The following is a 57,671-nucleotide window of genomic DNA, read 5'->3' as shown; positions in this document are numbered from 1 at the left end:
CGCATCGTCGACCGCTTCAGATTTGCGGTTTTCCATAACTTCTAGTTTGAAAACAACGTTACCTTTCGGTGTCATCATTTCTAAGCTGTCGCCTACTAGGAACTTGTTCTTCACTTCTACTTCCGCTAGGTCACCACGGCGCTTACCTGTGAACTCACCAACAAACTGTTGAGTGTCAGAGATAGAGTAACCGTACTCGTAGTTTTGGTATGTATCGTGTGTATGGCGACGTAAGAAGCCTTCAGTGTAACCACGGTGAGCTAGGCTCTCTAGTGTACCCATTAGGCTTTCATCGAATGGTTTGCCTGCCACTGCATCGTCAATAGCTTTACGGTAAACCTGAGCAGTACGTGCACAGTAGTAGAAAGACTTAGTACGACCTTCAATCTTCAGAGAGTGAACACCCATCTTCGTTAGGCGCTCAACGTGTTGGATTGCACGAAGGTCTTTTGAGTTCATGATGTAAGTACCATGCTCATCTTCAAACGCTGCCATTTTCTCTTCTGGCTTGTGTGATTCAGAAAGCAGAACCACTTCGTCTGTTGGTTTACCAAGGCCTAGTGTGTTGTCTGGACGCTCATCTTGAACTTCAATGTCTTGCGTTTCTACTTCTTGAATAGCAACACCAGTAGGGTTTGCTTCAACGATCTGACCGTTTTCGTCTTCTTTCGCTGCTTCTGTTTTGTATTCCCAGCGGCAAGCGTTGGTGCAAGTACCTTGGTTTGGATCGCGCTTGTTCATGTAACCAGAAAGCAGACAACGGCCTGAGTAAGCCATGCAAAGAGCTCCGTGAACAAAGATCTCTAGCTCTGTTTCTGGGCAGTGTTCGCGAATCTCTTCGATCTCTTCAAGCGATAGCTCACGAGATAAGATCACACGCTCAACGCCTTGAGTTGACCAGAACTTAACGGTCGCCCAGTTTACTGCGTTTGCTTGAACAGAAAGATGGATTGGCATTTCAGGGAATGCTTCACGAACCATCATGATAAGACCAGGATCTGACATGATAAGCGCGTCAGGGCCCATGTCTACAACTGGTTTGAGGTCGCGAATGAATGTTTTTAATTTAGAGTTGTGCGGCTGAATGTTACATACAACATATAACTTTTTGCCTTGAGCATGAGCTTCATCGATACCGATTTGTAGGTTTTCGTGATTGAACTCGTTGTTACGAACACGAAGGCTGTAACGTGGCTGGCCTGCGTATACTGCATCTGCGCCGTAGGCGAATGCGTAACGCATGTTTTTGAGGCTTCCTGCCGGTGATAATAGTTCAGGTACAAATGGTTTTTGTGTAGTCATTGCTTCGTTCTCTAATCTGATCTCAAGTCAGGTTGATACCACCAAGTGATATCAAAGGGGCGCAAATTTTACGCTAAAATGAGTTTGGTTGATAGCCCTAAAGATAGCAATGACATTAACAAGAGGGTCTAGAGGCAGATATAAGTGAGAACTTAGTGAGAAATAAGCTCAGATACCGTTAGCACCTGAGCCTATAGTTTGACTGATTAAGCGTTAGGTTGAGTTAACCCGCCTAATGATTCAAATAGGTTTGGAAGGAAAACACTGAACTCACCACAAAGTAGAGAGAAGTCCGCATCAAAACGCGCAGCTTGATCTTCACGAGGAATATCGTCGTTTTCGTCTTTGAGCTCATCACTGAATTTTAGGCGTTTGATGCTGCCATCTTCTGCAAGAATGAATTCAATACGGTCTTGCCAGTTGATAAGAAGTTTCGTCACCATCTTATTGGCTTCGATGTGGTTTTTAATCTCATCAGCTTCTAGTTCTTGTTTCTTAACTCGAACAATACCGCCGTCTTCTTGAATAGATTTTAGTTCTGCTTCATCAAGCATAGTGATGCCTTGTGGCGTATCACCTGATTTCACCCATTCTGTAAGAGTCGTTTCGATCGCTTGCTCTGGGATAGCTGGCACTACTGGCAGGCTACCCATTGTCTTACGTAGCAATGCTAATACATCTTCTGCTTTTTTGTAGCTGCTCGCATCAACCACAATGAAACCTTCTTTTGGCATGATCAGCGCGTAAGTGAAGTTGCTGCGGCTGAATGCTCGAGGAAGTAGATCAATGATGATGTCTTCTTTTAGGCTGTCTTTCTCTTTCTTTTTCAGAGGGGTACCAGACTCTGCCTCAAGCGTTTCTACTTTTGCGTTCAATGATTCTTTGATCACAGAAGCGGGTAGCATTTTCTCTTCTTTCTTTGCACAGATAAGAATGCGGTTTTCTGATACGTGCGTCATCATATCGCCATGTCTACCCATTGCGTGTACCCAACCAAACTTCTGTTTGTCTTGGCTACCACAAGGAGTAAAGCGGAATTCTTCAAGTTGTTTCTCTAGCTGATCTGCGTTGAAATCAATATCACGGTTGAAGCGATAGACTAGGCAATTTTTAAACCACATAAATTTTTCTCATACCTTTTTAGAAGTGCTTCATGATATGAGATCTAATTCGATTTGTCCCTAGCTCTGTATCAAAAGTTATAAAGTGAAATGTTTGAGACAGTTATATGAAAATTTGTTTTCAAAGGTCACAAAAGTGTCATAATTAACTCAGATAATGCAATGCGTTGATTAAATACAAAGGCTATTCAATTATGTCGAGAAGGATTCTGGTCGTTGAAGATGAAGCACCTATTCGTGAGATGCTGTGCTTCGTGCTTGAACAAAAAGGCTACCAAGCAGTAGAGGCTGAAGATTACGATACAGCGGTAAACAAGCTATGTGAACCTTTCCCAGATCTAGTATTACTAGATTGGATGCTACCTGGTGGTAGCGGGATAAACTTTATCAAGCACATGAAGCGTGAAGAGTTAACTCGCAACATCCCAGTGGTGATGCTAACGGCTCGTGGCGAAGAAGAAGATAAGGTTCGCGGTTTAGAAGTTGGCGCTGACGACTACATTACCAAACCGTTTTCGCCAAAAGAGCTTGTTGCTCGCCTTAAAGCGGTGATTCGTCGTGTAACACCAACGGCATTGGAAGATGTGATTGATGTACAGGGCCTTAAATTAGACCCAGTATCACACCGCGTGACCGCAAGTGAAGGTCCAGTTGATATGGGACCAACAGAATTCAAAATGCTGCATTTCTTTATGACGCACCAAGAGCGTGTATACAGCCGAGAGCAGCTGCTTAACAACGTTTGGGGTACCAATGTTTACGTTGAAGACCGAACGGTTGATGTACATATTCGACGCCTGCGTAAAGCGCTTGAGTCTGCAGGTCACGATAAGCTAATCCAAACGGTTCGTGGCGCTGGCTACCGTTTTTCTACAAAGGCTTAATGTGGCTTCGCTGCCCAGTTTACGGAGTCCTGAATGGTTGAAAAGTTAACCTGGAAAAAGCTGGCTTGGGAGCTGGCTTTTTTTTACGCACCATGGGTTTTAGTCGGATGGATATTCGGTTACCTACCTTGGTTGCTGCTGGCTGCTACGGTATTGCAGCTCGGCTGGCATCTACACAACCAAATGCGTTTGTCCGCATGGCTGTGGGATGAGAAGCGTCTAACTCCACCTTCAGGCTCTGGGAACTGGGAATCTCTGTTTAACGGTATTTATCGTATGCAGCAGAGACAGCGTCGCAAACGCAAAGAACTGACTAACCTTATCCGCCGTTTCCGTAACGGTGCAGAATCGCTTCCCGATGCCGTTGTGGTATTTCGCGGTGAAGGCAATATCGTTTGGTGTAACAAGCTAGCTCAGTATTTGCTGGGCTTTCGTTGGCCAGATGATTCAGGTCAACCGATCTCGAATTTGATTCGTACTCCAGATTTTATTAAGTACCTTAATAAGCAAGATTTCTCTGAGCCATTAGAGATGCCTTCTCCATTGAATGTGGAGCGTATGCTCGAGCTGCGTATTGTGCCGTATACCGAGGGTGAACACCTGATGGTGGTACGTGATGTGACCCAGCTTAAGCAGTTAGAAGGCATGCGCCGTAACTTCTTCGCTAACGTTTCTCATGAATTGCGTACGCCGATGACCGTCCTTCAAGGTTACCTTGAAATGACCGAAGATCCAGACATGATCGTTGGCCCAATGTGGACCAAGGCGCATGGCGTAATGACTGAGCAGCTCAATCGAATGAACAGTTTGGTTAATCAACTACTCACGCTTTCGAAAATTGAAGCGGCGCCAATGCATGAGTTGGATGAAGTGGTCAACGTTCCGGCGATGCTTGAGGTTCTTGAGAAAGAAGCGGCGAGCCTTAGCGGTGAGCGCGAACATAAGCTTGAGTTTGATATCGATAAGAGCCTACGAGTTCTTGCCGATGAAGACCAATTGAGAAGTGCGATATCGAATTTGGTTTATAACGCGGTTAAATACACACCCGCAGGTGCAACGGTCAAAGTGCGTTGGTATCAAACCAGCCAAGGCGCGTGCTTAGATGTGTCAGATACTGGTGATGGTATTGAGCCTCAACACTTACATCGACTCACAGAGCGCTTCTATCGTGTAGATAAAGCCCGCTCTCGTGATACCGGTGGTAGTGGTCTTGGATTAGCGATTGTAAAGCATGCGCTTAGCCACCACGATTCACATCTCGAAATTCAAAGTGAAGTGGGCGTCGGCAGTCGTTTCCATTTTACTTTACCAAATCGACTGACCGTATCATGAGTTGTTCGATACGCAGGATGCATTTTCCAGTCAGCTCATTATTAGCGTTTGCTTTAGTTAACCCTGTGCATGCCGAACAGGGTGTCGATTCTCTTCCTGATTATTCTAAGGTTCCGGGAATTTCTGGGAGCTTATTATCGGTCGGTTCGGATACCTTAGCGGGTATGACGACGTTATGGGTGGAAGAGTTCAAGTCCTACTACCCAAATGTTAACGCTCAAGTCCAAGCATCGGGTTCTTCTACTGCTCCTCCAGCCTTAACCGAAGGGACTGCACATCTAGGGCCAATGAGTCGTCCGATGCGCCTGCGAGAAATTGAAGCATTTGAAAGGGAGCATGGATATAAGCCAACAGCACTGCGAGTTGCTATCGATGCGATTGGGCTTTTTGTGCATCGTGATAACCCTATTGAGGGGCTTAACTTTCGTCAGATTGATGGCATTTTTTCTGAGACATTACGCTGCGGAGCAACAAGGCCCCTCAATAACTGGCAAGATCTCGGAATCGATCAGCCATGGGCGAAACATCGATTCCAATTGTTCGGTCGCAATTCTGTATCGGGGACTTATGGATACTTCAAACAGAATGCACTGTGCGGCGGTGACTTTAAAAATCGTGTGAATGAGCAACCTGGTTCGGCTTCAGTCGTTCAGTCGGTCGCTTCATCCATCAGTGGGATTGGCTACTCAGGTATTGGCTATCGTGTCGCTGGCGTTAAGTTAATTCCTATTGCTGAGCATGGTTCTGATTATGTAGAGCCGACTCGAGCGAATATCTTGAGCGGTGATTACCCTCTATCACGCTTTCTTTACGTATACGTGAACAAACACCCAGATAAACCGCTTTCTCCCGTTGAAAGAGAGTTCCTCACTTTTGTGTTCTCAAAGCAAGGACAAGAACTTGTAGAGAAAGATGGCTATTTAGCAATACCGTCTGAGTTCGCAGAGCAAGAGTTGGCAAAAGTCGGGCTCTAATTCAGGCTGCGGTAAACTTAGATAAGAAACGTATGAACAGCTTGCGCGTCGCAGGCTGTTTTAATTTTGACTGTTCGTTATTTTAGCTTTAACGACCATCCTGCATTTTGCCAACGTTGTTGCTCTTCTCTGAGCTCATAATCAAGCAGTTGGTTTTGGGCCAACCAATCGCTGTTAGTTCCTTTCAATTCCCAGTTATCCTGTTGTTCAATCGTTAGAGTCACGTCTGGGGCCAGTGCTTGATTTCGCTGACGGTTGAGTAAGATAGCGAGTCTCAATATACGAATCAGCAGGGTGACTTGTTGCTGAGTAAACAGAGAAAGTTCCGGCAAATCTTGTAGTTTGAGCGCTTTTCTTTGATAGCGAACCAATGCTGATATAAGGCGTTGTTGCTCAGTATTAAAGCCTGGCATTGTCGTATGCTTAAGCAGATAAGCCGAATGGCGGTGATAGCCTTGGAATGCAATGCTTTGTCCTACCTCATGAAGTACTGCAGCCCAACCAAGCAGATCATACAGCTCATTAGTGACCGCAGTTGTCACTTGAGGCTGTACTTGTTTCAGCAATGAAAGAGCGAGCACTTTCACTTTCTCGCCATGAGTTACGTCTACATGGTATCGAGAGACGAGCGTTTCGGCAGTTCTTGTTCGAATATCAATATCTTTAAACCTATCCTCCATGTCATAAAGAACGCCTTCTCTCAGGGCACCATCAGAAAAATGTAACTCCTTGATGTCTAGCGTATCCATTGCTGCTGAAAGAATGGTGACGCCTGCAGCAAACACAGGCTTTCTCTCATCACTTAAGCCTGAAAGATTTACGGTGTTGGATGATGAAAACTCACATAAGTGATTCTTTAAATAGGACAGGCGTTGGGGCGTAATGAGACCATCGGTGAACCCTAAGCCAATGAGTACTTCTTTTATTGATTTCGTGGTACCAGATGAGCCAAAAGCGATTTCCCAAGGGGCTTTTGTGTATTCTTCAATCAATGGCATCAATAGACGAGTAGCTGCGGTATAAGCATCTGAGAAGTGTCGTGAAGTTAGCCCTTCGTCAGCAAAGAAACGTTGAGTGAAGTTGACGCATCCCATCGGTAAACTGCGCATAATTAGAGGAGTAAAGCCTTGTCCGGCGACGAGTTCCGTACTCCCTCCACCGATATCAATAACCAACTTAGATTCAGAAGCGGTTTGAGTGTGTTCTGCTCCGTTATAGATTATTCGAGCTTCTTCTTGACCGGAAATGATCTCTATTGGAAAAGGAAACAGTGGCTTGGCTTGCTCTAAGAAGTCTTTAGCGTTTTTGGCTTTTCTTAGGGTATGAGTCGCAACAACTCTGACATCATCAAGCTCAAAATCCGCCAGTCGTTCTGCGAACACCTTGAGGCATTCTAGGCCTCGCTCGATAGCGCTTTCAGATAGGACGTTACGTTCATCCAATCCATCACCTAATCTCACTTTCTGTTTGTGTCTGCTGACTAATTGCAGGTGTTGATCGAATACTCGGGCAACCACCATGTGGAAGCTGTTCGAACCCAAGTCGATAGCGGCAATACATCGAGAATGTTTGTTATCAATTAGCGGCATGATTTCTTCTCTTGTTTGTACTTCTTGCGAGCAAGTTTCTCCATACGTTTAATATAGTGGTAAGTGGAGAGTTGTGACGTCGGGTAATCAAGTGGGTTTGCTGGTGGTTGTATGTAAGGGTTGCTCATCGATTGGTTTAGTACTCGAGCTTTGTTGCTGTCATCGAAATGAAACTCGGTGATATCGATAATGGTTTGCTTGATCTTTGGATCTAAAATTGGAGCTGTAACTTCGATGCGGTGATCAAAGTTTCGTGTCATCCAGTCAGCGGAAGATATATAGACTTTCGGCTTTCCAGCGTTACCAAATATCATCACTCTCGGATGTTCGAGAAAACGGTCGACCACACTGACAATCTCAATATGGTCACTGATGGTGGGTATGCCAGGGACAAGAGAGCACATGCCGCGAATGACCATTCTCACTTTTACAGTGGCTTGGCTAGCCTGATAGAGCTTTTCAATGATCTCTCGATCGACCAAGTTGTTGAGTTTTAGAGTGATGTTCGCAGGCTTACCTTCTATCGCATTTTGTATTTCATTATCTATCAACTGATACAGACGTTTTCTTGTATTCTTCGGTGAGACAATCAGTTGTTTGAACTGTGACTTTTGATAAGGGTTTTCAATATACTTAAAGACTTGCCTCACCTCTTGAGTCAAATCTTCATACGCAGTGAGCAGAGAAAAATCGGTGTATACGCGCGCTGTCACTTCATGAAAGTTGCCAGTGCCAATATGGGCATAATGCTCGGTATGCTTGCCTTCTTTTCGTTTGATGAGCAGCAGCTTGGAATGGATCTTTAAACTAGGGATGCCATGGATGACTTTTACACCCGCTTCTTGAAGTTTCTTGGTCCATTGAATATTGGCTTGCTCATCAAAGCGGGCTTGTAGCTCTACAACCACAGTGACCTTTTTGCCATTGTGCGCCGCATCGATGATCGAGCTGAGGAGTTTTGATCCCTCCGCAACACGGTAAACGTTTATTTTTATGGAGGTTACCTTCGGGTCAAAGGAAGCCTGCCTAACAAGTTCAGTGATGTGGCTAAAGGTGTGATAAGGGTAATGGAGTAAGATGTCACGAGCTTTGATCGCTTCGAAATAGTTTGGGTAGTGGCTGAAATGCGCGCACTTAATCGCGGGTAGTGGACGATTAACTAAATCACGTCGATTAAGGCTTGGGAATTCAGAGAAATGTTTGAAATTATGATAGCGACCACCTGCGATGATACTGTCATAGTCAGACATTTTAAGTCTGACTTGTAAGAAGTTGAGCATTTCAGCTGGCATCTCTGACTCATAGATCAGACGTATCGGCAGTGCGGTTAAGCGCTGTTCTAAACCTAAAGACATCGATTCTAATAGGTTATTTTCATTGTCTTCTTGAAGGTCATAATCGGCATCACGTGTCATTTTTATCGCAAAACAACGCAATGAGTCATACTCAAAGAATCCTTTAAGTAAGTCATCCAAACAAAATCGAACTATATTATCTAACAAGATCAAAGTTGTACGCTGCGAACCCGAAGGTTCCGGTAACTTAACAAATCGAGGGAGTGCCTCTGATGGGATTTCGAGTAAGACATATTGAGAAGATGCCTCACGCTCGATGTCGATGGCTAAGTAACTTTGTTCGTCTTTGAGGATATTGAGTAACTGGCTATCTTCGTTCAAGAGAAGCGGAGTTAAGTGCGGCAGTACTTTTTTCTTAAAGTACTTTTTTATCCAGCCACTCTGTTCTTCGCTGATTTGCTGTTCGTTGACCAGAAAAATACGATTACGTGCCAATTCCAATAGCAAGTCATTATACAGTTCATGGAATTGAGCATCGAGCTTGCTCGCTTTACTCTGCATTTGAGTCAGTAAGGTTTTTGGCGAGTTGGAGGTTAGCTGCGGATCTTGAAGTAAGATCTTTCGCTTCACATCAGCAAATCGGACTTTGTAAAACTCATCGAGGTTTTTCGAGTAAATACCTAAAAAACGAACTCTTTCGATTAAGGGGACTGACTTATCTGCCGCTTCTTGGAGCACTCTTTCGTTGAAGGATAACCAGCTAAGTTCTTTTGTGACATAGTCTTTTTTCATCGAGATGAGAATCCTTGAGTACTGGCTATAGAGCTGATTACTTTAAATTAGAATGGCAAAATTCACAAAATCTATGATCTTACTTTAAGAAATATGGCTAACAAACTTGTTATTAGTTTCAGTTGTTTAACGTAACTTGTAATATAATTGTCATCTAACGTACATATTATGTCAGTAGCTAAAAAAAGGTAGATAAACAGATGGCATCAGCCCAATTTTCATTGAAAGAGCGCGACAAAAAAAGATGGTTGAAAGATCGTCTCGTCCGTTTTTCGGTGACATGTGGCGCGGTCAGTGTTCTAGCTGCCCTAGTATTGATCTTTGTTTACTTGGCGATGGTCATTTTACCGGTATTTTCTGATACTGGTTTAGAGACAGACCAAGCTGTAAAGACCGTTGCCGTAGAAAAACCTATCGTCTTATCGGTTGATGAATACGGTCAGCATGCATTTACTATCGAAAAATCTGGTTTGGTACAGTTTTGGGATTTAGAGTCTCAAAATACACACTCTTACTTTGAGCGTGATGTTGTAGCCAACCCCATCGCCTTTTCTCGAAATACCCCATCTGAAAACTGGTTTGCCTTTGCCGATAGTGCAAGCAACCTTACTTTTTTCTATCCTGAGTATAGTGCGCCTGTGCTGCAAAAGGGCAGTGAAGCCGATCCTAAAATTGAGCAAATCGATCTCCCAGAACCATTTTTAAATGATGAACCCTCAAATGGGGCGACGATCGACAAATTCGCGTTCTCTAAGAATGGACGTGGGATTACGGTTGCCGCGCAGTTAAGTGACCAACGAGTCTTGGTTAAGTGGTATCAGAGTGACCTTACTGGTCAGTATGTTTTTCAGAAGAGCCAATGGCTATCGGATAAGTTGGGCTTGCAGCAGCAACTGTTTGTCACACCTGATGGGCAAACCTTATACCTACGAGCACAATCGGATTTGGTTGTTTTGAAACTATCAGATAGCGGCTTCAATGTTCGTGAAGTGATTGATCTTAGCTTGAATGATGCGAAGCACTCGGTGAAAAGTATCGATTTACTGTCTGGAGCTTATTCACTGTTGGTTACGCATGAGGACGGACAGGTTTCTCAATGGTTCGATGTACTCAAAGATGAAAAGCGTAGCCTGACCCATATTCGAGACTTCCAACTTGCTGAACAAGTGCAATTTATTCTTCCTGATACTTATAGAAAGGGTTTTTATAGCTTCTATAAGAACGGCACATTACAAAGCCACTATACGACCAGTGAAAAGCTGTCGTTGTTTGAACGCGCATTTGATAAATCACCACAACTAGCCGCTATGTCTGCCAATGAACTGCATCTGGCAACGTTGATTGATGGCATCATCAGTGTGGCTAAAGTCGACAATGAATACCCACAAATCTCATTCTCCTCGCTTTGGCAAAAGGTCTGGTATGAAAGTTACCCTGAGCCGCAATACGTTTGGCAATCAACATCGGCGAATGATGACTTTGAAGAGAAATTCAGTTTAGTACCTATCACATTCGGTACTATCAAAGCCGCTCTGTTTGCGATGATGTTTGCCGTGCCGGTTGCTGTGCTCGGAGCTATTTACACCGCTTATTTTATGTCTCCACGCATGCGAAGAGTGGTGAAGCCTTCGATAGAGCTGATGGAAGCTCTTCCAACCGTGATCATCGGATTTTTGGCTGGGCTTTGGTTTGCTCCAATCGTTGAAACACATTTAACGGCTGTCTTCTCATTAATGATGCTATTACCACTGAGCACACTGTTGACTGGACTTGTTTGGTTCTGTTTACCGAAGAGGGTAACGGGTCGCTTCTCTAACGGTTGGCATGCTCTGATATTGATTCCGGTATTGGTGATTACAGTGGTTGCGGTGTTTGCTGGTGGAAACAACATTGAAGCCTTGTTATTTGGTGGTGATATTCGTACCTTCTTGGCTAGCTATGGTATCGACTTTGACCAACGCAATGCGCTAGTGGTTGGTTTTGCTATGGGCTTTGCGGTCATCCCAACGATTTTCACTATTGCTGAAGATGCTATTTTCTCTGTACCTAAACATTTGTCTGATGGGTCATTAGCGTTGGGTGCGACGGCGTGGCAGACGCTTATTTATGTGGTGCTATTGACGGCGAGTCCAGGTATCTTTTCTGCGGTTATGATGGGGCTAGGGCGAGCAGTTGGTGAAACCATGATCGTCTTGATGGCGACAGGTAACACCCCAATTCTTGACTGGAATGTTTTGGAAGGGATGAGAACTTTATCGGCAACGATTGCTGTTGAGCTGCCAGAATCAGAAGTGGGTGGTTCTCATTTCCGCTTGCTGTTCTTGGCTGCACTCTTGCTGTTTATCTTTACATTCGCGGTGAACTCAGTTGCTGAGTGGGTTAGACAAAGACTGAGAGATAAATATCGTGCGCTGTAGTTTTAAAGGTTTGCCTCAATGTGTATCAATGGCTTTTAGTAGCTTGACTAGCGTGTCTCTTGATCTTTGCAGCTCCTTGATTTCAGCACGCCAAGAGCAAGGTCGATCATGATGAATAAACTGAAGTCATTATTATCTTGGGTTAAATCGGGCTCTCCGTGGATCTGGCTTACGGGCGGGGCGGTGAGCATCAGTATGCTTTCTGTTCTTGGCCTAATGCTGCTGATTGGTTGGAAGGGCTTAACCTATTTTTGGCCCGCACCTTTGTATCAATGGCAAGTTGACTCCAAAGACTTATCGCTAGTGGTCGATCTTGACGAAACCGTATCAAAACAAGATGTATTGGTTGGTCAGTTATATGAACGAAAATACATCCCGATAGAGCAAGTTCCACAAGTCCATGACCTTTTGTCTCCTCAAAATTTGTCGACTGGGCTGATACAGCGCTTAAGCATCAAAGTTGCTAACAGAGAACTGTACCCTGCGGACTTTGTTTCTATTCTGGATGTTAACTTACGTGAACCCACTACCCCGCTTGATTGGGTTGTGATTGAACGAAGTCGAGGTGGTTATTTCTTTGGTAAGCCGGTGGGTTTTAAAACCGCTTCTGGCACTTTTGACTCGAACATAGACCAAAAGCTCGAACAAGGCTTGGCGTTCGCTGATACGTTACGTAAAGAAACGTCGCGTGTCGTGAACCAAGAAATTCGCAATATCAGCTGGCAATTGGAAAACCTGCGCTTAGAAAAGCGTAAGCTTGAACTCAATGAGTCAGTGAGCGATGAATACCTTAAAACCTATACTCAAACTAAACTGGAATTAAACCGCCAGTTAGGTGAAGCCGAAGTTAAGCTTGAGCACCTTAGAACGCAACTTAATGTCGAAAGCTTACTCGTTGAGGATATGACAGGCGAGCAGGTCGAGATTTCGCTAAGTCACATTCTGGATTATTGGTACCCAAATAATATGTCTTACCTAGAAAAGGTTGGGCACTGGGGCAAACAAGTTTGGAAGTTCTTATCAGAGAACCCACGAGACTCAAACTCTGAAGGCGGTGTGTTTCCTGCTATTTTTGGCACAGTACTGTTGGTTATTCTCATGTCGATCGTCGTGATGCCTCTTGGGGTAGTCGCTGCGATATATCTTCATGAATACGCAAAAAACAACGCACTAACACGTTTAATTCGTATCGCCGTGATTAACTTGGCGGGTGTACCGTCGATTGTGTATGGCGTTTTTGGTTTAGGCTTTTTCGTCTATACCATTGGTGGCTCGATTGATACGTTGTTCTATGCAGAGCGATTGCCAGCACCGACATTTGGTACGCCGGGTCTACTTTGGTCAGCACTAACCTTAGCGGTCTTGACGCTTCCAGTCGTTATCGTAACCACGGAAGAGGGCTTAACGCGTATTCCTAGTGCAGTGAGGCACGGTTCATTAGCGCTTGGTGCGACTCAATTTGAGACGCTTTGGCGCATTGTTTTACCGATGGCAAGCCCAGCGATTATCACTGGTTTAATTTTGGCAATCGCGAGAGCCGCGGGGGAAGTTGCACCACTTATGCTGGTGGGTGTTGTTAAATTGGCATCTAGCTTGCCAGTCGATGGTCAGTTTCCGTATTTACACTTAGATAGAAAGTTCATGCATTTAGGCTTTCATATCTATGATGTTGGTTTTCAAACCTCTAATATCGAAGCGGCACGACCTTTAGTGTATGCGACTTCATTTTTATTGGTTACGGTGATTGTTGGGTTGAACTTAACAGCCATCAATATCCGTAATAACTTGCGTGAAAAATACCGAACCTTAGGACAAGATTAGATGTTCTCGATTAATGAAACCTTGGGTTACCAAGCACCACTTGATGTTCACAATCTGAAGGATGAGCAAATTGCTATCTCGATCGAAGGGCTAAATCTTTACTATAAAGAGAGCCAAGCACTTGATGATATCTCGATGCAGATCCCGAAGGGGCAGGTGACGGCGTTTATCGGCCCTTCTGGGTGTGGTAAGTCGACTCTGCTGCGCTGCATTAATCGCATGAACGATCTTGTTGAAGGCTGTAAGGTTTCCGGGAAAGTGAAGCTTCATGGCAAGAACGTCTATCACCCTAAGGTGGATGTTGCGACCTTACGACGCCGTGTGGGTATGGTATTCCAGCGTCCAAACCCTTTTCCTAAATCTATCTATGAGAATGTGGTTTATGGCTTGAGGCTACAAGGCGTTAGCAACAGCCGAGACCTTGATGATGCGGTTGAACGCTCTCTGCGCGCTGCTGCGTTATGGGATGAAGTGAAAGATCGGTTGCATGAGAATGCTTTTGGTTTATCTGGCGGTCAACAGCAGCGTTTGGTTATCGCTCGTGCGGTTGCGATTGAGCCTGAAGTGCTGTTGTTAGATGAGCCGACATCGGCACTCGATCCGATTTCTACTTTGACGATTGAAGAGTTGATCAACGATCTCAAAACGCAATACACAGTGGTGATTGTTACCCACAACATGCAACAAGCCGCGCGTGTAAGTGACCATACTGCCTTTATTCATATGGGAAAATTGATCGAGTACTCAGATACGGACTCAATTTTTACGTCTCCATTGAAAAACCAGACGGAAGACTACATTACTGGTAGATATGGCTAACCTCTCCAAAGGTGTCATCTAGAGCTAAGTCACTCTACAAAAATGGCTTTCTTCATTTCTTTCAAGGAGCAAGTATGCATTTCGGTCGCCACATTTCAGGGCAATTCAATGTCGAGTTAGAATCGATCCGTACTCATGTATTGACCATGGGCGGGTTAGTGGAGCAGCAACTCTCGTTTGCAATGCAGGCGCTTCATAAAGACGATGTTGAATTGGCCAAAAAAGTGATTCGTGATGACCACAAAGTGAATGCGATGGAAGTGTCGATTGATGAGGCTTGTACTCGAATCATTGCAAAGCGTCAGCCGACAGCGAAGGATCTGCGTTTGATTATGGCGATCATCAAAACGATTACCGATCTGGAACGTATTGGCGATGTTGCTTCTAAAATTGCGCAAGGTGCTATTGAGATCCCTTCAACCAAAGAGCAAAAATTTCATGTCTCATTAGAGCCTCTTTGTCGTCAGGCAATCACCATGCTTCACCAAGTATTAGATGCGTTTGCTCGTATGGATGTTGATGCGGCAGCTGAAGTTCACAAGCTTGATGATAAGTTGGATGCGGAGTACGAGGCCGTTATTCGTCAGTTAATGACCTATATGATGGAAGACCCTAAGAACATTCCTAATATTTTGCAGGTGATGTGGTCAGCGCGTGCGATTGAGCGAGTGGGAGACCGCTGCCAAAATATCTGCGAATACATTATTTACTTTGTGAAGGGTAAAGATGTACGTCACCTAGGCGATCAAAGCCTTGATGACGCACTCAAATAGAGCTTATCTTTAGAAGCTAATTATTGCACCAAGATTGAAATTGACCGTTGTGTCGTAAGGCACAAAGGTTTTGTTGTGTTCAAAAATATTCATATCAACACCAGCACGTAATCCAAGCATTGGTGTCGCTTGGTAAACGTAGGCCCCGCCTAGGCTTATACCATGTGTTGTTTTCTCTTCTACTTCGCCTGAGCGCGTTTTCGTACCGTCATAACTTGCCACGCCAATTTCAGCCTGAAAGCCGTGGATTTGGTTTCTTCCAAACATGTTTTGCTTCGTAACAGGTTTAAATCAAGAGAGCTGAATAAGTCTTTAGCCATATCTATCCATGAAAATTTTCTGCGCTATTAAATCTAATATACGTCAGTGAGTTAGATTAGTCAGCGAGGTTCTCTGGATTTATGCTGGCGACTATTGCCCTAAGCGGTGAGGGCGGCTCTCACATCAGATATCTTACTCGCATCTGTCACTGGGATCTGATAATCATCAATATTATCACTGCCCATTTGAGTACTTGAGTTGTTTTCCATTAGACTCGGCCTTGTCGATTTACCTGAAAGGTGAAGAGCAGGTACTTGGGTAGCGCTTTGAATCATTTTGGCATTCGCAGCGTTAACGCCAGCCCCCGCCATGATATCAATTCGTCCATCGGCTTGTTTGACCATTGCAGCCAATACATCGATACCTTGCTCAGCATTAGCAGCAAGCCCTGATGTCAGGACTCTTTCGCATCCAAGTGTAATGATTTGTTCTAATGCTGCTTGGAAATCAGAGCTTTGATCGATGGCTCTGTGGAAGGTAATCCCAAGCTTTAACGAGTGCGCTTTGTCAGCCAGTTGTTGCATCTTTGGCATATCAATACTTCCGTTCGGCGCTAACACACCAAGTACGACCCCATCCAATCCTGCATTTGCGCAAGCTTCAATATCTTCAAGCATACAGAGCATATCGTCGTTATCGAAAATGAAGTCGCCTTGTCTTGGGCGTATCATAGCGTAGACCGGAACCGACGAAACTATTGCCGCTTGTTTCATCATTCCGAAGCTTGGAGTTAATCCGCCAAGTGCTAATGAAGAGCAAAGCTCAATTCGATTCGCGCCACCAGATAGTGCGGTATGAAGAGATTCTAAGTTATCGATACAGACTTCAATTTCGGTGTTCATCGTGTTTATCCGTTCAAAAAGATACTGATGAAATAATAGCAATCTAGGTGTGATTCTGAATAGATGGGGATAAGGGAAAATAGAGGTAAAGTTTAGGTTTATCGCTACCTCAATTATCTATTACAAGAGTCAGTCTAGGGGAGCGAGGAGGGGGAAAACAAAAAGCCCGAAGCGTTAACTTCGGGCTTTTAATAGGACTTTACTTCTTAACTGATTGGCGGTGCGCTTTGCGCTATTAGCTTATGCTTTATGTCTCTTTAAAGAGAATCTTCCAACCATTAACCCGCGTTGAGTTCGGGCTTAAGAGGTAATTACTTGCTTAGGTCGTCAGCGTGCTCAGATAGGAATGCTGCAACACCTTTTGGAGATGCGTCCATACCTGATTTGCCTTCTTCCCATTGTGCAGGACAAACTTCACCGTTCTTCTCGTGGAAGTTTAGTGCGTCTACCATGCGTAGCATTTCGTCGATGTTACGACCTAGTGGAAGATCGTTAACTACTTGGTGACGTACAAGGCCGTCAGCGTCGATTAGGAAAGAACCACGGAAAGCAACGCCTGCTTCTGGGTGCTCAACATCGTATGCTTTGCAGATCTCGTGCTTAACGTCAGCAACTAGAGGGTATTTAACTTGACCGATACCGCCATCAGCGATAGCAGTGTTACGCCATGCGTTGTGAGAGAATTGAGAATCGATAGAAACACCGATTACTTCAACGCCTTTAGCTTGGAAATCTTCAAGACGGTTGTCGAAAGCGATTAGCTCTGAAGGACAAACGAAAGTGAAGTCTAGTGGGTAGAAGAAAACTACAGCTTTCTTACCTTTAGTGAATTCTGCGAAGTTGAAGTTATCAACGATCTCACCGTTACCTAGAACAGCTGCTGCAGTAAAGTCAGGGGCTTGACGACCTACTAGTACCATTTTGGAATCTCCTAAAAAATTAGTTGGCCCAACACATCTTTGTTTGGGCTCCGTTTCTACGGGACAAACTATAGTACAATCGGTACTATAGAAAAAAGCGAATTAAATAGATTAAGTTAATCGAAAAAAGCGATAAGCTTATTCTTTGTCCTGTCCTTAGGTCGAATGACCTTTACCTAACTTATCCTACTCATATTACAAAGTAATTTCATGAATAAATGGCCAAGTCTTAAGCAACTTCACTATCTTGTTACTCTTCACGAAACTCGTCATTTCAGTGATGCCGCAGATCGCTGTTTCGTCAGTCAATCTACGCTAAGTAAAGGCATTCAAAACCTAGAAGAGCTGATTGGTTGCCCGCTTTATGAGAAGAAAGATAAAAAGAGCCCGCTAGTTTTCACGCAAGCAGGTGAGCTGGTGGTCAAGCACGGTCGAGAGCTACTAGCGAAAGGACAAGATCTCGTAGAGCTTGGAAATCTATGTAACGGGGATGCGATGCAAGGGCAGCTGCGAGTCGGGTGTATTCCTACTATAGCGCCGTTCCTTTTGTGCGATTTGGTACAGGAAGCCAACCAGCGCTTTCCACAATTAAATTTGCTGTTACGTGAAGACACAACGACCAACCTATTGGCTGCGCTGCGTCATGGAGACTTAGATGTGCTGATTCTGGCTTTGCCTGTCGATATCGACAATATGGAAAGCCAAGTTGTTGGGCAAGACCCTTTCCGGATGGTGATCAGTCGCAATCAAGCTGATGGTATTCGCGTTCCGATTAAATACGATGACCTGCCAGACGAATCTGTATTTTTGTTGGAGAACGAGCATTGCTTAACCGAGCATGCTGTGTCGGCTTGTAAGTTAACGGATAAAGAGAAGATCAACCCGTTCACTGCGACGAGCCTTCACACATTGGTGCAAATGGTGGCCAATGGTTTAGGAACCACCTTTATTCCGCAAATGGCGATCGACCACGGTTTATTGGAAAACCAGAATCTCGTTGTGATCGATCCTCCTGGTCAGCAGGCCTACCGAGATATTGGCCTTGTCTGGCGACCAAGCTCTTCGCGTCGTGAGACATTCCATCAATTAGCGGATGTGGTATCTGAGCTTCTATAATAATCCGCTGCGACAACAATCCCTCTGAGCGGCTGAATTGGCCGCTCTTCTTTATATCAATTCCGAGCGTTACTCTACTTCTGCTTCTTCTGGCTCTACTTCTTCTTGCAGCTCCAGTAAATTGATCGCTATCGTGACAAAATCGCTGTCTGTAATAATGCCTACTAGTTCGTGGTTTTCTACGACAGGTAAACAGCCCACTTTATGTTTCTGCATGTAGATAGCCGATTCTTTTAATCCTGCACGCGGCTCTACCGACATAACACTTTTGTGCATGATGTCGTTGAGGGGAGTAGCAAGAGTAAAAGATTGAGCTTGTGGGATGTTTTGTAGGCTGGATTCTTGAGCGGCGAGAACGTCTCGTTGTGTGACGACACCTAGTAGTTGCCTGTCGGAATCGACGACCGGAATATGGCGGATATCAAGTGCTTCCATCATGTGCTTAGCATCGGCCAGTGAGTGTGAGCGCAATAGGGTATGAGGGTTGCGAGTCATCATATCTTCAACCTTGATCATACGAACCTCCTTCTTTTTTATTTGTTGCTATTACTATAGTTTTTTATCCAAAAAATAACTGAGATCTGACGCATTCTTGGGTGAGTTTTATGCAACTAATTCTTTAGCTTGAAGAGGTGAATCAGTCGCATTATTTTACGCCTCTTTACAATAATCCAGTGCTGTAAACCTTGCTATTGCGGCTCGTGTGCCTATACTAGCCCACTGCGAAATTTTTAGTCGTGTTTGCGATGTGTTTCTGGTAACGATTGACTTACCGTAACGATTATCCAGCAACTACGATTTATGATTCGTCAACGGCACAAATCTCATCAACTAAGACAAGACTAGACACATGCAAGTTTCAGATTTTCACTTTGACCTACCAGATGAACTCATTGCTCGCTACCCTCAAGAGGAGCGTACAGCAAGCCGCCTGCTTAAATTAGATGGCAACAGCGGTAACCTAGCTGATGGTTCGTTTAAAGACGTTTTAGACTTGGTTGAGCCAGGCGATCTTGTTGTTTTCAATAACACTCGAGTGATTCCAGCTCGTGTATTTGGTCGCAAGGCATCAGGCGGTAAGCTTGAAGTGCTGGTTGAACGTATGCTTGATGAGAAAAGCATTCTTGCGCATGTTCGTTGTTCTAAATCACCGAAGCCGGGTACCAAGTTGTTCCTTGGTGAGAACGATGAATATGAAGCTGAAATGGTGGCGCGTCACGATGCGTTATTCGAAATCCATTTCACATCTGATCAAAGCGTTTTAGAGATTCTTAACAGTGTTGGTCACATGCCACTGCCTCCTTACATCGATCGTCCTGATGAAGATGCAGATAAAGAGCGCTACCAGACTGTCTATAATGAAAAGCCGGGTGCGGTTGCAGCGCCAACAGCAGGCCTTCACTTTGATGACAAGCTAATGGCTGACATGAAAGAAAAAGGTGTTGAGTTTGCTTACGTGACGCTTCATGTTGGTGCTGGTACGTTCCAGCCAGTAAAAGTTGATAATATTAACGATCACCACATGCATGCTGAGTACGTTGAAGTGCCGCAAGAAGTGGTTGACGCCGTAGCTGCAGCAAAAGCCCGTGGCGGCCGTATTATTGCTGTTGGTACAACATCAGTACGCTCACTAGAAAGTGCAGCGCAAGATGCGTTGAAGAAAGGCACAGAGTTGGTTCCTTTCTTTGGTGACACTGAAATCTTTATCTTCCCTGGTTACGAATACCAGTTGGTGGATTGCTTGATTACCAATTTCCACTTACCAGAATCAACGCTGATTATGTTGGTGAGTGCATTTGCAGGTTACGACAATGTGATGGGCGCATACGATCACGCAGTGAAGAGCGAATATCGTTTCTTCAGCTACGGTGATGCCATGTTCATCAATAAGAAAACAAGCTAATTTAAGCTAGTTATAAACGATATACATAAGAATTTACGGGTGCTAGCAGTAAGCTAGGAGTCGGGCAGGGTGTCTGTCTAATCTCTCGCAAGGAATACGCGACCGCTCCTCATAGAGCTCACTGGACTGAACTTTTGTTTGGCTTAAGGTTCTGAATTAACAGTCAGATTGTTTCTCTGGCATATTGGAGGCTTCGTGAAATTAAAATACGAACTTAAAAAAACTAATAGCGGCGCACGTCGTGGTCAACTTCAGTTTGAACGCGGTACCGTTGAAACCCCAGCATTCATGCCTGTAGGTACTTACGGTACTGTTAAAGGTATGACACCTGAAGAAGTAAAAGACACAGGTGCTGAAATCCTATTAGGTAACACATTCCACCTATGGCTACGTCCTGGTCAAGAAATCATGAAAATGCACGGTGACCTGCACGATTTCATGAACTGGCACGGTCCTATCCTGACTGATTCAGGCGGCTTTCAAGTATTCAGCCTAGGTGCAATGCGTAAAATCACTGAAGAGGGTGTTCATTTCCGTAACCCTGTAAACGGTGACAAGATCTTCATGGACGCTGAGAAGTCTATGGAAATCCAAAAAGATTTAGGTTCAGACATCGTAATGATCTTCGATGAGTGTACGCCTTACCCTGCGACACACAAAGAAGCAAAAGACTCAATGGAGATGTCTCTTCGTTGGGCTGAGCGTTCACGTAACCACTTCGACAAACTTGAAAACCCGAACTCACTGTTCGGTATCGTTCAAGGTGGCGTGTACGAAGACCTTCGTGATGTATCCGTTAAAGGCCTAACAGAAATTGGTTTTGACGGTTACGCAGTAGGTGGCCTAGCAGTAGGCGAACCAAAAGAAGATATGCACCGCATTCTTGAGCACACATGTCCTCAACTGCCAGAAGATAAGCCACGTTACCTAATGGGCGTAGGCAAACCGGAAGACTTGGTTGAAGGTGTTCGCCGTGGTATCGACATGTTTGACTGTGTAATGCCAACGCGAAATGCACGTAACGGCCACCTGTTTGTGACTGAAGGTGTGATCAAGATCCGTAATGCGAAGCATAAAACCGATACAACACCACTAGATTCAGAGTGTGACTGTTACACTTGTAAGAACTACAGCAAGTCGTACTTACACCATTTGGATCGTTGTAACGAAATCCTAGGTGCTCGACTGAACACGATTCATAACCTGCGTTTCTACCAACGAGTAATGTCAGACATTCGTCAGTCTATCGATGAAGACCGCTTTGAAGAGTTCGTTGCAGAGTTCTACGCAAGAATGGGGCGTGAAGTGCCACCACTAGGTAAAGAATCTTAGTATTTCTTTTTTGCGAGCCCTATCTCTCTTCCGAGTGATGGGGCTTGAAAATAAAGGGATGCGACCCAATTAGACAAACAATTACGAAAATATAAATAGAGGATGTTTTAAATGTTTATTTCTCAAGCTCACGCAGCAGCAGAAGGTGCACCAGCAGGCGGCGGTTTCGAAATGCTTATCATGCTAGGTATGTTCGCTGTGATCTTCTACTTCATGATCTACCGTCCACAAGCTAAGCGTGTTAAAGAGCACAAGAACCTTATGTCTTCTATGGGCAAAGGTGATGAAGTTCTTACAAGCGGCGGCCTAATTGGCAAGATCACTAAGATTGCAGAAGACAGCGACTACGTTGCTATCGAACTGAATGCAAACAACGAAGTAGTTATCAAGAAAGACTTCGTTACAGCAGTGCTACCAAAAGGTACTCTGAAATCTCTATAAACAGCTAGAGGATCCTCGCTGTGCTAAACCGTTACCCGTTATGGAAGTACCTGATGGTGGTGTTTACTATCGCCATCGCTGCGTTGTACGCACTTCCGAATATATACGGTGAAGATCCGGCAGTTCAAGTTACAGGGGCGCGCGGCGCCTCTGTAGATATGTCTACGCTGGATGCTGTCACCAATGCTCTTGAAGCTGAAAACCTTTCTACTAAATCCGTTGCTCTAGAAAACGGTTCCATTCTTGTTCGCTTTAACGATACAGACTCTCAAATTAGTGCTCGTGATGTCATCACTGAAGCATTAGATGAAGACGTAATCGTTGCTTTAAACTTAGCTGCTTCAACTCCTGATTGGCTTGAATCTATTGGTGCTGCACCAATGAAGCTTGGTCTTGACCTACGTGGTGGTGTTCACTTCTTGATGGAAGTGGATATGGACGCTGCGATGCAAAAGCTGGTTGGCCAACAAGAAGAAGCGTTCCGTAGCGAACTTCGTGAAGAAAAAATCCGTTACCGTGCAATTCGCCCATCTGGTAAAGATGCGGTTGAAGTGATTCTACGTAACGCCGAGCAGCTTGCTGAAGCGAAATCGCTACTGCAATCTAAGCACCAAGACATGACGTTTGTAGATTCTGAATCTAATGGTCGTTTTTCTTTGGTTGCTAGCTTCACAGAGGCTCGTCTTCAAGAAATCCGCAACTATGCGGTAGAGCAAAACATTACCATTCTACGTAACCGTGTTAACGAACTTGGTGTTGCTGAACCTTTGGTTCAACGTCAAGGCTCTAGCCGTATCGTAGTGGAATTGCCTGGTGTTCAAGACACGGCTCGCGCTAAAGAAATTCTTGGTGCTACCGCGACGCTTGAGTTCCGTGAAGTGGATAGCAGTGCTGACTTAGCCGCTGCCGCTTCTGGTCGTGCCCCTGCGGGTAGCGAAATCAAGCAAGATCGTGATGGTCGCCCTGTGGTACTTAAGAAGCGCGTTATCCTAGGCGGTTCAAGTATTACTGATGCAAGTTCAAGTGTTGATGAATATGGTCGTCCTCAAGTTAACATCTCGCTAGACAGCGAAGGTGGTAGCAAGATGTCTGCATTCTCTCGTCAGAATATCGGTAAGCTAATGGCAACGGTATTTGCAGAGTACAAAGACAGCGGTCGTAAAACACCGGAAGGTCGAGTTATCTTAAGTAAGCACGAAGAAGTGATTAACCAAGCGACGATTCAATCTGCGCTAGGCCGTAACTTCCGTATTACTGGTATTGACTCAACGGCTGAAGCTCATAACTTGGCACTTCTACTGCGTGCTGGTGCGTTGATTGCGCCTATCTCGATTGTAGAAGAACGTACGATTGGTCCATCTATGGGTCAGCAAAACATCGATATGGGTATCATGGCGATGGTTTGGGGTATGGCTGCTGTAATGCTGTTTACGCTGCTTTACTACCGTAGCTTTGGTCTGATTGCGAACGTTGCGCTAATGGCTAACTTGGTGTTGATTATCGGTGTTATGTCGATGATTCCGGGGGCTACCATGACCCTACCGGGTATTGCCGGTATCGTATTAACGGTCGGTATGGCGGTTGATGCGAACGTTCTGATCTTTGAGCGTATACGTGAAGAGCTTCGAGATGGACGCAGTCCACAACAAGCGATTCACCAAGGTTACGCGAACGCATTCAGCACAATCGCCGATGCCAACATCACCACACTACTAACAGCAATCATTCTATTTGCTGTGGGTACGGGTGCTATCAAAGGCTTCGCGGTAACGCTGTCTATCGGTATCTTGACTTCAATGTTTACAGCTATTGTCGGAACACGTTGTATCGTGAACCTGATGTATGGCGGCAAACGCGTTAAAAAACTGTCGATCTAAGGCTAGGAATTAATATGTTTCAGATTCTAAAAGCAGACAAAATGATCGACTTTATGCGTTGGTCAAAGGTTGCCTTTGTTTTTTCTATCTTGATGATTGGTACTGCTATCTTCACCCTAACAACGAAATCGTTGAACTGGGGTCTAGATTTTACTGGCGGTACTCTGATTGAAGTTGGTTTTGAACAACCGGCACACCTTCCTGATATTCGTAGTGCACTAGAAGCCGAAGGCTTTGGTGATGCAACGGTACAGAACTTCGGTTCAGCTCGTGATGTGATGGTTCGTTTACGTCCACGTGATGGCGTAGCGGGCGAAACGCTTGGTAACCAAATCCTTTCTGCTATTGAGAATGGTACTGGTGAGCAAGTTGAAATGCGTCGTATCGAGTTCGTTGGTCCTAACGTGGGTGACGAATTAACAGAAGCGGGTGGCCTTGCTATTCTAGTTTCTCTTATCTGTATCTTGATCTACGTATCAGTGCGATTTGAATGGCGTTTGGCTGCGGGTGCAGTATTAGCACTGGCGCACGACGTTATCATCACTCTGGGTGTGTTCTCTCTAATGCAAATTGAGGTCGACCTTACCATCGTAGCAGCCTTGCTAACGGTCGTCGGTTACTCCCTCAACGATACCATTGTTGTATTCGACCGTATCCGTGAGAACTTCCGTAAGATGCGTAAGGGTGAAGCACCTGAAGTACTGAACAGCTCAATCACACAAACATTGAGCCGTACATTGATCACTTCTGGTACCACGTTATTCGTAGTTATCGCACTGTTCGTTCAGGGCGGCGCTATGATTCACGGCTTCGCGACTGCACTTCTACTGGGTATTACGGTTGGTACTTACTCTTCTATCTACGTTGCATCTGCACTGGCTATGAAGTTAGGTATTACGCGTGAACACCTAATGCCACCACAAGTGGACAAAGAAGGTGAAGAGTTTGACGAGATGCCTTAGGCCTTGGCTTAATAAGTTTCGCTAAACCAAAAAAACCGCTAGGCAACTAGCGGTTTTTTTACGTCTGTATTCTAGGGAAGCTCAATACAATTTAGCGTTGAAGTATGTTGAACTTCATTTCACTAAGAGACATCCTGATCGTATCTCGTATCTCGTATCTCAAATCGCAGATACAAAAAAGCCTCGCTATCTAGCGAGGCTTTGGAGTTTTTATGCGCCCTTAAAACAGAGAGCTTTAACGTAAGGTCTGAATTATTTCAGCATACCTTCGTTAGCGTTCTCACGAACGTGCTTAAGAATAGACTTAACACCACGTGCGCTTGAAGCAACAACATTACCAGAAGTCATGTAATCAGTACCGCCAGCGAAGTCAGTCATGATAGCACCAGCTTCACGAGCGATTAGGTCGCCAGCTGCTAGATCCCATGGCTTAAGGCCTAGTTCTAGGTAACCATCAACACGGCCAGCTGCTAGGTAACATAGGTCAAGAGCAGGAGAACCTGTACGACGGAAATCAGCACAGTCAATGAATAGACCAGAGATGATCTTCATGAAAGATTCAGAGTGTTGTTTTTGCTTGAATGGGAAACCAGTCGCTAGAACAGTACCTTGAAGGTCTTTTAGTTGAGTAACACGCATACGAGCGTTGTTAAGTTGAGCGCCAGCGCCACGTTGAGCTGTGAATAGCTCGTTTAGCATTGGGTCATAAACACAAGCAACTTCTGTACGACCGTTCATGCGAACAGCGATAGATACAGAGAAGTGAGGGAAACCTTTTACAAAGTTGTTGGTGCCATCTAGTGGGTCAACGATCCATTGTACGTCAGAGTCTTTACCTTCAGTCAGGCCTTTCTCTTCAGAAATAATGCTGTGCTCTGGGTAAGATGCTTTGATTGTCTCAATGATCATGTACTCAGCTTCTTGAGCAATGTTAGTAACGTAATCGTTGTTACCTTTTAGAGACGATTCGATCTTATCAGTTGTTTCTAGAGATTTAGCAATATGGTTGCCAGCTTTACGCGCAGCGCGTATCGCAATGTTTAGCATTGGATGCATATGGTTTTTCCCACAAGATGTTAAAGAACAATTTAAAGCGGCGGCGAGTATACCAAAGTTTTACCAAAAGGGAAGTGGTTATTTTTTGAACTCTTGGTTTCACATTGCGCGAAGGGTCTGACCATTTTACTTTGCTATGTGTTAATATCTCGCGATTATTTTTAAAGTGGTGTCATATAGCATGTTAGACAATGTAAAAGTCGTTCTGGTTGGTACGTCTCATTCGGGAAATATCGGATCAGCAGCTCGCGCAATGAAAGTGATGGGTTTGAGTCAATTAGTTCTTGTAGACCCTCAATGTGAAGTTGACGAGCAGACCTTAGCACTGGCTGCGGGTGCTGGTGACATCGCAGAAAACGCGACTATCGTTTCCACACTGGACGAAGCAGTAAAAGACTGTGGTTTAGTGGTTGGTTCGAGTGCACGTTCACGCACACTTGAATGGCCAATGCTTGAGCCTCGTGAGTGTGGACAAAAATTTGCAATTGAAGGTCAGAAGCACCCAGTAGCATTAGTATTCGGCCGTGAGCGTACGGGCTTGACTAACGATGAGCTTCAGAAGTGCCACTTCCATGTATGTATCCCAGCTAACCCTGAATACAGCTCGCTAAACCTAGCAATGGCGGTACAGACTCTGAGCTACGAAGTGCGTGTCGCCCACCTTGATATGGTCGCTAGCCAATATCAACCACAGCCACAAGATGAGTACCCTCGTCACGAAGAACTAGAAATGTTCTACGAGCACCTTGAAAAAGTGATCATTGATACCCAATTTATCTCTAAGGATAAGCCGGGGCAGGTGATGAACAAGCTACGTCGCCTATTTAGCCGTGCTCGTCCAGAACTGCAAGAAATCAACACACTTCGTGGTATTTTGACTTCTATTGAGAAGAGCAAAAACGACAAATAAAGCCCATACAATAGTTAAGGGTGAATACCTGACTAAAATAGTCAACTAAATACTTGACCAATTTAGTCGGGTATGGGAAGATTCCAACCACATAAACAATGTGGATACGGTGTGATATGAAACTTACATCTAAAGGAAGATATGCGGTAACAGCTATGCTAGATGTAGCACTGCATTCGCAAAAAAGCCCAGTTCCTCTGGCTGATATTTCAGAGCGACAAGGCATCTCGTTATCTTACTTAGAACAGCTATTTTCTAAGTTACGTAAAGCTGGCTTAGTTGCTAGTGTTCGTGGTCCTGGCGGTGGTTACCGTTTAGGTGCTGAAGCGAGCGACATCGCTGTCGGAACTGTAATTGCTGCAGTAGACGAATCAGTGGATGCAACTAAGTGTCACGGTCGAGCAGATTGCCAAGGTGGCAGTCGTTGTTTAACTCACACTTTATGGCGTGATTTAAGCTCCCGAATCAGCAGCTTCTTAAACGACATTACGCTCGGTGAGCTAATGAAAGATAACGAAGTTTTAGAGATTTCTGATCGTCAAGATATCGATCTTGCGGTTAATAATGGTTTTGCACATAAAAATACGAGCACTACAACGATTAGTGCAGCACCTCACGGTGTTAATGCCCGCTCTTAGCGGTCAGTTTTTACATTGGAGTAGAAAATGAAACTGCCTATTTACTTTGACTATTCAGCTACATGCCCAGTCGATCCACGTGTTGCTGAAAAAATGGTTCAGTGCATGACGATGGACGGTAACTTCGGTAACCCTGCATCTCGTTCACACCGTTACGGCTGGCAGGCAGAAGAATCAGTAGATAATGCTCGTGAGCAAATTGCCGATCTACTAAATGCAGACCCACGTGAGATTGTTTTTACGTCAGGTGCTACAGAGTCAGATAACCTTGCTATCAAAGGTGCAGCGCACTTTTACGAGAAGAAAGGTAAGCACGTAATCACGTGCAAAACAGAACACAAAGCGGTTCTTGATCCATGTCGCCAACTAGAGCGTGAAGGTTTTGAGGTGACATACCTTGAGCCAGAAGCTAACGGCATCATCGATCTAGACAAGCTACAAGCTGCAATGCGTGAAGATACTGTTCTAGTTTCTATCATGCACGTAAACAACGAGATTGGTGTAATCCAAGATATCTCTGCAATCGGCGAATTATGTCGTGCACGTAAGATCATCTTCCACGTTGATGCGGCGCAGTCTGCGGGTAAAATCCCACTAGACGTAAAAGAGATGAAAGTAGACCTTATCTCTATGTCTGCACACAAAGCATACGGCCCTAAAGGCATCGGCGCTTTGTACGTTCGTCGTAAGCCACGTATTCGCCTAGAAGCGCAAATGCACGGTGGCGGTCATGAACGTGGTTTCCGTTCTGGTACTCTTGCTACTCACCAAATCGTGGGTATGGGCGAAGCTTTTGCCATCGCTAAACAAGACATGCAGAAAGATTACGATCACGCACTAGCACTTCGTGAGCGCCTATTGAAAGGTGTTCAAGATCTAGAAGCGGTAACCGTAAACGGCGACCTAGACCAACGTGTACCACATAACCTAAACGTGAGCTTTGCTTTCGTTGAAGGTGAATCTCTGCTTATGTCTTTAAAAGACTTAGCGGTATCATCAGGTTCTGCATGTACATCAGCGAGTCTTGAGCCTTCATACGTTTTACGCGCTCTTGGCTTAAACGATGAACTGGCACACAGCTCAGTACGTTTTTCATTCGGCCGTTTCACTACGGAAGAAGAAATCGACTACGCGATTGCACAAATCCGTGTAGCAGTAAATAAATTACGCGACATGTCTCCTCTATGGGATATGTATAAAGAAGGGATTGATTTGAACACTGTTGAGTGGGCTCATCACTAATCTCACGGAAATAGAGGATTCGAGGTAACTATCATGGCATATAGCGAAAAAGTAATTGATCACTACGAAAACCCACGTAACGTAGGTTCGTTTGATAAAGAAGATCCAAGTGTAGGTAGCGGCATGGTTGGCGCACCAGCTTGTGGTGACGTAATGAAACTGCAAATCAAAGTATCTGCAGAAGGTATTATTGAAGACGCAAAATTCAAGACTTACGGTTGCGGTAGCGCAATCGCTTCTAGCTCACTAGTCACTGAGTGGGTTAAAGGTAAAAGTATTGATGAAGCAGCTGCTATTAAAAACTCTGAAATCGCAGAAGAGCTAGAGTTGCCACCAGTGAAAGTTCACTGTTCAATTCTTGCTGAAGATGCAATCAAAGCAGCGGTTGCGGATTACAAAAAGAAGCACTAATCGTTTCTACAACGTAATCACTTCAAAAAAGTAATATTTGGGAGCACCCTTTGTGCTCCCCCTGAGTTCTCAATTTATATAAAACACAAGGTTGTAGTATGGCCATCACCATGACAGATACGGCAGCAAGCCGAGTTCAAGCTTTCCTAGATAACCGAGGTAAAGGTATCGGGTTGCGCTTAGCGGTAAAAACTACTGGCTGTTCGGGTATGGCGTATGTACTGGAATTCGTTGACGAGCTCAACGAAGAAGACGAAGTGTTCGAGCATTCAGGTGTTAAGGTCATCATTGATCCAAAGAGCCTAGTTTACCTAGACGGTACTGAGCTTGATTACGTAAAAGAAGGCCTAAACGAAGGTTTTGAATTCAACAACCCTAACGCGAAAGGCGAATGTGGTTGTGGTGAGAGCTTCAATGTATAAACGCCTCAATCGTTGAGCGTTTATAATGAGCGAAGAATAAAATTAGGCTCTAAGTAAAGAGCCTAAACTTAGGACCACCGTTACATGAATCATTTCGAATTATTTGGGCTACCACTTCAGTTTCAACTGGATGGTAGCCTTCTTTCTTCTCAGTTTAGAGATCTGCAACGCCAATTCCACCCTGATAAATTTGCCACGGCTTCTGAGCGAGATCGCTTGCTGGCTGTGCAAAAAGCTGCGCAAATCAATGATGCGTACCAGGTGTTGAAAAATCCAGTCAGCCGCGCTGAATACCTGTTAGTTCAACATGGTGAGGATATTCGTGGTGAGCAGCAGACTATGCAAGATCCTATGTTCCTGATGGAGCAAATGGAATTGCGTGAAGAGCTGGAAGATATCGCCGACAGTTCTGATCCTGAAGATGCTTTGTTTGCATTTGAAGGAAAGGTTAGCAAAATGTATAAACAACAATTAAGCGCTATCCAACAAGAACTCGACAGCGAAGCTTGGTTAGAAGCTGCAGACCGAGTAAGAAAGCTTAAGTTTATTGCAAAATTAAAGAATGAAATCGAGTTAGTTGAAGATCGTTTGATCGGCTAGTTCGTATAACAAGGACACATCCATGGCACTACTTCAGATTGCAGAACCAGGGCAAAGCGCCGCTCCTCACCAGCACAAGCTTGCAGTGGGTATTGATTTAGGTACAACAAACTCATTGGTTGCGTCAGTGCGCAGTGGTGAGGCAAGCACGCTTGTTGATCAACAAGGTCGCAGTATTCTCCCTTCCGTTGTTCACTATCAGTCAGAGTCGTACACCACTGGTGATGAAGCGCGTGTAAATGCACAAACTGATCCTAAAAATACCATTATCTCAGTTAAGCGATTAATCGGTCGTTCACTGTCAGATATTCAACAGCGATACCCATCTCTGCCATATCAGTTTGAAGAAAGTGATAATGGCCTGCCTGTGATTAACACAGCGCAAGGAAATAAGAACCCAATTCAAGTATCTGCAGATATTCTTCGTGCACTCGGTCAACGTGCTGAGTCGACGTTAGGTGGTGAATTGGCTGGTGCCGTGATTACCGTCCCTGCGTACTTTGATGATGCACAACGTGCAGGTACCAAAGACGCAGCGCAACTTGCTGGTCTTCATGTGTTACGTCTTCTTAATGAACCCACTGCAGCTGCGATTGCTTATGGCTTGGATTCAGGTAAAGAAGGGGTAATCGCTGTTTATGACTTAGGCGGTGGTACGTTTGATATCTCTATCCTACGCCTGTCTAAAGGTGTCTTCGAAGTTTTAGCAACCGGTGGTGACTCTGCATTAGGCGGCGATGACTTTGACCATTTAATTGCGGATCATTTCCAAGAGCAAATGGGCTTGTTAGAGCTGACAGCAGAACAGAACCGTATTCTTCTAGACGCAGCAACAGAAGCGAAGATTGGCTTATCTGAAGCTGAAAGCGTTAATGTTGAAGCACTAGGTTGGTCTGGCTCTTTAACTCGTGAAGAGTTCGAAGAGATCATCAAGCCACTAGTTAAGAAAACGCTGCTTTCGTGCCGCCGAGCACTGAAAGATGCGGAAGTTGACGCGGATGAAGTACTAGAAGTCGTGATGGTAGGTGGTTCAACTCGTACCTTACTTGTTCGTGAAATGGTCGGTGGCTTCTTTGGTCGTACTCCATTAACCAGTATTAACCCTGATGAAGTGGTTGCGATTGGCGCTTCAATTCAAGCGGACATTTTAGTTGGCAACAAGCCAGACTCTGAAATGCTACTTCTGGACGTTATTCCTTTATCGCTCGGTATCGAAACTATGGGTGGCTTGGTCGAAAAGATCATCCCTCGTAATACCACGATCCCTGTCGCTCGCGCACAAGAATTTACCACGTTCAAAGACGGTCAAACTGCAATGACAGTGCATACCGTTCAAGGCGAACGTGAAATGGTTGACGACTGTCGTTCATTGGCTCGTTTTGCTCTAAAAGGCATTCCACCAATGGCAGCAGGCGCGGCGCATATTCGAGTGACTTACCAAGTGGATGCTGATGGCCTGCTATCAGTTACGGCTATGGAGAAGAGCACGGGTGTTCAAGCTGAAATCCAAGTTAAACCTTCTTACGGCCTAAGCGATGATGAAGTTGCGAACATGCTGAAAGACTCAATGACGTTCGCAAAAGAAGACATGCAAGCACGTGCTCTTGCTGAACAACGTGTAGAAGCGGATCGCGTGATCGAAGGCCTTATTGCTGCGATGCAAGCTGACGGCGACGAACTGCTTAACGAACAAGAAAAGCAACAGCTGCTACAAGCGATTGAAACACTCATCGAAGTGCGCAATGGCGACAGCGCTGATGCCATTGAAGTAGAAATTAAGAATACCGACAAAGCGAGCCAAGACTTTGCTTCTCGTCGTATGGATAAATCAATTCGTGCTGCACTGTCAGGTCAGTCAGTCGATAATATTTAATAGTTAGAGAATAGATAAACATGCCAAAGATTATTGTTTTACCTCACGAAGATCTATGTCCAGAAGGCGCTGTTTTAGAAGCAAAAACTGGTGAGACGGTTCTTGATGTTGCATTGAAGGCCGGTATTGGTATTGAACACGCATGTGAAAAATCGTGTGCATGTACAACATGTCACGTTGTGATTCGTGAAGGCTTCGATTCTTTAGAAGAGAGTGATGACCTAGAAGACGACATGCTAGATAAGGCATGGGGCTTAGAGATGGAATCTCGCCTTGGCTGCCAAGCTAAAGTGGCTAACGAAGATCTTGTAGTAGAGATTCCAAAGTACACATTGAACCTAGCGTCTGAAGATCACTAAGAACTTCTCTACAGTCATGGTGGTTTCGCCATGACTGAGATAACGGTTTAACAAAACTGGCCTAGAATATAGATCATAAAGGTGACCAAGCGTCGCTAATAAATATAAGGAAGTGTTATGAGCTTGAAGTGGATTGATTCGCGAGACATCGCAATTGAGCTATGTGATTTGTACCCTGATACTGATCCTAAAACGGTACGTTTTACCGATCTGCATCAATGGGTGCTAGACCTTGAAGAGTTTGATGACGAGCCTAACCACTCGAATGAAAAAATCTTAGAGGCTATTATTTTGTGCTGGATGGATGAGATGGATTAATCCTCTTGTCTAATGATTTGGTCGCGGGTTGGTATCAGTCCAATATAAAACGCAGCCAAGTTAACAATTCTTACTAAAAAAAGCGGACCTTATGGTCCGTTTTTTTATCAAAATGACATTTTCCTCCTACATAATGCTAACATCAGTGAGCTAATAAAAAATAATCAGAATCACACTCTCGAAGTGGTTCATGACAAGGAGAAATCATGTCTACACAGATGTCAGTATTTTTAAGTCAAGAAGCTGCCCAGCCTCAGTGGGGAGCAAGAGCTATTTTATCGTTCTCAGAAGCGGGAGCGACAATTCACATTGGTGAAGGCCACGATCTAGGCGCAGTTCAACGTGCGGGTCGTACGCTTGACGGACAAGGTATCGCATTCGTTTCACTTCGTGGTGAAGGTTGGGATCTAGAAAGCGTTTGGGCTTTCTACCAAGGCTACCGTGGACCAAAGAAAAAGAATGCATTGGAATGGGATGCACTTTCAGAAGCCGATCAAACTGAGCTTGAAGCTCGTATTCGCGCAACTGACTGGACGCGTGACATTATCAATAAAACCGCTGAAGAAGTGGCACCTCGTCAACTTGCGACAATGGCTGCAGAATACATCAAGTCAGTGGCACCAGCGGGCACTGTTAAAGCGAAGATTGTTAAAGACAAGGATCTACTAACCGAAGGTTGGGAAGGCATCTACGCGGTAGGTCGTGGCTCTGAGCGTACATCAGCAATGCTGCAACTGGACTTCAACCCAACAGGCGATGAAAACGCACCTGTATTTGCCTGTTTAGTCGGTAAAGGTATTACGTTCGATTCGGGCGGTTACAGTATCAAGCCAGGCCAATTCATGACAGCGATGAAAGCTGACATGGGTGGCGCAGCAACGATTACTGGTGGTTTAGGTCTTGCGATTGAACGCGGTCTTAACAAGCGCATCAAGCTTATTCTATGTTGCGCAGAGAACATGATCTCTGGTCGCGCATTGAAGCTTGGCGATATCATTACCTACAAAAACGGTAAAACAGTTGAGATCATGAACACTGATGCGGAAGGTCGCTTAGTGCTAGCTGATGGCCTGATGTACGCAAGTGCACAAAGCCCTGAGCTGATCATCGACTGTGCAACGCTAACAGGCGCGGCTAAAAACGCATTAGGTAACGACTACCACGCACTATTAAGCTTCGATGATGAGTTGTCTCACCAAGCGCTAACAGCGGCAAACCAAGAGAAAGAAGGCTTATGGCCACTGCCTCTTGCTGATTTCCACCGTGGTATGTTGCCTTCAAACTTTGCTGATCTTTCAAACATCAGCACAGGCGATTACACACCGGGTGCAAGTACAGCAGCGGCATTCCTTTCTTACTTTGTAGATGATTACAAAAAAGGTTGGATTCATATGGATTGCGCGGGTACTTACCGTAAGTCAGCAAGTGACAAGTGGGCGGCAGGCGCAACGGGTATGGGCGTTCGCACACTGGCTCGTCTTCTTATCGACCAAGCAAAATAATAATAAGGGTGAGCGGTATTTTGTGCCGCTCATTCATAAAGCTCAGATCGAAAGATCTCAGTAATTTCAGTATTTAATAACAAAAAAATGAAGTGAAGGAATCCCTATGGCTCTAGAAAGAACGTTCTCAATTGTTAAGCCGGATGCAGTTAAGCGTAACCTTGTTGGTGAAATCTACCACCGTATCGAAAAAGCAGGCCTAGAAATTATTGCTGCTAAAATGGTTCGTCTTACTGAAGAGCAAGCGAGTGGCTTCTACGCTGAACATGAAGGCAAAGAGTTCTTCCCAGCTCTTAAAGAGTTTATGACTTCTGGTCCTATCATGGTTCAAGTGCTTGAAGGCGAAAACGCTATCGCTCGTTACCGTGAACTTATGGGTAAAACAAACCCAGAAGAAGCGGCATGCGGTACTATCCGTGCTGACTACGCAATCAGCATGCGTTACAACTCAGTTCACGGCAGCGACAGCCCTGAGTCTGCAGCTCGCGAAATCGAATTCTTCTTCCCAGAATCTGAAATTTGCCCACGCCCAGCTCAATAATCGGCACTGCAAATTATTCTAAAGGCTTCACCTCGGTGAGGCCTTTTTTGTAAGTGGATTTTACGCTCTCGATAATCAATTTAGTCGTCATTCTCGAAAGCGACGAAGGAGCGTAATCGGGAATCTGTTTTTGTTATTGGAGATTCCAGATACTTCGTTCCTCAGTTCTGGAATGACGGGGAACTTTGGAGCAACCATCTCATGGTAAATATTATCGAGCAATTGGTGATTATTTACGTCATTCCCGAAAGCGACGAAGGAGTGTAATCGGGAATCTTTGTTTAAATTGGGTAATCTCAGGCCGATAAATACAATTGTTCAAATTTTAATCGCTTAAGTTTGAATGTCTTAATAAACACAGGGTTTTACAATGCTTGTTGAAGTTGCGTAAAGCCTGTACAATTCGCGCCCTTAATTATTGTTCCGTCATTGAGAGGCATCATGACCACAGCTAAAGTCAATCTACTCGATTTTGATCGTAAAGGTCTTCGTAAATTTTTCACAGAAGAACTGAATGAGAAAGCGTTTCGAGCAGAGCAAGTGATGAAGTGGATTTATCACTTCGGTGTCGATGACTTCGAACAAATGAATAACATCAACAAAAAGTTACGTGAGAAACTTCAACGTCGCTGTGAGATTGTTGCACCTGTTGTTTCTGAAGCTCAACACTCTTCAGATGGCACAATTAAATGGGCGATGAGCGTTGGCGACCAAGACGTTGAAACGGTATACATCCCAGATGGTGACCGTGCGACGCTATGTGTATCTTCACAGGTTGGTTGTGCACTTGAATGTAAGTTCTGTTCTACAGCTCAACAAGGCTTCAACCGTAACCTAAAAGTTTCAGAGATTGTTGGCCAAATCTGGCGTGCATCTCGCGAAATCGGCCTAGAAAAAGAAACCGGTCGTCGTCCAATTACTAACGTTGTAATGATGGGTATGGGCGAGCCTCTATTGAACATGAAGAACCTAATGCCATCATTAGAAATCATGCTTGATGATCTAGGTTTCGCACTGTCTAAGCGTCGTGTAACCGTATCAACTTCTGGTGTTGTTTCTGGCCTTGACCAAATGACAGACAACATCGATGTCGCATTGGCTATTTCTCTACATGCGCCAAACGATGCACTACGTAGCCAAATCATGCCGATCAACGACCGTTGGGATATCCAAGACTTCCTAGCATCTGTTCGTCGTTACATTGCATCTTCAAATGCTAACCGCGGTAAAGTAACGGTTGAGTACGTGTTATTGGATCATGTGAATGATGATATGGACCACGCACGTGAACTTGCTGAGCTAATGAAAGAGACGCCTTGTAAGATCAACTTGATTCCATTCAACCCTTACCCGGGGTCGCCTTATAAGAAGCCAAGCAACTCTCGTATTGATCGCTTCCAAAAAACGCTGATGGAATACAACTACACAGTAACCGTTCGTAAGACTCGTGGTGATGATATTGATGCCGCGTGTGGTCAGTTAGTCGGTGATGTGATTGATAGAACCAAGCGTACTAAAATGCTTAAAGCAGCCTCTGAAGCGAACTTGATTGCCGGTGGTGTGATTGAAGTAAAAGCGGTATAAAACGCGATTAGAACCTAAACAAGCCAGAAGTCTTACTTCTGGCTTGTTGCTTTTCTGGGGTGCAGTTTTTGATTTTTTGGACTTCTTGCCCACGCTTTCTTACATTTTTCGTCAAATTTTGGACAAAACCATGAGCTGACGGTAAATTTTGTTTAAAGTGTTTTTGCCTTGTAATGGCATTAGCTTATGATTAACTAATCTTAAATTAATTTAAGTGCTCGCTTGCTACTGATCATCAATATGTCTATTTAGGTTGGCTACTTGATAAACTAGCTTCCTGAGAAGGTCATCCATAATAAATGAATGATGTTCGCCTTTAAGGGTTGATGATTTAGATAGCAGGAAAAATTCCACATAACGTGGGTTGTTAGATTGAGCTTAAACGACAATAAGAAAACGCTCTCCTCAACCTGCGATAATACTTTAGAAGTTCACTCTCTATGAACACAGAACAAGATACACAAGCGCAAGAAAACGTAGCTCCAGCTTTGGAAGCGGGAACGCTGCTTAAGAACAAACGAGAATCTCTTGGTTTAACGCAAAAGCAGATTTCTGATCGCTTGAAACTTCGCGTTACTCTGATCCAACAAATTGAAGAAAACCAATTCGAGTCAGATCAAGTGGCGACGTTTATGCGTGGCTATATTCGTTCATACGCGAAATACGTCAATCTTGACGAAAAAGTCGTATTGAGTGCGCTGCATCATGCCGGTGATGCTCAGCATCAAGAGCAAGAAATGCTGAGTTTTTCTCGTAAGACCAAAACCGAGAAGCACAACAGCCGTATTATGATCCTGACTTGGAGCATTTTTGCGGTCATTGCGGGTATCTCCTCACTTTGGTGGTGGCAGAACCAACAGCAAGACACCCTATCTCAATCTTTAGCGAATACTGAAAGCTCAGAAGAGCTAGCGGTAGAAAAATCACTTGCCCCTGAATTCACCTCTTTGGAAGTGATTGAAGCTGAACAAAACGAAGCGGGTGCTTCTGTTGTTGAAGGTGCTGAAGGCCTTGCTGCGATAAGCGATGCGGAAGAAAGTTCAGATGCTGTTACTCCAGCTGACGAAACTTCTGCACAACAAACAACAGAGACTGAACCAACTGCTGAAGCTGCTGCGAATGCAGAAACGGTTGAAGCTAGCACGGCTCCTGAAGCTGTGGCTAACGAACTAGTGATGCAGTTCACCGCTGATTGCTGGATCCAAGTAAAAGATGCAACGGGTAAAACCTTGTCGACTGGCATCAAAAAAGCAGGTCAGTCGTTAAATCTATCAGGAACTGCGCCATATAAAGTGATTCTAGGTGCGCCAGAAGGCGTATCAATGACATTTGCAAGTGAACCTGTCGACCTTTCTGGGTATACTTCAGGCAAAGTAGCTAGAATAACCTTACCTTAGAGTTAATATGCAACACGAATCTCCTATTATTCGTCGCAAATCAACCCGTATTTATGTGGGTGATGTGCCGATCGGTGATGGTGCACCAATTGCTGTGCAATCCATGACCAACACAAGAACAACAGATGTAGCCGCGACCGTTGCTCAAATTAGAGCTCTGGAAAAAGTTGGCGCTGATATCGTTCGCGTATCTGTACCGACTATGGATGCAGCTGAAGCCTTTAAGCTAATCAAGCAGCAGGTCTCTGTTCCTTTGGTTGCTGATATTCACTTCGACTACCGTATCGCACTTAAAGTGGCGGAATACGGCGTTGACTGTCTGCGTATCAACCCAGGTAACATCGGTAACGAAAGCCGTATCCGCTCAGTTGTTGATTGTGCACGTGATATGAATATTCCGATTCGTATTGGTGTTAACGGCGGTTCTCTTGAGAAAGAGATCCAAGAGAAATACACAGAACCTACAGCAGAAGCGCTTGTTGAATCAGCAATGCGTCATGTAGATATCCTAGACCGTCTGAACTTTGATCAATTCAAAGTCAGCGTGAAGGCTTCTGATGTATTCCTTGCTGTCGGTTCTTACCGTTTGCTGGCTAAGCAGATTGATCAACCTCTCCACCTTGGTATTACCGAAGCGGGTGGTGCGCGTGCAGGCTCTGTGAAGTCAGCGGTAGGTTTAGGTATGCTTCTTTCTGAAGGTATCGGCGATACGCTGCGTATATCGCTAGCGGCTGATCCGGTTGAAGAGATCAAAGTTGGCTTTGATATTCTTAAATCTTTGCGCATTCGTTCGCGTGGCATCAACTTCATTGCGTGTCCGAGCTGTTCTCGTCAAGAGTTCGATGTTATTAACACCGTTAATGCCCTTGAAGAGCGCCTAGAAGACGTGATCACTCCAATGGACGTATCTATCATCGGTTGTGTGGTTAACGGCCCTGGTGAAGCTGAAGTGTCTCACTTAGGTTTAGCTGGTAGTGCACGTAAGAGTGCCTTCTACGAAGATGGTAAGCGTCAGAAAGAGCGCTTCGACAACGATGACCTTGTCGACAAACTTGAAGCTAAGATTCGTGCAAAAGCGTCAGTGCTTGATAAAGCAAATCGCATTGATGTAGAAAACTTAGAAGATTAATACAACGCGATGGGGTGTGATTGTCTATTCGCACTAACACCTGGTCGTGAGAAATTACGGAATAAATACTGTGGCTAAAAATATTCAAGCAATTCGAGGCATGAACGACTGCCTTCCAACTCAATCACCACTGTGGCAGAAAGTAGAAAGCGCAGTTAAAAACGTGGTGAGTGCATACGGTTACAACGAAGTACGTATGCCTATCGTTGAAGAAACAAACCTATTTAGCCGTGCAGTTGGTGAAGAGACAGACGTTGTTTCTAAAGAGATGTACACCTTTGACGACCGCAATGGCGATAGCCTAACGCTGCGTCCAGAAGGCACAGCAGGTTGTGTTCGTTCATGTATTCAAAATAGCCTTATCAACCGTGATGAACAGCGCCTATGGTACATGGGCCCTATGTTCCGTCACGAGCGTCCTCAAAAAGGTCGTTACCGTCAATTCCACCAATGTGGTGTTGAAGTGTTTGGCCTAGACGGTCCAGACGTTGACGCAGAACTTATCATGATGACAGCACGTCTATGGCGTGAGCTAGGCATCGACAAGCACGTTCGCCTAGAGCTGAACTCAATCGGTTCTCAAGAAGATCGCGTTAGCTACCGCACTGCGTTAGTGGCTTTCCTTGAGCAACACATTGATGTGCTTGACGAAGACTGCAAACGTCGCATGCACACTAACCCTCTACGTGTACTTGATACTAAGAACCCTGATGTTCAAGCTATCTTAGGTGACGCACCTCGACTATCTGAATATCTAGGTGAAGAATCGAAGCAACATTTTGCTGGTTTGTGTGAACTTCTTGACGCTGTTGGTATCGAATACCAAGTTAATGAGCGTCTAGTACGTGGCCTAGATTACTACAACCGCACTGTATTTGAGTGGATCACAGACAGCCTTGGTGCTCAAGGTACAGTATGTGGCGGCGGTCGTTACGATGGTCTTGTTGAGCAACTAGGCGGCAAAGCAACCAATGCAGTTGGCTTCGCAATGGGTCTAGAGCGTCTGGTTCTGATGATGGAAACGCTAGAGCTAACAGAAGTTCGTCGTAGCGTTGATGTATACGTAGTTGCTGCTGGCGAAGGTACTATGATCGCGGGCATGCAGTTAGCGAATCAATTACGCGACACCGTTGAAGGCGTGCGTGTAATGAACCACTTCGGTGGTGGTAACTTCAAGAAGCAATTCAAACGTGCTGACAAAGTAGGTGCTGTTGTGGCGCTGGTACTTGGTGAGAACGAAGTTGCTGACAATACAGTTGTGCTAAAAGATCTGGTTGGCGGCGAGCAAGAAACCGTGTCTCAAACGGAAGTTGCAGAGAAAGTTGCTGCGCTAATCTAATTAGCCATTGAGCAAACGCTCATAATGAATACTAACGTCAGCACTATGCTGGCGTTTAAAGAATTAAAGAGGACAGGAAGTGGAACTTTACGATAGCGAAGAGCAACAAGTTGAAGCCATTAAAGATTGGTGGAAAGAGAACGGTAAAGCCGTAATCTTTGGTGCGGTTATTGGTTTAGGTGGTCTATTTGGCTGGCGCTATTACCAAGATTCAGTAGTTGAAGCGCGTGAAGCAGCTTCAGAAAGCTACACCTCTGTAATTTCAGCTCTTGATGTTAAGGGTGTTGATGCTCAATCTGATATTCAAGCTTTCATCGACGCAAACAAAGATGCTGAGTACTCAGTACTTGCTGCTATGCAACTAGCAAAAGTACAAGTACAAGCAGGCGATCTAGCGGCGGCACTTGAACAGCTCGAGTGGGCAAAATCGGCAACTAAGGACGCGGCACTTGCGCCACTACTTACTTACCGTGTTGCACGTATTAAAGCTGAGCAAGGTGAATTTGACGCAGCACTGACTGATCTTGCTGCTATGACAGACGAATCTTGGAAAGGCCGTGTTGCTGAACTGCGTGGTGATATCTCACTTCGTAAAGGCGACACAGATGCAGCATACAGTGCTTACACAGAAGCACAGCAAGCTGTTGACGCTAGCCAAACGCTTCAAATCAAACTTGACGACCTAGCTAAATAAGGCGCTTTGAATGAAGAAGATGTTTCCAAAAGCGGCGTTGTGTGCGATTGCTCTTGGCCTACTAGCTGGCTGTGCGGGTGAAGAAGACACCGTAATCATGGCTCCAGTCCCAACGGTAAACAGCGAGTTCACTCCTAGTCAGGAATGGTCTACGTCGGTTGGTGATGGTGTTGGTCACTACTTTTCAAAACTAACGCCAGAATTGGCTTACGACAAAGTGTTTGTTGCAAGCCGTGAAGGTATGGTTAAAGCGCTTGATCCTGATACAGGTAAAGCGCTGTGGAAAGTCGATCTTGAGAAAGACGTATTGGCTCGTTTATCGGGTGGCTTAACGGCGGCTTACGGTAAAGTTTTTGTTGGTTCTGAAAATGGCGAAGTGATCGCACTGGAAGAATCGACCGGTGAAGAGCTGTGGCGTGTATCAGTCAATGGCGAGGTGCTTGCATCCCCAGCAACTGATAGCAACATGGTCATTGTTCATACCAGTCGCGGTATGTTGATCGCGTTAGATCAAGCAAGCGGTGAACAAAAATGGACCATCAGTACGGAAGTACCAAGCCTAACACTGCGTGGCGATAGCTCGCCTGTTGCAGTTTCTGGTGGTGTATTCTGGGGTACAGCAAATGGTCGTCTAGCTGCGGCTATCGTTGATCGTGGTCAGCTTATTTGGCAACAGCCAGTAGGCACACCAAAAGGTGCAACGGAAATTGATCGTTTGGTTGATGTTGATGCATCTCCAATTGTTCTTGGTGGCACCCTGTATACCGTAGGTATCAATGGTCAGCTGATTGCTATCGACCTTCGTTCTGGTAAGCCAATTTGGAAACGTAACTACTCATCAGCGATTGATTTAGCAAGTGATGGTAGCCGTTTGTTCGTTGTTACCGACAAAGACCATGTGGTTGCGGTTGATGCGCGTAGTGGTACTGAACTGTGGAGCACTCCATTGTTAGAAAACCGCTTACTGACAGCACCTGCTATTATTAATGGTTATGTAGTCGTGGGTGATACTGAAGGTTATCTGCACTGGTTGGATCGTTCATCGGGTGAGTTTGTTGCTCAACAGCTTGTCGATGATAGCGGCTTTGCGGTTGCACCAATTGAACTGCCTGAAGGCTACTTAGTGACGACTCGCAATGGCGATGTAAAGAAACTAACGATTAGCCAATAAAAGCGTGATATAATTCACAGTCGGCTCCTGGTTGGTAACAGCCAGGAGCCGTTTTGTTGTTAAAAATTAATAAACCGTGTGGTTATAGGTAAGAGTTTAAACTTGCGAACAAGTGCTTACCTATAACTACATTTAGAGAAGAAATTGTAGAGGTTGTTATGGTACCTGTTGTTGCTCTAGTAGGGCGTCCGAACGTAGGTAAATCTACGTTATTTAACCGATTGACTCGAACTCGTGATGCATTGGTTGCGGATTTCCCTGGCTTAACGCGTGACCGTAAATACGGTCATGCTCATTTTAGCGAGCATGACTTTATTGTTATTGACACTGGCGGTATCGACGGTACTGAAGAAGGTGTTGAAACTAAAATGGCTGAACAGTCGCTAGCGGCGATTGATGAAGCTGATGTCGTTCTATTTATGGTAGATGGCCGTGCGGGTCTAACACCTTCAGACGTGGCGATTGCTAAGCACCTACGTCAACTAGAAAAGCCTTCAATGCTAGTAGTAAACAAGGTTGATGGTATCGACCCTGATGCTGCAAGTGCTGACTTCTGGCAACTAGGTGTAGAAGACATGTACCAAATCGCTGCGGCGCATGGTCGTGGTGTTACTGCACTTATTGACCTTGCTCTTAACCCATTCGCAGAAGCGCTAAAAGCTGAGAATGGCGAAGTAAGCGACTTAACTGAGTTTGAAGACGAAGAAGAAGAGCAGGTTGAATTTACAGAAGAAGAAGCTGAAGCAGAATTCAAGCGTCTTCAAGATCAACCGATCAAACTAGCGATCATTGGCCGTCCTAACGTAGGTAAATCAACGCTAACGAACCGTATTCTTGGTGAAGAGCGTGTGGTTGTTTACGATATGCCAGGTACGACTCGTGACTCTATCTACATCCCAATGCAGCGTGACGAGCGTGAATACGTTCTAATCGATACTGCGGGTGTTCGTCGTCGTAAAAACATCAACGAAACGGTAGAGAAGTTCTCAGTGGTTAAAACACTGAAAGCGATTGAAGATGCTAACGTTGTATTGCTGCTTATCGATGCTCGCGAAAACATCTCTGATCAAGATCTAAGCTTGCTAGGCTTTGCGTTGAACGCTGGTCGTTCAATTGTTATTGCCGTAAACAAGTGGGATGGCCTAGATAACGACGTTAAAGAACGCGTTAAGAAAGAGCTAGACCGTCGCTTAGGCTTCGTTGATTTCGCACGTATTCACTTTATCTCTGCACTTCACGGTACAGGTGTTGGTCACTTGTTTGAGTCTGTACAAGAAGCTTACAAGTCAGCGACTACTCGTGTTGGTACTTCTGTGCTAACTCGTATCATGAAGATGGCGACTGATGATCACCAACCGCCTATGGTTCGTGGCCGTCGTGTGAAACTGAAATACGCGCACGCTGGTGGCTACAACCCACCGATTATCGTTATCCACGGCAACCAAGTTCGTAACTTGCCAGATTCATACAAACGATTCTTGATGAACTACTACCGTCGTTCACTAGAAATCATGGGTACACCTATTCGCATTCAATTCCAGAACAGCGAGAACCCATTTGAAGCTAAGACTAACAAGCTGACAATTTCTCAAGAACGTAAACGTAAACGTATGATGAGCATGGTTAAAGGTCGTAAGTAAACCTTTCCAATAGATTTGATACCCGAGCCTGTCTCGGGTATTTTTTTAAGCAAAATTCACGTTAAGCCATAACAATACGTTTTTATCATCATGGCTCAACGAATCAGACTAGATTCCAGAAGAAGAACGATATGACTACTAGCGATTTGACTACACCTGTGTCAGCAATCACACCAACCATCACTCAATTTTGTCATCAGGCTTGGCAGCTCAATGCTAAAGCGCAGTACGTTGAAAGCGATGACAGCAAAACTTACCTGATCACCGACGTGACACCCTTCCACCCAGTGAGTCACATTTGGCCAGATCACCCTGCAGACCAAGGCTTTGTGAATGTTGGTGACGTGCAATTTCCCGTTGAAGACTGCCTTGTTGGTGCTATAGAACAATCTACTGGCAAGCTTCATATCGCAGCAGATATCCCTGTTAAGCGTGATACGGAAGGGTGGGCGTTTGTTGTTGTCCACCAGCTACCTACATCTGCTTCTATGATTAAGGTTAACGACGAAGTCGTGTTGTCGGTTGATAAAGAGTACCAAGCCAGTTTGAGCCGTGGTCACAGTGCTGGCCACATCGCTTTCCTAGCCTTGAATAAAGTATTGGCTGAGAGCTACTGGCGTAAAGATGCGGACAGAAAAGATCCGCTTGGCAGTTACGACTTCAATAGTTATGCACAAGTGACGAGCTTTGTGACTCCAGAGCTGTGTGCCGATAAGTATCGCTTAGGCAAAACCCTGAAGAAGCGCGGTTTGAACGTTGCAGACATGCTAGCAAATCTTGATGACATCGAAGCTGATATCAACCAAATGCTTGCGGGCTGGCTTGCAGAGCCGACGCCAGTTGCGATGAGACTAGAAGGCGAGGCGTTAACAGACTCTCGTTACTGGGAGTGGCAGCTTGACGCAGATACTCAGGTCACTATTCCTTGTGGTGGCACACACATTGGAAACACCTCAGAACTTGGTGCGCTGTCCGTTAAGCTGACCCAGCTAGATGGTCAAAACATTGAAATGCTGACGCATGTAATTCGATGATTTAGACTACAGATCGAAATGGCTTGTGCTGTTTATTTTATTTTTACATGTCACTTTTGATATAAATGACTATTTGAAATTGAAATGCAGCATATGTAACTTATGCTTTCGGTGTGTGGTGATATAAATATTCTTTTTGGGGTAGATCGCTGATCAAAATAGATAAAGCGAAAGATCAACCTATGATCTTCGATTGTGTGTCGTACTAATTTAGTGTGTTATTATTAACCAATAACAAGCTTGCATAAGAACAAGTTGTACCCGATTACACAATTGAAAGCCTTAGTGAATGGAACAACAATTTTTATTAGAAGGTCATCGAGCCGTCAATAGCTTGCTACGGAAGCTTGCGCTTGGGATGGATCGCAAAGATTTAAATCACAAGATTATTCAGCTTACCGAGCAGCGCATGGCTTCAATTTTACTGCTCAACTCAGAGTCTAAAACGTTACACCTTGAGTATGCCCCAAACCTGCCTGATTTTTACAATCAACAGATTGAAGGGATAGGAATTGGTGCGGGGATAGGCTCTTGTGGCGAGGCAGCTGCGCTTAAGAAAGCAGTGATGGTCTCCAACATAAATGCACACCCAAACTGGGCACCTTTTCTGGTCTTAACCAATCAAGCGAATTTACATGCCTGTTGGTCGGTCCCCATTATCTCGTCGCGCGGTAATGTGTTGGTTACCTTCGCTATTTATAGCCAGTACATCTCTGAACCACATGAATTTGAGCTCGAGATCTTAGAGCTACTGGCTTCCCTGTATTCGGTAGCACTAGAGAAGTTTGAGCTGGAGAACCAGCTAAACTTTTTCGCTAATCGAGATTCTTTAACCCATTGCTTGAATCGTCGCGCATTGTTTAATGAAGCGGAGAAAGTGTTGGCCAAGCGATGCTTTTCTGAAAAGGTGATGGCGTGTTTGTTTGTTGATGTCGATAAGTTCAAATCAATAAATGATACCTATGGCCATAGTTTCGGTGACGATGTGTTGCTGGCGGTTGCCGAAGTTCTTGATGAGGCAACCACAGCATGTGCCAAGATAGGGCGTTATGGTGGTGATGAGTTTGTGGTGTTCTCATGTTTTGATGATCAAGAAAGCGTTGTTAGCTTCTACCACAGCTTAGAGAAAGCACTGCAACAAGCGCTTTATATCAATGATGTGCAATTCTCGGTGAGTGTCGGGCTTTCTTGTGACAAAGATCCTCAAGGATTAGACCAGTTGATCGCACAAGCTGATAAGAACATGTATCAAATCAAGCAAGCCAAGTCTCAACAGTAGTAGATTGTAAAAATAGTAGTAAATTAGGAAATGCTAATGAGTGAAAATATCTGCCCTAAGTGCCAGTCTGAGCTAGCTTGGGATGGCAAGTATCACTGTGAAAGTTGTCAGGCTCACTTTACTAAAGTTGGGTTTTGTCCTGAGTGCAGCAGCCAACTTGAGAAGCTTCAAGCCTGTGGTGCGGCGAGCTATTTTTGCAACGGTGATTGCAACGAGTTGAAATCTAAGTCGAGAGTAAAATTCGAATTTAAACCAGCGGAATAGCCTTAAACTCATGGTTTGAACGACCATCGGTGATGTTATACCAGAGACTCAATACTAAAGTGTTGGGTCTTTTTTGTATCTGAAGAACAGGAATGTGTCATCTTGGTTCATTCCCACCGTCACTGCACCAGTATGAAAAATAGTTACATGATTGCTATGCACTCTATTGGTGTGAGTTTCTTTTAAATTCTATTAATACAATTACTTATAAATAATTTCGTTGGTTTATAAGTTTGGCACTCTTCTTGTAACTCTGTAATTGAATAACAAAAATACAATTATGGAGTAATATCATGAACAAGGTGTTCAATTTATCGCTAGCTGCACTGTGTACAACACTTTCATTTTCTTCTGCAACAGTGTTTGCTGCTGATGAGACCATCAAGGTCGGTGTTCTACACTCACTCTCTGGCACCATGGCGATCAGTGAGACAACGCTAAAAGATACCGTGCTAATGCTCATCGAAGAGCAGAACAAAAAGGGCGGTTTGCTTGGTAAGAAGCTAGAGCCTGTCGTGGTTGACCCTGCGTCAAACTGGCCGCTATTTGCTGAGAAAGCGCGTGAGCTTATCGAAAAAGAGAAAGTGGATGTGGTGTTCGGTGGTTGGACGTCGGTATCACGTAAATCCATGCTACCTGTCTTTGAAGAACTCAACAGCATCCTTTTCTACCCAGTACAGTATGAAGGTGAAGAGTCTTCTAAAAACGTTTTCTACACCGGTGCCGCGCCAAACCAACAAGCGATCCCAGCAGTGGATTACTTGATGGAAGAGCTTGAAGTCGAGCGCTGGGTACTTGCAGGTACCGATTACGTTTATCCACGTACAACCAATAAGATCTTAGAAGCCTACCTAAAAGATAAAGGTGTCGCAGAAGAAGACATCATGATCAACTACACGCCATTTGGTCACTCTGATTGGCAATCTATCGTTTCAGACATCAAAAAGTTCGGTGAAGCTGGCAAGAAAACCGCTGTGGTTTCTACTGTAAACGGCGATGCGAACGTACCTTTCTATAAAGAGCTAGGCGCTCAAGGCATTTCATCTGAAGACATCCCAGTTATTGCATTCTCTGTTGGTGAAGAAGAACTGTCAGGCATGGACACAGAACCATTGGTTGGTCATCTAGCGGCATGGAACTACTTCATGAGTGTTGATACTGAAGCTAATGAAGAGTTCGTTGAAACGTGGCAGTCGTTCATCAAGAGTGAAAAGCGTGTCACCAATGACCCAATGGAAGCGCACTATGTTGGCTTCAATATGTGGGCTCAAGCGGTCACTAATGCGGGCACAACCGATCCTGAATCTGTGCAAGATGCCTTGATTGGCGTGTCTGTACCTAACCTTTCTGGCGGCTACTCTACCATGCTGCCAAACCACCACATTACTAAACCAGTCCTGATCGGTGAAATCCAAGGCGATGGTCAATTCGATATCGTTTGGGAAACCACTGGACTAGTGGCGGGTGATGCTTGGTCGAGTTACTTACCTGAATCGGCAAAACTGTTCTCTAGCTGGTCGAAGCCATTCTCATGTGGTGCGTTTAACGTCGAAACGAAGAAGTGTTCTGGCGGTAACTAGATCGTCAATTCAGGAATATTGAGCCTTCCGGTTTGGGAAGAACGCGTCTGTTTAACGGGCGAAGCGAACGGAAGGCTCATCGTTTCAGGTAACAACCACTATCCACACATCCTCCAAGTAAAAATAACAATATCTAACTTGGTTGGTTAAGGAAGCAGGGATGAAAAACGTATTAAACGTATTTAAAGCGCTGTTGCTCATGGCAGTCAGTGCTCAGTTGGCTTTTGCTGGAATAACGGATGAAGCTAGCTTTACCAAGGCGCTAGTTGGTAAGAAAACATCGGATAAAGAATTAGCTATCGATTGGGTGATTGAGACGCAAAAGGAAGATGTGTCGAAAGCTATTTTAGATGGCTGGTTAAACGGAAACCTTTACTACTTCAATGAGAAACAGAGCGAGCAGTACAAACAGCTCTACCTCATTCAAAGTATCAAAACAGCGACGTCAGCTCAGTCAGTATGGGATGATTCAACGCTTAATATCGAGAATGCGAGACAGTTTAAAAAGGTTCGTGTGAATAACAAACTTCGCGGGATATTACGCGGGGAAATAGCCTCGATTGGACTGAACAGCGGCAACCCTGATGTGCGTTATAAGGCGGTTTTGGATTTGTTCGGAACCAAAGACGCTGACATTATCGAACGACTAACTGAACTCAGAGCCAATGAATCAGATGGCAAAGTAGCTGAGCTAATGGATTTGTCGTTAGCGATTGCCACTTCTCTTAATAACAGTGCCACCATTGAAGATCGTGTGGCTTCAATTGAACGAGTTGGTGACTTCAAACACTCGGTGGTTCTGAAAACACTGAATCAACTGTTAAACACTGAGCAAGATCCAAGCATTACCGCTGCAGCAGAACGTGCGATGGATAGCTATCAACAAAGCCAAGCACTCTATTCGGGTGTAGAAACCGTATTCTTCGGTTTGAGCTTAGGCTCGGTATTGGTACTGGCAGGCATTGGCTTAGCGATTACCTTTGGTGTGATGGGCGTTATCAACATGGCTCATGGCGAGCTGATCATGATTGGCGCTTACACCACCTACGTATTGCAGTTGTTGATGCCGAATCATATTGGCCTAGCGCTGATACTTTCCATTCCAGCGGCATTCATTGTTTCTGGCTTAGTGGGCATTGCGATTGAGCGAAGTGTGATTCGTCATCTTTATGGTCGCCCATTGGAAACCTTACTCGCGACCTTTGGTATTAGCTTAATCTTGCAGCAGGCTGTTCGCTCGATTTTCTCTCCTTTGAACCGCTCAGTGAGCACGCCTGAATGGATGTCTGGCGCACTTCAATTGAACCCAATGTTGTCCCTGACTTACAACCGACTTTATATCATTCTCTTCTGTGGTTTGGTATTTATGGGCTTATTAATGGTTCTGAAAAAGACACCACTAGGTTTGCAGGTTCGTGCGGTTTCTCAAAACCGTGGCATGGCTCGTGCGATGGGTATTCGTTCAGAGCGAGTTGATGCGATGACCTTCGGTTTAGGCTCTGGCGTTGCGGGTGTTGCAGGCGTGGCACTGTCTCAACTGACCAACGTTGGCCCTAATATGGGACAGGCGTACATCATCGACTCATTCATGGTGGTGGTATTCGGCGGTGTTGGCAACCTATGGGGCACGCTAGTCGCAGGCTTAAGCCTTGGTCTGTTCAATAAAATTTTAGAACCATGGGCTGGTGCGGTTCTCGCCAAGATTCTGGTACTGGTTTTCATCATTCTATTTATTCAAAAACGCCCACGCGGACTCTTCCCGCAACGTGGTCGTGCGGCTGAAGGTTAAGGACAACATCATGCAGTCAAAATCATTTGTACTTTCGGCAATGCGTGGTGACAAAGGTGGCCAACTGACCATCCTTGCCATTCTAGCGGCCGTTATTCTTATCCCACTGGCTAACACCATGTTACCAAGTGGGCACCCGCTCCATGTAGAGACTTTTACTATCTCGCTGATGGGCAAATATCTGAGCTACGCAATGTTGGCGTTGGCGCTCGATCTGGTGTGGGGCTATCTCGGAATCTTGAGCCTTGGCCACGGTGCTTTCTTTGCGCTTGGTGGTTATGCGATGGGCATGTACTTGATGCGTCAGATTGGTGACCGTGGGGTTTATGGTGATCCAGTCTTACCAGATTTCATGGTGTTCCTTGATTGGTCTGCGTTGCCGTGGTTCTGGCAGGGCTTTGACCAGTTCTGGTTTGCTTGCCTGATGGTGGTGCTAGTGCCGGGCGCATTGGCTTACTTGTTCGGTTATTTAGCTTTCCGCTCTCGTGTGTCCGGGGTGTATCTTTCTATCATGACTCAGGCATTAACTTACGCATTGATGCTGGCATTTTTCCGCAACGAAATGGGCTTTGGTGGCAACAACGGACTGACGGATTTCAAAGACATCATCGGTCTGAGTTTGCAGAGTGATGCGGTCAAGATAGGTCTGTTTGTCGCGACTGGTATTGCGCTTATTCTCAGCTACATAGCTTGTCGCATGGTGGTGACCAGTCGATTAGGTCGTGTGGCATTAGCGATTCGTGATACGGAATCACGCACTCGCTTTATGGGCTATGACGTCGATGGCATCAAGCTGTGGGTCTTCGTTCTTTCTGCGGTTATCGCCGGTATTGCCGGGGCTTTATATGTCCCTCAAGTGGGTATTATCAATCCGGGAGAATTTGCTCCTCTTAACTCGATTGAGATTGTGGTTTGGGTAGCCTTAGGCGGTCGTGCCACTCTGTTTGGTGCCATTGTCGGTGCATTGATCATCAACTACGCCAAGAGTTGGTTTACGGTTGAGTTCCCGGAGGTGTGGCTGTTTGCTCTGGGTGGACTATTCGTACTCTCAACCATGTACTTCCCACAAGGTGTGATTGGCTTTGTCAGTGAAAAGTGGCAGCAGCTGCGCAAGGCATCAAATGGGAAAAACCAAGATAAAGATAAGGATGATCAGCACAAGGCCAAGGAGGTGATCGCATGACCACATTGAATAGCGTAAAGGAATCGGTTCAGGCGTTCACTCGTCGAGACGAAGTCTTTGATTACCTCAAACCCGATATTCATCCTGCCATCGATACTCGACATAACGTGCTGTTGTATGTCGAAGGCGTCAACAAAAGCTTCGATGGTTTCCAAGCGATAAACGACCTCAACCTTTACATCAAAGAGGGAGAGCTACGCTGCATCATCGGCCCTAATGGCGCAGGTAAAACAACCATGATGGACATCATTACCGGGAAAACTAAGCCAGATACTGGCGAAGTGTGGTTAGGTTCGAACATCAATCTACTCAAGATGAACGAAGCTGAAATTGCTAACGCAGGCGTTGGGCGTAAGTTCCAAAAGCCGACCGTGATTGAATGTTTAACTGTGTGGCAGAACCTTGAATTAGCCATGGCAGGTGATCGCTCGGTGTGGGCAACTTTCACTGCCGTGATGTCTGGCGAGCAGAAAGACAAACTCACCTCGGTACTAGAGCTTATTCACCTTAAAGACGAAGCGGCGAATTTGGCAGGTAACCTGTCTCACGGACAAAAGCAGTGGTTAGAGATCGGCATGCTATTGATGCAAAACCCTAAGCTGTTGCTGGTGGATGAACCCGTGGCAGGTATGACTCACCAAGAAATGGACCGCACCTCTGAGCTACTTAACTCACTGGCAGGCAAGCACTCGGTTGTGGTCGTTGAACACGATATGGATTTCGTTCGTTCTATCGCCAGCCATGTGACTGTGCTTCATCAAGGTCATGTGTTGGCTGAAGGCACTATGGATCAAGTGCAGGCTCACCCTGAAGTTAAACAAGTTTATCTCGGAGAATAGGATGCTAGAGGTTAAATCAGTTAATCAATATTACGGTGAGAGCCACACGCTGTGGGATTTGGATATGCAGATCCCAGAAGGTAAATGCACGGTGCTAATGGGGCGAAATGGTGTCGGTAAAACCACCTTACTGCAATGCATTATGGGGTTGGTGAAGGTTGAAAGCGGTGACATCTCCTTATCGGGTGAGTCACTTTTGAAAACCGATGCCGAGGACCGTCCACGCCAAGGGATCGGCTATGTACCGCAAGGTCGCCAGATCTTCCCAATGCTCACTGTTCAAGAAAATCTAGAGGTCGGTTTACCGATTCGTAAAAAGGGTGACCGCAAGATCCCTGAATTCATCTTCGATATTTTCCCAGTGTTAAAAGAGATGCTACATCGTCGCGGTGGTGATTTATCGGGTGGCCAGCAGCAACAGCTAGCGATTGGGCGTGCGCTGGTGGTTAATCCAAAGCTATTGATCTTGGATGAGCCGACGGAGGGTATTCAACCCAATATTGTGCAAGAGATTGGCGACATCATTCGCATGCTCAACGAGAAAATGGGGCTCACGGTTCTGTTGGTTGAACAGAAGCTGCCGTTTGCAAGAAAGGTCGGTGACCGTTTTTGCATTATCGACCGTGGACGCCAAGTGGCAGAAGGTGAAATGACAGGGCTCGATGAGTCCTTGATAAAGGAGTACCTAACCGTATGAATTCTCTCTTTTCTCCGAATGAAGTAAGCAAGGCTTCTTTAGTAGAAGCTTTATCTTTGAATGAGACCATCGAACAAGATATTCGTGATGGTTGGCAAGCGAGTTTAAACCTCACCTTTGTCGATCGAGGTGATAAAACCGTATTAAAGAATCGTCAGCAGTCTGGTCCGCTTGCGGTGCAACGCCCCCTGTATCCTGATGGGGAAACGTGTCACACCTACTTACTCCATCCCCCCGGCGGAGTGGTAGGTGGTGACACTCTCAATATTAACGTGAATCTTGAGCACGGTGCTCACGCGTTGATTACCACACCCGGTGCGACCAAGTTTTATCGCTCAAACAACAAGTACGCCAAGCAGAAGCAGACCCTACGAGTGAAGAAAGATGCACGCTTGGAATGGATGCCGCAAGAGAACATCTTTTTCCCCAATGCACACGTTCGTTTAGATACTGAAATTCGCCTAGAAAAGGGCGCACAGTTTTGGGGTTGGGAGATGCACTGTTTTGGACGCCCTGCACAGAATGAGGGATTCGAGCATGGTCATCTCGTTGGGAAAACAGAAATCTATCTTGATAATCAAAGGCTTCTGACTGAAGGCTTTAATTTTCATGGTGGCGATAAGTTAATGATAAATATGGGGTTACTTGATTATTCAATGATGGGTACCTTTTATCTCACCTCAAATGAGAAGCAAGATTTAGAGTTGGTACAGAGCTTGCTCTTATCTATTACACAGCAAGCTTCACAGCAATCAGTTACATCAAAAACGTCGAGTGAACCCACATTAATATTGGGTGCGACACAGATAGAAGGATTGATTGTGGTGCGAGCCTTGGGTTATTGGAGTGAAGACATCCTCCAGGCCTTTGGTCAGATATGGCAAGCAACTCGCTCTCATTTATGTGGTACGACTCCTGATTTACCAAGGATTTGGGCGACTTAGCGATTAGCCCTATTTGTACCGAGGGCGACTTCCGGCCCTCGGTACATTTTTTCAAGCTTGCTGTGATTGAATCCCACTTACTGCTCATGCGTTTCTGAGCACTAAGAAAACAACACTAACAGCGGGCAGCTAAATGGAATTAACACCAAGAGAAAAAGATAAGCTACTTATCTTCTGCGCAGGAATGCTGGCACAGCAGCGTAAACAGAAAGGCTTAAAACTCAACTACCCAGAATCTATCGCACTGATCAGCAGTGCCATTCTCGAAGGTGCCCGCGAGGGTAAAACCGTTTCAGAATTAATGGATTTTGGACGCACACTTCTTACTGTCGATGACGTTATGGAGGGGATCCCTTCCATGATCCCTGATGTACAAGTCGAAGCCACTTTTCCTGATGGCACCAAGCTGGTGACCGTTCATGAACCTATCGTGTAGGGAGAAGTAATATGGCTGGTTCCACAAAACAATACTCAGGATTCGTTCCCGGAAAAGTAGAAACCGCACCGGGTGACATCACTCTCAATGAAGGCCGAGACACAACGTCCGTTAAGGTGCAAAACATTGGCGATCGTCCTGTGCAAATTGGCTCTCATTACCACTTCTATGAAGCAAACCCTTCGCTGATCTTTAACCGAGAAGTCACTAAAGGCTTTCGACTCAATATTCCTGCGGGTACTGCAACCCGCTTTGAGCCGGGTCAGTCGCGTAGCGTCGAGTTAGTGCGTTACGCCGGTAAGTTAGAGATCTATGGCTTCCAAGGAAAGGTGATGGGCAAGCTCTAAGCGCTCCCACGGAATAATGAAAATAACAAAGGATTGAACATGGCGACGATATCCAGACAGGCTTATGCCGAAATGTTTGGGCCAACAGTCGGTGACCGAGTGCGTCTTGCTGACACTGATTTATGGCTAGAAGTTGAAAAAGATTACACCGTATACGGCGACGAAGTGAAATTCGGCGGCGGCAAAGTTATCCGTGATGGACAAGGGCAAAGCCAACGTCCAAGTGCCGAAACTCCAGATTTGGTGATCACTAACGCGATTGTGTTGGATTACTGGGGCATCGTAAAAGCCGATGTCGCAGTCAAAGATGGTCGAGTTCAGGCATTGGGCAAAGCGGGCAACCCAGATGTTCAACCGGGCGTTGATATTGTGATTGGCCCAGGCACGGAAATTTTAGCCGGCGAAGGTTCAATCCTGACTGCTGGTGGCATTGATTCACACATCCACTTTATCTGCCCGCAACAGATTGAAGAAGCATTGGCGTCGGGTGTGACAACCATGATTGGCGGTGGCACTGGGCCAAACACAGGAACTAACGCGACCACATGTACACCGGGGCCTTGGAACATGCACCGCATGTTGGAATCACTCGATCAATTCCCAATGAACTTTGGTTTGTTAGGTAAAGGCAATGCAAGTCAGCCAGAAGCTCTACGCGAACAAGTCGCAGCAGGTGCAGTCGGTTTGAAGTTGCACGAAGACTGGGGAACAACCCCCGCTTCAATCGATACCTGCTTAAGTGTTGCTGACGAGATGGACGTACAAGTTGCGATTCATACCGACACTCTGAATGAATCTGGTTTTGTTGAATCGACACTTGGCGCAATCGGCGACCGCGTGATTCATACCTATCACACCGAAGGTGCGGGTGGTGGTCACGCTCCTGATATTATTCGTGCTGCAGGTGAACCGAATGTTCTGCCTTCTTCGACTAACCCAACACGACCTTACACCATAAACACCGTCGATGAGCATTTGGACATGTTGATGGTATGTCACCACCTTTCCCCGTCTATTGCTGAAGATGTGGCGTTCGCCGAGTCGCGTATTCGTCGTGAAACCATTGCCGCTGAAGACATTCTTCATGATTTAGGTGCGTTTTCTATGATCGCTTCGGATTCTCAAGCTATGGGACGAGTAGGCGAGGTAGTAACACGTACTTGGCAAACCGCGCACAAGATGAAAGTTCAGCGCGGTAGCTTAAAAGAAGATTCAGACTACAGCGATAACTTCCGATTAAGACGCTATGTCGCTAAGTACACCATCAACCCAGCGATCACTCATGGTATGTCTCATGAAATCGGTTCTATCGAAGCAGGGAAATTAGCAGACTTAGTGTTGTGGAAGCCCGCTTTCTTTGGTGTGAAACCTAGTGTGATTTTGAAAGGCGGCATGATCGCCATGGCGCCGATGGGTGACCCAAATGCTTCAATCCCAACACCTCAGCCAGTCCATTACCGTTCAATGTTTGGTAGCTATGGCAAGGCATGTCAGAACACATCAATGTTGTTTGTTTCCAAAGAAGCCAAGGCGCAGAACATCGACAAGCAATTGGGTCTGCAGAGCTTGATTGGTGTTGTGAGCAACTGCCGAAACATCAGCAAAGCCGACATGAAGCTCAATGATTGGATGCCGAAGATTGAAGTCGACTCTCAGACGTACCAAGTGCGCGCCGATGGTGAACTACTCACGTGTGAGCCTGCTGAAGAGCTGCCAATGGCTCAGCGGTACTTTCTATTCTAAGCCTTTGACTAAAGAATCTTATTTTAGTGACCCTATTTTGAACGTTATAAATCTCACAAGGAGATTGAGGTAATAGCATGATTGAACTGACTCAACTGAATACTCAAATACAAAATGCACCGGACGGTTACTTGAGCCTGCCGATCGATAGCCGCATCAAAAGTCGCCTTAAGGTGATGCTAGATGACGGGCGCAATGCAGGGCTGTTTCTACCACGAGGTCATATCTTGCGTGGTGGCGAACAACTCTCAAGTGAATGTGGTTTAGTCGTAGAAGTGAAAGCGGCACCGGAAACTGTTTCGACTGTTTATTGTGAAGACCCACACTTGCTAACGCGAGTGGCGTATCACCTTGGCAACCGTCATGTTCCGCTGCAAGTGGAAGCGGGTTGGGTTCGTTATCAACACGACCATGTTTTAGATGAAATGGTTGAAGGCTTAGGCGCGAAAGTGACCACTGAGAAACAACCGTTTGAACCAGAAGGCGGTGCTTATGGCGGTCGCTCTGGTGGACATCATCACCATCATTAATCGAGTCATTGATGACTCACTAAACGATTTATATAACAACGATATTAATAATTATAAACGCAAGGAACTCGCGATGAACTTTAAAACAGCTGCTGGCTTATGTACTTTCACAATAGCTTCTCTAACAACATCAACGATGGCTTTGGCTCACCCGGGGCACGGTTCGCATTCGGCTCATGAGTCTCACTCATTTATGTCTGGCTTAACGCACCCGGTAACAGGTATGGATCACCTGATCATGCTGATTGCTTTCGGTTTGTTAATTGGCGCACTGTCGTTTTCAAGCAAGATAAAAGCCGCTTTGATTGGCGGTGGGTTGGTGTCTTTGGTGGTAGGGCTTATCGCAGGCCAAGCCTTAGGTTTCTCTGTGATTGTTGAACCAGCAATCATCGCTTCTCTATTCGTTGTCAGCTTATGTTTATGGCACGTGTTCTCACCATCGACTAAGCGAGTGAACAGTGTATTAGCGGCTTCGATTGGCATGTTGTTTTTCCATGGTTATGCGCATGGCGTTGAAGCGGCAAGTAACCTAACTCAGTTTGCAACTGGCATGAGTATCAGTGCTTTGGCTCTGATGGTTATCGGTACTTTTGTTGGCCGCGCGGTTTACTCAAAATGGATGTCGGTTGGTGTGGCTTCAGCAAGCGCACTATTACTGTTAGGCGCGTAGGCTCTCGAACTTATTTGATTCTAGAAGACTGAGGGCACGGTTATGACCACAACAGAAAAAGTCGCCATCTATCGTCTGTTTCAATTGATCAGTCCGTCATTGCCGATTGGTGGGTTCACTTACTCGCAAGGCCTTGAGTTAGCGGTTGAAGCGGGCTGGGTGACCGATCGCAATAGTATGGAACAGTGGCTTAATACCATTGTCAGTTCCAGTGTTGCGACTTTGGAATTGCCCATCTTAGAGCGTCTTTACCACGCTCTAGAAAAGGGTGAACTCGATGAGATTGAGCACTGGTGTAATTACCTGTACTCAAGCCGTGAAACCAGTGAATTGCGGGCAGAAGAAAAGCAACGTGGGCAGGCATTGAATACTTTGTTGAAGCGCTTAGATATCGATATCTCGCTGGTGGACTCTGTTGATAGTCATTCAAACCAATTGTTGGGCATGTGTATGGCGGCTCAGCATTGGGGCATTGATTTAGAAAGCCTCAAGCAAGGTTACTTATGGAGCTGGCTTGAAAATATCGTTACCGCAGGCGTGAAACTGGTGCCTTTAGGTCAAACCGACGGGCAGTTGGCATTGATTAATATCACCAACACCTTTCCTGAGGTGATCGAAAAGGCCCACGCGATAGAAGATTGGATGGTAGGCAGTTTTTCGCCATCAATGGCATTAGC

54 protein-coding genes and 1 pseudogene (2 of these 55 cut by a window edge) are annotated in these 57,671 nt (G+C 45.3%); 46 read left to right on the top strand and 9 right to left on the bottom strand.

Features of this window, described 5'->3' with window-relative positions; genetic code table 11:
- On the bottom strand, positions 1 to 1,302 hold the 5' portion of the coding sequence (gene yegQ, locus AB4167_RS08360; RefSeq protein ID WP_017062848.1) for a tRNA 5-hydroxyuridine modification protein YegQ. It extends 117 nt beyond the left edge of the window; the window shows 1,302 of its 1,419 coding nt (coding positions 1-1,302); the start codon lies at positions 1,300 to 1,302; its stop codon lies off the left edge, out of view.
- Between the two features lie 206 nt (positions 1,303 to 1,508).
- Positions 1,509 to 2,423 carry a recombination-associated protein RdgC gene (gene rdgC, locus AB4167_RS08355; RefSeq protein WP_017062534.1) on the bottom strand — a complete coding sequence of 305 codons (915 nt, stop codon included), beginning with the start codon at positions 2,421 to 2,423 and terminating at the stop codon, positions 1,509 to 1,511.
- Between the two features lie 194 nt (positions 2,424 to 2,617).
- On the opposite strand from rdgC, the gene phoB reads away from it, so the two are divergent.
- Genes phoB through AB4167_RS08340 form a run of 3 tightly spaced genes read left to right on the top strand, consistent with a single transcriptional unit; the run spans position 2,618 to position 5,613 of the window.
- Positions 2,618 to 3,307 carry a phosphate regulon transcriptional regulator PhoB gene (phoB, locus tag AB4167_RS08350; RefSeq protein WP_004735064.1) on the top strand — a complete coding sequence of 230 codons (690 nt, stop codon included), beginning with the start codon at positions 2,618 to 2,620 and terminating at the stop codon, positions 3,305 to 3,307.
- 33 nt (positions 3,308 to 3,340) lie between these two features.
- Positions 3,341 to 4,639 (top strand): phosphate regulon sensor histidine kinase PhoR, encoded by a 1,299-nt coding sequence (gene phoR / locus AB4167_RS08345; RefSeq protein ID WP_004740365.1) that lies wholly within the window; start codon positions 3,341 to 3,343, stop codon positions 4,637 to 4,639.
- Complete coding sequence (locus AB4167_RS08340) at positions 4,636 to 5,613, top strand: PstS family phosphate ABC transporter substrate-binding protein (protein ID WP_032548820.1); 978 nt, start codon at positions 4,636 to 4,638, stop codon at positions 5,611 to 5,613. The genes phoR and AB4167_RS08340 overlap by 4 nt, the downstream gene beginning before the upstream one ends.
- Positions 5,614 to 5,690: 77 nt before the next feature.
- Here AB4167_RS08340 and ppx read toward each other — a convergent pair whose 3' ends face one another.
- Together ppx and ppk1 are read right to left on the bottom strand one after the other, a co-directional pair.
- Positions 5,691 to 7,202 carry an exopolyphosphatase gene (gene ppx, locus AB4167_RS08335; protein ID WP_017068609.1) on the bottom strand — a complete coding sequence of 504 codons (1,512 nt, stop codon included), beginning with the start codon at positions 7,200 to 7,202 and terminating at the stop codon, positions 5,691 to 5,693.
- Positions 7,193 to 9,289, bottom strand: a complete 2,097-nt coding sequence (gene ppk1 / locus AB4167_RS08330) for a polyphosphate kinase 1 (protein WP_136975746.1) — start codon at positions 9,287 to 9,289, stop codon at positions 7,193 to 7,195. The genes ppx and ppk1 overlap by 10 nt, the downstream gene beginning before the upstream one ends.
- A gap of 200 nt (positions 9,290 to 9,489) precedes the next feature.
- On the opposite strand from ppk1, the gene AB4167_RS08325 reads away from it, so the two are divergent.
- The 4 genes from AB4167_RS08325 to phoU all read left to right on the top strand — a co-directional run bounded on the left by AB4167_RS08325 (position 9,490) and on the right by phoU (position 15,119).
- Entirely contained in the window at positions 9,490 to 11,706 is a 2,217-nt protein-coding gene (locus AB4167_RS08325; RefSeq protein ID WP_372136398.1) for an ABC transporter permease subunit, read from the top strand.
- Between the two features lie 111 nt (positions 11,707 to 11,817).
- Complete coding sequence (gene pstA, locus AB4167_RS08320; protein WP_102394416.1) at positions 11,818 to 13,527, top strand: phosphate ABC transporter permease PstA; 1,710 nt, start codon at positions 11,818 to 11,820, stop codon at positions 13,525 to 13,527.
- Complete coding sequence (pstB, locus tag AB4167_RS08315; RefSeq protein WP_009848269.1) at positions 13,528 to 14,346, top strand: phosphate ABC transporter ATP-binding protein PstB; 819 nt, start codon at positions 13,528 to 13,530, stop codon at positions 14,344 to 14,346.
- A 74-nt stretch (positions 14,347 to 14,420) separates the two neighbouring features.
- Positions 14,421 to 15,119 carry a phosphate signaling complex protein PhoU gene (phoU, locus tag AB4167_RS08310; protein WP_009848270.1) on the top strand — a complete coding sequence of 233 codons (699 nt, stop codon included), beginning with the start codon at positions 14,421 to 14,423 and terminating at the stop codon, positions 15,117 to 15,119.
- 9 nt (positions 15,120 to 15,128) lie between these two features.
- Here the strand turns inward: phoU and AB4167_RS08305 are convergent.
- The 3 genes and pseudogenes from AB4167_RS08305 to AB4167_RS08295 form a co-directional block, all read right to left on the bottom strand.
- Positions 15,129 to 15,392, bottom strand: a pseudogene (locus AB4167_RS08305) (hypothetical protein); the annotation flags it as partial.
- A gap of 146 nt (positions 15,393 to 15,538) precedes the next feature.
- Complete coding sequence (locus AB4167_RS08300; RefSeq protein ID WP_136978148.1) at positions 15,539 to 16,282, bottom strand: copper homeostasis protein CutC; 744 nt, start codon at positions 16,280 to 16,282, stop codon at positions 15,539 to 15,541.
- A 311-nt stretch (positions 16,283 to 16,593) separates the two neighbouring features.
- Complete coding sequence (locus tag AB4167_RS08295; protein ID WP_004740353.1) at positions 16,594 to 17,202, bottom strand: peroxiredoxin C; 609 nt, start codon at positions 17,200 to 17,202, stop codon at positions 16,594 to 16,596.
- Positions 17,203 to 17,412: 210 nt separating this feature from the next.
- On the opposite strand from AB4167_RS08295, the gene AB4167_RS08290 reads away from it, so the two are divergent.
- Positions 17,413 to 18,318, top strand: a complete 906-nt coding sequence (locus AB4167_RS08290; RefSeq protein ID WP_017062525.1) for a hydrogen peroxide-inducible genes activator — start codon at positions 17,413 to 17,415, stop codon at positions 18,316 to 18,318.
- A 69-nt stretch (positions 18,319 to 18,387) separates the two neighbouring features.
- Here the strand turns inward: AB4167_RS08290 and AB4167_RS08285 are convergent, their stop codons facing one another.
- The gene (locus AB4167_RS08285; protein WP_017062524.1) at positions 18,388 to 18,834 is read right to left on the bottom strand and encodes a CBS domain-containing protein; all 447 of its coding nucleotides are present in this window, start codon (positions 18,832 to 18,834) and stop codon (positions 18,388 to 18,390) included.
- Between the two features lie 334 nt (positions 18,835 to 19,168).
- Here AB4167_RS08285 and queA point away from each other — a divergent pair, with 334 nt between their 5' ends.
- From queA to secF, 5 genes are all read left to right on the top strand, one after another.
- Positions 19,169 to 20,221: a tRNA preQ1(34) S-adenosylmethionine ribosyltransferase-isomerase QueA gene (gene queA, locus AB4167_RS08280; RefSeq protein WP_017062523.1), complete on the top strand. Its 1,053-nt coding sequence runs from the start codon at positions 19,169 to 19,171 to the stop codon at positions 20,219 to 20,221.
- 195 nt (positions 20,222 to 20,416) lie between these two features.
- The gene (gene tgt, locus AB4167_RS08275; RefSeq protein ID WP_017056177.1) at positions 20,417 to 21,553 is read left to right on the top strand and encodes a tRNA guanosine(34) transglycosylase Tgt; all 1,137 of its coding nucleotides are present in this window, start codon (positions 20,417 to 20,419) and stop codon (positions 21,551 to 21,553) included.
- Between the two features lie 111 nt (positions 21,554 to 21,664).
- Positions 21,665 to 21,994, top strand: a complete 330-nt coding sequence (yajC, locus tag AB4167_RS08270) for a preprotein translocase subunit YajC (protein ID WP_010440492.1) — start codon at positions 21,665 to 21,667, stop codon at positions 21,992 to 21,994.
- Between the two features lie 20 nt (positions 21,995 to 22,014).
- Positions 22,015 to 23,871, top strand: coding sequence for a protein translocase subunit SecD (gene secD, locus AB4167_RS08265; protein WP_081325187.1), 1,857 nt, complete (start codon positions 22,015 to 22,017; stop codon positions 23,869 to 23,871).
- Between the two features lie 14 nt (positions 23,872 to 23,885).
- Positions 23,886 to 24,833: a protein translocase subunit SecF gene (secF, locus tag AB4167_RS08260; protein WP_017062837.1), complete on the top strand. Its 948-nt coding sequence runs from the start codon at positions 23,886 to 23,888 to the stop codon at positions 24,831 to 24,833.
- A 252-nt stretch (positions 24,834 to 25,085) separates the two neighbouring features.
- On the opposite strand, the gene suhB is transcribed toward secF, so the two are convergent.
- Positions 25,086 to 25,889 carry an inositol-1-monophosphatase gene (gene suhB / locus AB4167_RS08255; RefSeq protein WP_017062836.1) on the bottom strand — a complete coding sequence of 268 codons (804 nt, stop codon included), beginning with the start codon at positions 25,887 to 25,889 and terminating at the stop codon, positions 25,086 to 25,088.
- Positions 25,890 to 26,070: 181 nt separating this feature from the next.
- On the opposite strand from suhB, the gene trmJ reads away from it, so the two are divergent.
- From trmJ to AB4167_RS08090, 33 genes are all read left to right on the top strand, one after another.
- Positions 26,071 to 26,799 carry a tRNA (cytosine(32)/uridine(32)-2'-O)-methyltransferase TrmJ gene (gene trmJ / locus AB4167_RS08250; RefSeq protein WP_048658839.1) on the top strand — a complete coding sequence of 243 codons (729 nt, stop codon included), beginning with the start codon at positions 26,071 to 26,073 and terminating at the stop codon, positions 26,797 to 26,799.
- Between the two features lie 116 nt (positions 26,800 to 26,915).
- Positions 26,916 to 27,437 (top strand): Fe-S cluster assembly transcriptional regulator IscR, encoded by a 522-nt coding sequence (iscR, locus tag AB4167_RS08245; protein ID WP_010440512.1) that lies wholly within the window; start codon positions 26,916 to 26,918, stop codon positions 27,435 to 27,437.
- Positions 27,438 to 27,464: 27 nt separating this feature from the next.
- Positions 27,465 to 28,679 carry an IscS subfamily cysteine desulfurase gene (locus AB4167_RS08240; RefSeq protein WP_048613459.1) on the top strand — a complete coding sequence of 405 codons (1,215 nt, stop codon included), beginning with the start codon at positions 27,465 to 27,467 and terminating at the stop codon, positions 28,677 to 28,679.
- A gap of 33 nt (positions 28,680 to 28,712) precedes the next feature.
- Positions 28,713 to 29,090: a Fe-S cluster assembly scaffold IscU gene (gene iscU / locus AB4167_RS08235; RefSeq protein ID WP_004735094.1), complete on the top strand. Its 378-nt coding sequence runs from the start codon at positions 28,713 to 28,715 to the stop codon at positions 29,088 to 29,090.
- Positions 29,091 to 29,188: 98 nt separating this feature from the next.
- Positions 29,189 to 29,512 carry an iron-sulfur cluster assembly protein IscA gene (gene iscA, locus AB4167_RS08230; RefSeq protein WP_010440519.1) on the top strand — a complete coding sequence of 108 codons (324 nt, stop codon included), beginning with the start codon at positions 29,189 to 29,191 and terminating at the stop codon, positions 29,510 to 29,512.
- Between the two features lie 84 nt (positions 29,513 to 29,596).
- Positions 29,597 to 30,112 (top strand): co-chaperone HscB, encoded by a 516-nt coding sequence (hscB, locus tag AB4167_RS08225; RefSeq protein WP_010440522.1) that lies wholly within the window; start codon positions 29,597 to 29,599, stop codon positions 30,110 to 30,112.
- Between the two features lie 22 nt (positions 30,113 to 30,134).
- Complete coding sequence (hscA, locus tag AB4167_RS08220) at positions 30,135 to 31,985, top strand: Fe-S protein assembly chaperone HscA (protein WP_372136397.1); 1,851 nt, start codon at positions 30,135 to 30,137, stop codon at positions 31,983 to 31,985.
- 20 nt (positions 31,986 to 32,005) lie between these two features.
- The gene (gene fdx, locus AB4167_RS08215) at positions 32,006 to 32,344 is read left to right on the top strand and encodes an ISC system 2Fe-2S type ferredoxin (RefSeq protein ID WP_017629863.1); all 339 of its coding nucleotides are present in this window, start codon (positions 32,006 to 32,008) and stop codon (positions 32,342 to 32,344) included.
- A 117-nt stretch (positions 32,345 to 32,461) separates the two neighbouring features.
- A complete protein-coding gene (gene iscX / locus AB4167_RS08210; RefSeq protein ID WP_004740335.1) occupies positions 32,462 to 32,662 on the top strand; it encodes a Fe-S cluster assembly protein IscX in 201 nt (66 codons plus the stop codon).
- A gap of 206 nt (positions 32,663 to 32,868) precedes the next feature.
- Positions 32,869 to 34,164 carry an aminopeptidase PepB gene (gene pepB, locus AB4167_RS08205; protein WP_017062517.1) on the top strand — a complete coding sequence of 432 codons (1,296 nt, stop codon included), beginning with the start codon at positions 32,869 to 32,871 and terminating at the stop codon, positions 34,162 to 34,164.
- A gap of 106 nt (positions 34,165 to 34,270) precedes the next feature.
- On the top strand, positions 34,271 to 34,705 hold the full coding sequence (gene ndk, locus AB4167_RS08200) for a nucleoside-diphosphate kinase (RefSeq protein ID WP_016797173.1): 435 nt from the start codon (positions 34,271 to 34,273) through the stop codon (positions 34,703 to 34,705).
- 441 nt (positions 34,706 to 35,146) lie between these two features.
- Entirely contained in the window at positions 35,147 to 36,289 is a 1,143-nt protein-coding gene (locus AB4167_RS08195; protein WP_017062516.1) for a bifunctional tRNA (adenosine(37)-C2)-methyltransferase TrmG/ribosomal RNA large subunit methyltransferase RlmN, read from the top strand.
- A gap of 440 nt (positions 36,290 to 36,729) precedes the next feature.
- Complete coding sequence (gene rodZ, locus AB4167_RS08190) at positions 36,730 to 37,686, top strand: cytoskeleton protein RodZ (RefSeq protein ID WP_372136396.1); 957 nt, start codon at positions 36,730 to 36,732, stop codon at positions 37,684 to 37,686.
- Between the two features lie 7 nt (positions 37,687 to 37,693).
- Positions 37,694 to 38,815, top strand: a complete 1,122-nt coding sequence (gene ispG, locus AB4167_RS08185; RefSeq protein WP_009848294.1) for a flavodoxin-dependent (E)-4-hydroxy-3-methylbut-2-enyl-diphosphate synthase — start codon at positions 37,694 to 37,696, stop codon at positions 38,813 to 38,815.
- Between the two features lie 70 nt (positions 38,816 to 38,885).
- Entirely contained in the window at positions 38,886 to 40,154 is a 1,269-nt protein-coding gene (hisS, locus tag AB4167_RS08180) for a histidine--tRNA ligase (protein WP_017062514.1), read from the top strand.
- Positions 40,155 to 40,233: 79 nt separating this feature from the next.
- Positions 40,234 to 40,848: a YfgM family protein gene (locus AB4167_RS08175; protein ID WP_017062513.1), complete on the top strand. Its 615-nt coding sequence runs from the start codon at positions 40,234 to 40,236 to the stop codon at positions 40,846 to 40,848.
- Between the two features lie 10 nt (positions 40,849 to 40,858).
- Positions 40,859 to 42,019 (top strand): outer membrane protein assembly factor BamB, encoded by a 1,161-nt coding sequence (gene bamB, locus AB4167_RS08170; RefSeq protein ID WP_017062512.1) that lies wholly within the window; start codon positions 40,859 to 40,861, stop codon positions 42,017 to 42,019.
- 158 nt (positions 42,020 to 42,177) lie between these two features.
- Entirely contained in the window at positions 42,178 to 43,659 is a 1,482-nt protein-coding gene (der, locus tag AB4167_RS08165; RefSeq protein ID WP_017062511.1) for a ribosome biogenesis GTPase Der, read from the top strand.
- 131 nt (positions 43,660 to 43,790) lie between these two features.
- On the top strand, positions 43,791 to 44,693 hold the full coding sequence (locus AB4167_RS08160; protein ID WP_372136395.1) for an alanyl-tRNA editing protein: 903 nt from the start codon (positions 43,791 to 43,793) through the stop codon (positions 44,691 to 44,693).
- Positions 44,694 to 44,982: 289 nt separating this feature from the next.
- Entirely contained in the window at positions 44,983 to 45,972 is a 990-nt protein-coding gene (locus tag AB4167_RS08155) for a sensor domain-containing diguanylate cyclase (protein ID WP_372136394.1), read from the top strand.
- 36 nt (positions 45,973 to 46,008) lie between these two features.
- Positions 46,009 to 46,236 carry a zinc ribbon domain-containing protein gene (locus AB4167_RS08150; protein ID WP_017062829.1) on the top strand — a complete coding sequence of 76 codons (228 nt, stop codon included), beginning with the start codon at positions 46,009 to 46,011 and terminating at the stop codon, positions 46,234 to 46,236.
- Between the two features lie 293 nt (positions 46,237 to 46,529).
- Positions 46,530 to 47,816, top strand: a complete 1,287-nt coding sequence (urtA, locus tag AB4167_RS08145; RefSeq protein WP_017069306.1) for an urea ABC transporter substrate-binding protein — start codon at positions 46,530 to 46,532, stop codon at positions 47,814 to 47,816.
- Between the two features lie 160 nt (positions 47,817 to 47,976).
- Entirely contained in the window at positions 47,977 to 49,605 is a 1,629-nt protein-coding gene (gene urtB / locus AB4167_RS08140; protein WP_372136393.1) for an urea ABC transporter permease subunit UrtB, read from the top strand.
- A gap of 10 nt (positions 49,606 to 49,615) precedes the next feature.
- Entirely contained in the window at positions 49,616 to 50,788 is a 1,173-nt protein-coding gene (gene urtC / locus AB4167_RS08135; RefSeq protein ID WP_017062507.1) for an urea ABC transporter permease subunit UrtC, read from the top strand.
- A complete protein-coding gene (urtD, locus tag AB4167_RS08130) occupies positions 50,785 to 51,627 on the top strand; it encodes an urea ABC transporter ATP-binding protein UrtD (protein WP_372136392.1) in 843 nt (280 codons plus the stop codon). The genes urtC and urtD overlap by 4 nt, the downstream gene beginning before the upstream one ends.
- Before the next feature lies 1 nt (position 51,628).
- On the top strand, positions 51,629 to 52,324 hold the full coding sequence (gene urtE / locus AB4167_RS08125) for an urea ABC transporter ATP-binding subunit UrtE (protein WP_017062505.1): 696 nt from the start codon (positions 51,629 to 51,631) through the stop codon (positions 52,322 to 52,324).
- Entirely contained in the window at positions 52,321 to 53,268 is a 948-nt protein-coding gene (locus AB4167_RS08120) for an urease accessory protein UreD (protein ID WP_372050940.1), read from the top strand. Before urtE ends, AB4167_RS08120 begins: the two co-directional genes overlap by 4 nt.
- Before the next feature lie 133 nt (positions 53,269 to 53,401).
- Positions 53,402 to 53,704, top strand: coding sequence for an urease subunit gamma (ureA, locus tag AB4167_RS08115; RefSeq protein WP_004735119.1), 303 nt, complete (start codon positions 53,402 to 53,404; stop codon positions 53,702 to 53,704).
- Positions 53,705 to 53,715: 11 nt separating this feature from the next.
- Positions 53,716 to 54,051, top strand: coding sequence for an urease subunit beta (locus tag AB4167_RS08110; RefSeq protein WP_017062503.1), 336 nt, complete (start codon positions 53,716 to 53,718; stop codon positions 54,049 to 54,051).
- Between the two features lie 39 nt (positions 54,052 to 54,090).
- Positions 54,091 to 55,794 (top strand): urease subunit alpha, encoded by a 1,704-nt coding sequence (ureC, locus tag AB4167_RS08105; RefSeq protein ID WP_372136391.1) that lies wholly within the window; start codon positions 54,091 to 54,093, stop codon positions 55,792 to 55,794.
- A 77-nt stretch (positions 55,795 to 55,871) separates the two neighbouring features.
- Positions 55,872 to 56,324: an urease accessory protein UreE gene (gene ureE, locus AB4167_RS08100; RefSeq protein WP_048614367.1), complete on the top strand. Its 453-nt coding sequence runs from the start codon at positions 55,872 to 55,874 to the stop codon at positions 56,322 to 56,324.
- Between the two features lie 73 nt (positions 56,325 to 56,397).
- Complete coding sequence (locus AB4167_RS08095; RefSeq protein WP_372136390.1) at positions 56,398 to 56,994, top strand: HupE/UreJ family protein; 597 nt, start codon at positions 56,398 to 56,400, stop codon at positions 56,992 to 56,994.
- A 42-nt stretch (positions 56,995 to 57,036) separates the two neighbouring features.
- A protein-coding gene (locus tag AB4167_RS08090) for an urease accessory protein UreF (protein WP_372136389.1) crosses the window boundary here: on the top strand, positions 57,037 to 57,671 show its 5' portion. It continues 46 nt past the right edge of the window; the window shows 635 of its 681 coding nt (coding positions 1-635); the start codon lies at positions 57,037 to 57,039; its stop codon lies off the right edge, out of view.

Source organism: Vibrio sp. 10N.286.49.E11 (assembly GCF_041469505.1).
Classification (GTDB): Bacteria; Pseudomonadota; Gammaproteobacteria; order Enterobacterales; family Vibrionaceae; genus Vibrio; species Vibrio crassostreae_C.
This window is presented reverse-complemented; position numbering and strand designations above follow the sequence as displayed.

Excerpts from the sequence above, each read along its gene's own strand:
- ppk1 (WP_136975746.1), bottom strand. The coding sequence starts at position 9,289 with ATGAAAAAAGACTATGTCACAAAAGAACTTAGCTGGTTATCCTTCAAC.
- ppx (WP_017068609.1), bottom strand. The coding sequence starts at position 7,202 with ATGCCGCTAATTGATAACAAACATTCTCGATGTATTGCCGCTATCGAC.
- pstA (WP_102394416.1), top strand. The coding sequence starts at position 11,818 with ATGAATAAACTGAAGTCATTATTATCTTGGGTTAAATCGGGCTCTCCG.
- AB4167_RS08155 (WP_372136394.1), top strand. The coding sequence starts at position 44,983 with ATGGAACAACAATTTTTATTAGAAGGTCATCGAGCCGTCAATAGCTTG.
- yajC (WP_010440492.1), top strand. The coding sequence starts at position 21,665 with ATGTTTATTTCTCAAGCTCACGCAGCAGCAGAAGGTGCACCAGCAGGC.
- phoB (WP_004735064.1), top strand. The coding sequence starts at position 2,618 with ATGTCGAGAAGGATTCTGGTCGTTGAAGATGAAGCACCTATTCGTGAG.
- urtB (WP_372136393.1), top strand. The coding sequence starts at position 47,977 with ATGAAAAACGTATTAAACGTATTTAAAGCGCTGTTGCTCATGGCAGTC.
- iscU (WP_004735094.1), top strand. The coding sequence starts at position 28,713 with ATGGCATATAGCGAAAAAGTAATTGATCACTACGAAAACCCACGTAAC.
- iscA (WP_010440519.1), top strand. The coding sequence starts at position 29,189 with ATGGCCATCACCATGACAGATACGGCAGCAAGCCGAGTTCAAGCTTTC.
- phoR (WP_004740365.1), top strand. The coding sequence starts at position 3,341 with ATGGTTGAAAAGTTAACCTGGAAAAAGCTGGCTTGGGAGCTGGCTTTT.
- urtD (WP_372136392.1), top strand. The coding sequence starts at position 50,785 with ATGACCACATTGAATAGCGTAAAGGAATCGGTTCAGGCGTTCACTCGT.
- AB4167_RS08325 (WP_372136398.1), top strand. The coding sequence starts at position 9,490 with ATGGCATCAGCCCAATTTTCATTGAAAGAGCGCGACAAAAAAAGATGG.
- der (WP_017062511.1), top strand. The coding sequence starts at position 42,178 with ATGGTACCTGTTGTTGCTCTAGTAGGGCGTCCGAACGTAGGTAAATCT.
- AB4167_RS08195 (WP_017062516.1), top strand. The coding sequence starts at position 35,147 with ATGACCACAGCTAAAGTCAATCTACTCGATTTTGATCGTAAAGGTCTT.
- trmJ (WP_048658839.1), top strand. The coding sequence starts at position 26,071 with ATGTTAGACAATGTAAAAGTCGTTCTGGTTGGTACGTCTCATTCGGGA.
- secF (WP_017062837.1), top strand. The coding sequence starts at position 23,886 with ATGTTTCAGATTCTAAAAGCAGACAAAATGATCGACTTTATGCGTTGG.
- ispG (WP_009848294.1), top strand. The coding sequence starts at position 37,694 with ATGCAACACGAATCTCCTATTATTCGTCGCAAATCAACCCGTATTTAT.
- ndk (WP_016797173.1), top strand. The coding sequence starts at position 34,271 with ATGGCTCTAGAAAGAACGTTCTCAATTGTTAAGCCGGATGCAGTTAAG.
- ureA (WP_004735119.1), top strand. The coding sequence starts at position 53,402 with ATGGAATTAACACCAAGAGAAAAAGATAAGCTACTTATCTTCTGCGCA.
- pstB (WP_009848269.1), top strand. The coding sequence starts at position 13,528 with ATGTTCTCGATTAATGAAACCTTGGGTTACCAAGCACCACTTGATGTT.
- ureE (WP_048614367.1), top strand. The coding sequence starts at position 55,872 with ATGATTGAACTGACTCAACTGAATACTCAAATACAAAATGCACCGGAC.
- rodZ (WP_372136396.1), top strand. The coding sequence starts at position 36,730 with ATGAACACAGAACAAGATACACAAGCGCAAGAAAACGTAGCTCCAGCT.
- suhB (WP_017062836.1), bottom strand. The coding sequence starts at position 25,889 with ATGCATCCAATGCTAAACATTGCGATACGCGCTGCGCGTAAAGCTGGC.
- rdgC (WP_017062534.1), bottom strand. The coding sequence starts at position 2,423 with ATGTGGTTTAAAAATTGCCTAGTCTATCGCTTCAACCGTGATATTGAT.
- AB4167_RS08110 (WP_017062503.1), top strand. The coding sequence starts at position 53,716 with ATGGCTGGTTCCACAAAACAATACTCAGGATTCGTTCCCGGAAAAGTA.
- ureC (WP_372136391.1), top strand. The coding sequence starts at position 54,091 with ATGGCGACGATATCCAGACAGGCTTATGCCGAAATGTTTGGGCCAACA.
- AB4167_RS08285 (WP_017062524.1), bottom strand. The coding sequence starts at position 18,834 with ATGATCAAGGTTGAAGATATGATGACTCGCAACCCTCATACCCTATTG.
- AB4167_RS08300 (WP_136978148.1), bottom strand. The coding sequence starts at position 16,282 with ATGAACACCGAAATTGAAGTCTGTATCGATAACTTAGAATCTCTTCAT.
- phoU (WP_009848270.1), top strand. The coding sequence starts at position 14,421 with ATGCATTTCGGTCGCCACATTTCAGGGCAATTCAATGTCGAGTTAGAA.
- AB4167_RS08160 (WP_372136395.1), top strand. The coding sequence starts at position 43,791 with ATGACTACTAGCGATTTGACTACACCTGTGTCAGCAATCACACCAACC.
- AB4167_RS08240 (WP_048613459.1), top strand. The coding sequence starts at position 27,465 with ATGAAACTGCCTATTTACTTTGACTATTCAGCTACATGCCCAGTCGAT.
- iscX (WP_004740335.1), top strand. The coding sequence starts at position 32,462 with ATGAGCTTGAAGTGGATTGATTCGCGAGACATCGCAATTGAGCTATGT.
- urtA (WP_017069306.1), top strand. The coding sequence starts at position 46,530 with ATGAACAAGGTGTTCAATTTATCGCTAGCTGCACTGTGTACAACACTT.
- hscA (WP_372136397.1), top strand. The coding sequence starts at position 30,135 with ATGGCACTACTTCAGATTGCAGAACCAGGGCAAAGCGCCGCTCCTCAC.
- queA (WP_017062523.1), top strand. The coding sequence starts at position 19,169 with ATGCAAGTTTCAGATTTTCACTTTGACCTACCAGATGAACTCATTGCT.
- AB4167_RS08295 (WP_004740353.1), bottom strand. The coding sequence starts at position 17,202 with ATGGTACTAGTAGGTCGTCAAGCCCCTGACTTTACTGCAGCAGCTGTT.
- iscR (WP_010440512.1), top strand. The coding sequence starts at position 26,916 with ATGAAACTTACATCTAAAGGAAGATATGCGGTAACAGCTATGCTAGAT.
- AB4167_RS08290 (WP_017062525.1), top strand. The coding sequence starts at position 17,413 with ATGAATAAATGGCCAAGTCTTAAGCAACTTCACTATCTTGTTACTCTT.
- urtC (WP_017062507.1), top strand. The coding sequence starts at position 49,616 with ATGCAGTCAAAATCATTTGTACTTTCGGCAATGCGTGGTGACAAAGGT.
- pepB (WP_017062517.1), top strand. The coding sequence starts at position 32,869 with ATGTCTACACAGATGTCAGTATTTTTAAGTCAAGAAGCTGCCCAGCCT.
- AB4167_RS08095 (WP_372136390.1), top strand. The coding sequence starts at position 56,398 with ATGAACTTTAAAACAGCTGCTGGCTTATGTACTTTCACAATAGCTTCT.
- urtE (WP_017062505.1), top strand. The coding sequence starts at position 51,629 with ATGCTAGAGGTTAAATCAGTTAATCAATATTACGGTGAGAGCCACACG.
- AB4167_RS08340 (WP_032548820.1), top strand. The coding sequence starts at position 4,636 with ATGAGTTGTTCGATACGCAGGATGCATTTTCCAGTCAGCTCATTATTA.
- hscB (WP_010440522.1), top strand. The coding sequence starts at position 29,597 with ATGAATCATTTCGAATTATTTGGGCTACCACTTCAGTTTCAACTGGAT.
- AB4167_RS08120 (WP_372050940.1), top strand. The coding sequence starts at position 52,321 with ATGAATTCTCTCTTTTCTCCGAATGAAGTAAGCAAGGCTTCTTTAGTA.
- AB4167_RS08150 (WP_017062829.1), top strand. The coding sequence starts at position 46,009 with ATGAGTGAAAATATCTGCCCTAAGTGCCAGTCTGAGCTAGCTTGGGAT.
- fdx (WP_017629863.1), top strand. The coding sequence starts at position 32,006 with ATGCCAAAGATTATTGTTTTACCTCACGAAGATCTATGTCCAGAAGGC.
- bamB (WP_017062512.1), top strand. The coding sequence starts at position 40,859 with ATGAAGAAGATGTTTCCAAAAGCGGCGTTGTGTGCGATTGCTCTTGGC.